At 53.0% G+C, this 56,720-nt stretch carries 52 protein-coding genes, 1 tRNA gene, 2 pseudogenes and 1 riboswitch (1 of these 56 only partly in view); of the genes and pseudogenes, 31 read left to right on the top strand and 24 right to left on the bottom strand.

The features are described 5' to 3' along the window. Positions 1 to 379, top strand: partial view of a DedA family general envelope maintenance protein YghB gene (gene yghB / locus ABVM99_RS06455; RefSeq protein WP_000268444.1) — the 3' portion only. The gene continues 281 nt to the left of window position 1, outside the view; 379 of the gene's 660 nt are visible here — the last part of the coding sequence; its start codon lies beyond the left edge, outside the window; it ends in the stop codon at positions 377 to 379. Between the two features lie 63 nt (positions 380 to 442). On the opposite strand, the gene ABVM99_RS06460 is transcribed toward yghB, so the two are convergent. Continuing rightward, entirely contained in the window at positions 443 to 1,342 is a 900-nt protein-coding gene (locus ABVM99_RS06460; RefSeq protein ID WP_001078198.1) for an AraC family transcriptional regulator, read from the bottom strand. Positions 1,343 to 1,534: 192 nt separating this feature from the next. Here ABVM99_RS06460 and yqhD point away from each other — a divergent pair, with 192 nt between their 5' ends. From yqhD to ABVM99_RS06480, 4 genes and pseudogenes are all read left to right on the top strand, one after another. After that, a complete protein-coding gene (yqhD, locus tag ABVM99_RS06465; protein WP_023194508.1) occupies positions 1,535 to 2,698 on the top strand; it encodes an alcohol dehydrogenase in 1,164 nt (387 codons plus the stop codon). Positions 2,699 to 2,803: 105 nt separating this feature from the next. Then, entirely contained in the window at positions 2,804 to 3,631 is an 828-nt protein-coding gene (gene dkgA, locus ABVM99_RS06470; protein ID WP_000013100.1) for a 2,5-didehydrogluconate reductase DkgA, read from the top strand. A 165-nt stretch (positions 3,632 to 3,796) separates the two neighbouring features. Beyond that, a pseudogene (locus ABVM99_RS06475) lies at positions 3,797 to 5,282 on the top strand (DASS family sodium-coupled anion symporter). Positions 5,283 to 5,326: 44 nt separating this feature from the next. Next, the gene (locus tag ABVM99_RS06480; protein ID WP_000128242.1) at positions 5,327 to 5,782 is read left to right on the top strand and encodes an HIT family protein; all 456 of its coding nucleotides are present in this window, start codon (positions 5,327 to 5,329) and stop codon (positions 5,780 to 5,782) included. A 157-nt stretch (positions 5,783 to 5,939) separates the two neighbouring features. Here the strand turns inward: ABVM99_RS06480 and ABVM99_RS06485 are convergent, their stop codons facing one another. Continuing rightward, positions 5,940 to 6,134, bottom strand: a complete 195-nt coding sequence (locus ABVM99_RS06485) for a hypothetical protein (RefSeq protein WP_023194509.1) — start codon at positions 6,132 to 6,134, stop codon at positions 5,940 to 5,942. 201 nt (positions 6,135 to 6,335) lie between these two features. Further along, positions 6,336 to 8,507: a YgiQ family radical SAM protein gene (locus tag ABVM99_RS06490; protein ID WP_001274458.1), complete on the bottom strand. Its 2,172-nt coding sequence runs from the start codon at positions 8,505 to 8,507 to the stop codon at positions 6,336 to 6,338. Between the two features lie 487 nt (positions 8,508 to 8,994). Between ABVM99_RS06490 and ABVM99_RS06495 the strand changes: the two genes are divergently transcribed. Genes ABVM99_RS06495 through ABVM99_RS06505 form a run of 3 tightly spaced genes read left to right on the top strand, consistent with a single transcriptional unit; the run spans position 8,995 to position 11,820 of the window. Next, positions 8,995 to 9,978: a TRAP transporter substrate-binding protein gene (locus ABVM99_RS06495; protein WP_000799370.1), complete on the top strand. Its 984-nt coding sequence runs from the start codon at positions 8,995 to 8,997 to the stop codon at positions 9,976 to 9,978. Positions 9,979 to 10,019: 41 nt separating this feature from the next. Then, the gene (locus tag ABVM99_RS06500) at positions 10,020 to 10,502 is read left to right on the top strand and encodes a TRAP transporter small permease (protein WP_001221825.1); all 483 of its coding nucleotides are present in this window, start codon (positions 10,020 to 10,022) and stop codon (positions 10,500 to 10,502) included. Between the two features lie 10 nt (positions 10,503 to 10,512). Beyond that, the gene (locus ABVM99_RS06505; RefSeq protein WP_000345259.1) at positions 10,513 to 11,820 is read left to right on the top strand and encodes a TRAP transporter large permease; all 1,308 of its coding nucleotides are present in this window, start codon (positions 10,513 to 10,515) and stop codon (positions 11,818 to 11,820) included. Between the two features lie 44 nt (positions 11,821 to 11,864). On the opposite strand, the gene ftsP is transcribed toward ABVM99_RS06505, so the two are convergent. The 5 genes from ftsP to ABVM99_RS06530 all read right to left on the bottom strand — a co-directional run bounded on the left by ftsP (position 11,865) and on the right by ABVM99_RS06530 (position 18,044). Then, a complete protein-coding gene (gene ftsP / locus ABVM99_RS06510; RefSeq protein ID WP_000010658.1) occupies positions 11,865 to 13,277 on the bottom strand; it encodes a cell division protein FtsP in 1,413 nt (470 codons plus the stop codon). Between the two features lie 73 nt (positions 13,278 to 13,350). Further along, on the bottom strand, positions 13,351 to 14,088 hold the full coding sequence (gene plsC / locus ABVM99_RS06515; protein ID WP_000965733.1) for a 1-acylglycerol-3-phosphate O-acyltransferase: 738 nt from the start codon (positions 14,086 to 14,088) through the stop codon (positions 13,351 to 13,353). Positions 14,089 to 14,344: 256 nt separating this feature from the next. Then, the gene (gene parC, locus ABVM99_RS06520) at positions 14,345 to 16,603 is read right to left on the bottom strand and encodes a DNA topoisomerase IV subunit A (protein WP_001281853.1); all 2,259 of its coding nucleotides are present in this window, start codon (positions 16,601 to 16,603) and stop codon (positions 14,345 to 14,347) included. Between the two features lie 110 nt (positions 16,604 to 16,713). Next, positions 16,714 to 17,580: a GyrI-like domain-containing protein gene (locus ABVM99_RS06525; RefSeq protein WP_000998790.1), complete on the bottom strand. Its 867-nt coding sequence runs from the start codon at positions 17,578 to 17,580 to the stop codon at positions 16,714 to 16,716. Positions 17,581 to 17,651: 71 nt separating this feature from the next. Then, positions 17,652 to 18,044: a YgiW/YdeI family stress tolerance OB fold protein gene (locus tag ABVM99_RS06530; protein ID WP_000731552.1), complete on the bottom strand. Its 393-nt coding sequence runs from the start codon at positions 18,042 to 18,044 to the stop codon at positions 17,652 to 17,654. Positions 18,045 to 18,195: 151 nt separating this feature from the next. On the opposite strand from ABVM99_RS06530, the gene qseB reads away from it, so the two are divergent. The 4 genes from qseB to ABVM99_RS06550 all read left to right on the top strand — a co-directional run bounded on the left by qseB (position 18,196) and on the right by ABVM99_RS06550 (position 21,235). Further along, on the top strand, positions 18,196 to 18,855 hold the full coding sequence (gene qseB, locus ABVM99_RS06535) for a quorum sensing response regulator transcription factor QseB (protein ID WP_023181555.1): 660 nt from the start codon (positions 18,196 to 18,198) through the stop codon (positions 18,853 to 18,855). Next, a complete protein-coding gene (gene qseC, locus ABVM99_RS06540; protein ID WP_000779328.1) occupies positions 18,852 to 20,201 on the top strand; it encodes a quorum sensing histidine kinase QseC in 1,350 nt (449 codons plus the stop codon). Before qseB ends, qseC begins: the two co-directional genes overlap by 4 nt. 106 nt (positions 20,202 to 20,307) lie before the next feature. Then, on the top strand, positions 20,308 to 20,889 hold the full coding sequence (locus ABVM99_RS06545; RefSeq protein ID WP_000065416.1) for an NAD(P)H-dependent oxidoreductase: 582 nt from the start codon (positions 20,308 to 20,310) through the stop codon (positions 20,887 to 20,889). Positions 20,890 to 20,920: 31 nt separating this feature from the next. Then, positions 20,921 to 21,235, top strand: a complete 315-nt coding sequence (locus ABVM99_RS06550) for a putative quinol monooxygenase (RefSeq protein ID WP_000958587.1) — start codon at positions 20,921 to 20,923, stop codon at positions 21,233 to 21,235. Between the two features lie 124 nt (positions 21,236 to 21,359). Here ABVM99_RS06550 and parE read toward each other — a convergent pair whose 3' ends face one another. The 5 genes from parE to nudF are packed head-to-tail and all read right to left on the bottom strand — an operon-like array spanning position 21,360 to position 25,764. After that, positions 21,360 to 23,252 carry a DNA topoisomerase IV subunit B gene (gene parE, locus ABVM99_RS06555; protein WP_000195318.1) on the bottom strand — a complete coding sequence of 631 codons (1,893 nt, stop codon included), beginning with the start codon at positions 23,250 to 23,252 and terminating at the stop codon, positions 21,360 to 21,362. Positions 23,253 to 23,279: 27 nt separating this feature from the next. Further along, positions 23,280 to 23,861, bottom strand: coding sequence for an esterase YqiA (yqiA, locus tag ABVM99_RS06560; RefSeq protein WP_023194415.1), 582 nt, complete (start codon positions 23,859 to 23,861; stop codon positions 23,280 to 23,282). After that, positions 23,861 to 24,688 carry a 3',5'-cyclic-AMP phosphodiesterase gene (cpdA, locus tag ABVM99_RS06565; protein ID WP_000444734.1) on the bottom strand — a complete coding sequence of 276 codons (828 nt, stop codon included), beginning with the start codon at positions 24,686 to 24,688 and terminating at the stop codon, positions 23,861 to 23,863. Before cpdA ends, yqiA begins: the two co-directional genes overlap by 1 nt. 24 nt (positions 24,689 to 24,712) lie before the next feature. Further along, entirely contained in the window at positions 24,713 to 25,135 is a 423-nt protein-coding gene (locus ABVM99_RS06570; protein ID WP_000833404.1) for a DUF1249 family protein, read from the bottom strand. Beyond that, the gene (gene nudF / locus ABVM99_RS06575) at positions 25,132 to 25,764 is read right to left on the bottom strand and encodes an ADP-ribose diphosphatase (RefSeq protein WP_023195116.1); all 633 of its coding nucleotides are present in this window, start codon (positions 25,762 to 25,764) and stop codon (positions 25,132 to 25,134) included. The genes ABVM99_RS06570 and nudF overlap by 4 nt, the downstream gene beginning before the upstream one ends. A gap of 200 nt (positions 25,765 to 25,964) precedes the next feature. Between nudF and tolC the strand changes: the two genes are divergently transcribed. From tolC to ABVM99_RS06590, 3 genes are all read left to right on the top strand, one after another. Then, positions 25,965 to 27,440: an outer membrane channel protein TolC gene (gene tolC, locus ABVM99_RS06580; protein WP_072101802.1), complete on the top strand. Its 1,476-nt coding sequence runs from the start codon at positions 25,965 to 25,967 to the stop codon at positions 27,438 to 27,440. Between the two features lie 212 nt (positions 27,441 to 27,652). Next, a complete protein-coding gene (locus ABVM99_RS06585; protein WP_000831528.1) occupies positions 27,653 to 28,324 on the top strand; it encodes a DUF1190 family protein in 672 nt (223 codons plus the stop codon). A 5-nt stretch (positions 28,325 to 28,329) separates the two neighbouring features. Next, complete coding sequence (locus tag ABVM99_RS06590) at positions 28,330 to 29,493, top strand: glutathionylspermidine synthase family protein (protein ID WP_000442833.1); 1,164 nt, start codon at positions 28,330 to 28,332, stop codon at positions 29,491 to 29,493. Positions 29,494 to 29,554: 61 nt separating this feature from the next. On the opposite strand, the gene ygiD is transcribed toward ABVM99_RS06590, so the two are convergent. Next, positions 29,555 to 30,343, bottom strand: coding sequence for a 4,5-DOPA dioxygenase extradiol (gene ygiD / locus ABVM99_RS06595; protein ID WP_001520560.1), 789 nt, complete (start codon positions 30,341 to 30,343; stop codon positions 29,555 to 29,557). Between the two features lie 140 nt (positions 30,344 to 30,483). On the opposite strand from ygiD, the gene zupT reads away from it, so the two are divergent. Then, on the top strand, positions 30,484 to 31,257 hold the full coding sequence (gene zupT, locus ABVM99_RS06600) for a zinc transporter ZupT (protein WP_023195114.1): 774 nt from the start codon (positions 30,484 to 30,486) through the stop codon (positions 31,255 to 31,257). Between the two features lie 66 nt (positions 31,258 to 31,323). On the opposite strand, the gene ABVM99_RS06605 is transcribed toward zupT, so the two are convergent. Further along, complete coding sequence (locus tag ABVM99_RS06605) at positions 31,324 to 31,500, bottom strand: hypothetical protein (RefSeq protein WP_000469257.1); 177 nt, start codon at positions 31,498 to 31,500, stop codon at positions 31,324 to 31,326. Positions 31,501 to 31,899: 399 nt separating this feature from the next. On the opposite strand from ABVM99_RS06605, the gene ABVM99_RS06610 reads away from it, so the two are divergent. Genes ABVM99_RS06610 through dsbI form a run of 3 tightly spaced genes read left to right on the top strand, consistent with a single transcriptional unit; the run spans position 31,900 to position 35,079 of the window. Further along, positions 31,900 to 33,696: an aryl-sulfate sulfotransferase gene (locus tag ABVM99_RS06610; RefSeq protein WP_000460265.1), complete on the top strand. Its 1,797-nt coding sequence runs from the start codon at positions 31,900 to 31,902 to the stop codon at positions 33,694 to 33,696. Positions 33,697 to 33,715: 19 nt separating this feature from the next. Next, positions 33,716 to 34,387 (top strand): thiol:disulfide interchange protein DsbA/DsbL, encoded by a 672-nt coding sequence (locus ABVM99_RS06615; protein ID WP_000096230.1) that lies wholly within the window; start codon positions 33,716 to 33,718, stop codon positions 34,385 to 34,387. Between the two features lie 14 nt (positions 34,388 to 34,401). Next, positions 34,402 to 35,079, top strand: coding sequence for a protein-disulfide oxidoreductase DsbI (dsbI, locus tag ABVM99_RS06620; RefSeq protein WP_000345576.1), 678 nt, complete (start codon positions 34,402 to 34,404; stop codon positions 35,077 to 35,079). Between the two features lie 170 nt (positions 35,080 to 35,249). On the opposite strand, the gene ribB is transcribed toward dsbI, so the two are convergent. Then, positions 35,250 to 35,903: a 3,4-dihydroxy-2-butanone-4-phosphate synthase gene (gene ribB, locus ABVM99_RS06625; protein ID WP_001076978.1), complete on the bottom strand. Its 654-nt coding sequence runs from the start codon at positions 35,901 to 35,903 to the stop codon at positions 35,250 to 35,252. A 105-nt stretch (positions 35,904 to 36,008) separates the two neighbouring features. Then, positions 36,009 to 36,207, bottom strand: a riboswitch (FMN riboswitch). 132 nt (positions 36,208 to 36,339) lie between these two features. On the opposite strand from ribB, the gene ubiK reads away from it, so the two are divergent. Next, positions 36,340 to 36,636 (top strand): ubiquinone biosynthesis accessory factor UbiK, encoded by a 297-nt coding sequence (gene ubiK / locus ABVM99_RS06630; protein WP_000566824.1) that lies wholly within the window; start codon positions 36,340 to 36,342, stop codon positions 36,634 to 36,636. Positions 36,637 to 36,709: 73 nt separating this feature from the next. Here the strand turns inward: ubiK and glgS are convergent, their stop codons facing one another. Next, positions 36,710 to 36,919, bottom strand: coding sequence for a cell surface composition regulator GlgS (gene glgS / locus ABVM99_RS06635; RefSeq protein ID WP_000928927.1), 210 nt, complete (start codon positions 36,917 to 36,919; stop codon positions 36,710 to 36,712). A gap of 257 nt (positions 36,920 to 37,176) precedes the next feature. Here glgS and ABVM99_RS06640 point away from each other — a divergent pair, with 257 nt between their 5' ends. From ABVM99_RS06640 to ABVM99_RS06650, 3 genes are all read left to right on the top strand, one after another. After that, positions 37,177 to 37,797, top strand: coding sequence for an OB-fold-containig protein (locus ABVM99_RS06640; RefSeq protein ID WP_000171739.1), 621 nt, complete (start codon positions 37,177 to 37,179; stop codon positions 37,795 to 37,797). A gap of 18 nt (positions 37,798 to 37,815) precedes the next feature. Next, positions 37,816 to 39,495 carry a flotillin family protein gene (locus tag ABVM99_RS06645; protein ID WP_000342879.1) on the top strand — a complete coding sequence of 560 codons (1,680 nt, stop codon included), beginning with the start codon at positions 37,816 to 37,818 and terminating at the stop codon, positions 39,493 to 39,495. 238 nt (positions 39,496 to 39,733) lie between these two features. Then, positions 39,734 to 39,793: a type I toxin-antitoxin system Ibs family toxin gene (locus ABVM99_RS06650; RefSeq protein ID WP_001804776.1), complete on the top strand. Its 60-nt coding sequence runs from the start codon at positions 39,734 to 39,736 to the stop codon at positions 39,791 to 39,793. A 159-nt stretch (positions 39,794 to 39,952) separates the two neighbouring features. Here ABVM99_RS06650 and hldE read toward each other — a convergent pair whose 3' ends face one another. From hldE to ABVM99_RS06665, 3 genes are all read right to left on the bottom strand, one after another. Then, positions 39,953 to 41,386, bottom strand: a complete 1,434-nt coding sequence (hldE, locus tag ABVM99_RS06655; protein WP_000867682.1) for a bifunctional D-glycero-beta-D-manno-heptose-7-phosphate kinase/D-glycero-beta-D-manno-heptose 1-phosphate adenylyltransferase HldE — start codon at positions 41,384 to 41,386, stop codon at positions 39,953 to 39,955. A gap of 47 nt (positions 41,387 to 41,433) precedes the next feature. Next, positions 41,434 to 44,277: a bifunctional [glutamate--ammonia ligase]-adenylyl-L-tyrosine phosphorylase/[glutamate--ammonia-ligase] adenylyltransferase gene (glnE, locus tag ABVM99_RS06660; RefSeq protein ID WP_000188316.1), complete on the bottom strand. Its 2,844-nt coding sequence runs from the start codon at positions 44,275 to 44,277 to the stop codon at positions 41,434 to 41,436. Between the two features lie 117 nt (positions 44,278 to 44,394). Next, positions 44,395 to 45,696, bottom strand: a complete 1,302-nt coding sequence (locus ABVM99_RS06665; protein ID WP_023195113.1) for an inorganic triphosphatase — start codon at positions 45,694 to 45,696, stop codon at positions 44,395 to 44,397. A gap of 241 nt (positions 45,697 to 45,937) precedes the next feature. Between ABVM99_RS06665 and ABVM99_RS06670 the strand changes: the two genes are divergently transcribed. After that, the gene (locus ABVM99_RS06670; protein WP_001125344.1) at positions 45,938 to 46,552 is read left to right on the top strand and encodes a TIGR04211 family SH3 domain-containing protein; all 615 of its coding nucleotides are present in this window, start codon (positions 45,938 to 45,940) and stop codon (positions 46,550 to 46,552) included. A gap of 62 nt (positions 46,553 to 46,614) precedes the next feature. After that, complete coding sequence (locus ABVM99_RS06675) at positions 46,615 to 47,856, top strand: multifunctional CCA addition/repair protein (RefSeq protein ID WP_023195112.1); 1,242 nt, start codon at positions 46,615 to 46,617, stop codon at positions 47,854 to 47,856. A gap of 104 nt (positions 47,857 to 47,960) precedes the next feature. Here ABVM99_RS06675 and bacA read toward each other — a convergent pair whose 3' ends face one another. Next, the gene (gene bacA, locus ABVM99_RS06680) at positions 47,961 to 48,782 is read right to left on the bottom strand and encodes an undecaprenyl-diphosphate phosphatase (RefSeq protein WP_001281933.1); all 822 of its coding nucleotides are present in this window, start codon (positions 48,780 to 48,782) and stop codon (positions 47,961 to 47,963) included. A gap of 97 nt (positions 48,783 to 48,879) precedes the next feature. After that, on the bottom strand, positions 48,880 to 49,239 hold the full coding sequence (folB, locus tag ABVM99_RS06685; RefSeq protein WP_023195111.1) for a bifunctional dihydroneopterin aldolase/7,8-dihydroneopterin epimerase: 360 nt from the start codon (positions 49,237 to 49,239) through the stop codon (positions 48,880 to 48,882). Positions 49,240 to 49,345: 106 nt separating this feature from the next. Here folB and plsY point away from each other — a divergent pair, with 106 nt between their 5' ends. Both plsY and ABVM99_RS06695 read left to right on the top strand, forming a co-directional pair. Continuing rightward, complete coding sequence (plsY, locus tag ABVM99_RS06690) at positions 49,346 to 49,963, top strand: glycerol-3-phosphate 1-O-acyltransferase PlsY (RefSeq protein ID WP_001272785.1); 618 nt, start codon at positions 49,346 to 49,348, stop codon at positions 49,961 to 49,963. A 37-nt stretch (positions 49,964 to 50,000) separates the two neighbouring features. Then, a pseudogene (locus ABVM99_RS06695) lies at positions 50,001 to 50,063 on the top strand (hypothetical protein); the annotation flags it as partial. A 122-nt stretch (positions 50,064 to 50,185) separates the two neighbouring features. On the opposite strand, the gene tsaD reads toward ABVM99_RS06695, so the two are convergent. Then, entirely contained in the window at positions 50,186 to 51,199 is a 1,014-nt protein-coding gene (gene tsaD / locus ABVM99_RS06700; protein WP_001264389.1) for a tRNA (adenosine(37)-N6)-threonylcarbamoyltransferase complex transferase subunit TsaD, read from the bottom strand. 227 nt (positions 51,200 to 51,426) lie between these two features. On the opposite strand from tsaD, the gene rpsU reads away from it, so the two are divergent. The 3 genes from rpsU to rpoD all read left to right on the top strand — a co-directional run bounded on the left by rpsU (position 51,427) and on the right by rpoD (position 55,620). Further along, positions 51,427 to 51,642, top strand: coding sequence for a 30S ribosomal protein S21 (gene rpsU, locus ABVM99_RS06705; protein WP_001144069.1), 216 nt, complete (start codon positions 51,427 to 51,429; stop codon positions 51,640 to 51,642). 235 nt (positions 51,643 to 51,877) lie between these two features. Beyond that, entirely contained in the window at positions 51,878 to 53,623 is a 1,746-nt protein-coding gene (dnaG, locus tag ABVM99_RS06710) for a DNA primase (protein WP_000918865.1), read from the top strand. A 14-nt stretch (positions 53,624 to 53,637) separates the two neighbouring features. Next, on the top strand, positions 53,638 to 55,620 hold the full coding sequence (rpoD, locus tag ABVM99_RS06715; RefSeq protein ID WP_001120159.1) for an RNA polymerase sigma factor RpoD: 1,983 nt from the start codon (positions 53,638 to 53,640) through the stop codon (positions 55,618 to 55,620). A gap of 123 nt (positions 55,621 to 55,743) precedes the next feature. Here the strand turns inward: rpoD and mug are convergent, their stop codons facing one another. Beyond that, positions 55,744 to 56,250, bottom strand: a complete 507-nt coding sequence (gene mug, locus ABVM99_RS06720) for a G/U mismatch-specific DNA glycosylase (protein ID WP_000237776.1) — start codon at positions 56,248 to 56,250, stop codon at positions 55,744 to 55,746. A gap of 125 nt (positions 56,251 to 56,375) precedes the next feature. Between mug and ABVM99_RS06725 the strand changes: the two genes are divergently transcribed. Further along, positions 56,376 to 56,451 (top strand) — tRNA-Ile (locus tag ABVM99_RS06725). Positions 56,452 to 56,720: the final 269 nt, after the last annotated feature.

Genomic DNA, 56,720 nt, shown 5'->3' on the forward strand with positions numbered 1-56,720 from the left:
TAATACGCGTACCGTCAAAGGCTGGCTGGCGCAGCTTCCGGCAAAATATCATCAGCGCGCCACCTGCATGTTTGACCGCCACGGTTTGTTAGCGTTGCTTGCCGGGCGCTTTCTGGCGTTTGTCCGCACTCTGCTGCCAACAATGGCGGGTATTTCCGGCCTGTCCAACCGCCGGTTTCAGTTTTTTAACTGGTTAAGCGGCCTGCTGTGGGTGACTGTCGTGACCAGCTTCGGCTACGCGCTCAGTATGATCCCGTTTGTTAAGCGCCATGAAGACCAGGTAATGACATTTTTAATGATCCTTCCCGTCGCGCTACTGGTCGCCGGACTGTTAGGTACGCTGGTCGTGGTGATTAAAAAGAAATACTGTAACGCCTGACGTATCCATAATCGGCCAGGATGGCCCGGTTACGCTTCGTTGACCCGTGGCGGGATGCCCCACTTAGCTCCCTTGCATTGTCCGCATTCTTGCCGCATCTTCGCCCGGCGTAACGCCAAAATAACGTTTAAACTCCCGGCTAAACTGCGATGCGCTCTCATATCCGACCCGCATCGCCGCGGCGCTGGCCTTCATACCGTCGTGAATCATCATCATCCGCGCTTTATGCAGTCGGTAGCTTTTTAAATACTGCAACGGCGAGGTGCTGGTGACCGCCTTAAAATTATGGTGAAACGCCGACACGCTCATGTTCGCTTCTGCCGCCAGTTGCTCAACATTCAGGTTCTCGGTGTATTTCATTTCGATCTGTTTAAGTACGCGACTGATCAGGCTAAAGTGCGTCTGGCGACTAACCAGTGCAAGCAGCGCCCCGCCGCGCGGTCCCATCAGCACATGATAAAGAATTTCGCGAATAATCTGTTTTCCCAGAATCCGCGCATCCAGCGGGCGCTCCATCACATCCAGCAATCTTTCCACCGCACATAAAATCTCGTCCGACAGCGTGGCGGAGTTAATCCCACTGGCCGCCATCGGCAACTGGAAACGCTCATCTTCGCCAATGTCCATGAGCAACTCTTGCAGTTGCAGCACATCAATATCGAGCCGAATACCGGCCAGCGGTACCTCCGGCGTCGCCCAGGTCTCGCATTCAAAAGGGAGCGGCACGGTCAGTAAGAGATATTCATTAGCGTCATAACGAAACTTGCGCTTGTTAATATAGCCAATTTTATGGCCGGAAAAGAGAAATATGATGCCAGGCTGATACATGACCGGCGTGCGCGGCCCCGGTTCAACACCATACAACAGACGAATGCCCGCCAGCCGCTCGCTGATTATTTTATCATTATTTTTTAAATGATTAATTTTATCCGCCAACTGTAAGCAAATTGCTTCACGATTCATAACGCGCCATTTTTTCATCAAATCCACTCCGCTGGATTGTGCGCATTTTTAGCGATTTTCTCCAGCATTCTGGAGAAATAGGCAAAACATTGGCAGAAATGTGCATTGAGAGACATCCCTCACAAGACCACAATGATGACCATCAGGCAGACAGCCGCCTGCCCTCTTTTTACCCACATAAGGGAATGAGCAATGAACAATTTCAAATTACATACCCCTACCCGCATTCTGTTTGGTAAAGGCGCTATCGTCGATCTTCGCGATCAGATCCCGCAGGGCGCCCGCGTGCTGATTACCTATGGCGGCGGTAGCGTGAAAAAGACCGGCGTACTGGCGCAAGTTCAGGAAGCGTTAAAAGGACTGGATGTTCGGGAGTTTGGCGGTATTGAACCGAACCCGTCCTATGAAACGCTGATGAAGGCCGTGCAGCTTGTGCGCGACGAAAATATTACCTTCCTGCTGGCCGTTGGCGGCGGTTCCGTACTGGACGGCACCAAATTTATCGCCGCAGCGGCGCAGTATACGAACGGCGTCGATCCGTGGCACATTCTGGAAACCGGCGGTACTGAGATTCGTAGCGCAATCCCGATGGGGTCTGTGCTGACCCTACCGGCAACCGGCTCAGAATCGAACGCCGGCGCAGTCATTTCCCGTAAAACCACTGGCGACAAACAGGCCTTCCACTCCTCGTTCGTGCAACCGGTGTTTGCCGTACTGGACCCGGTCTACACCTATACATTGCCGCCGCGCCAGGTTGCGAACGGCGTCGTGGATGCTTTCGTCCATACCGTTGAGCAGTACGTCACTTACCCGGTTAACGGCAAAATTCAGGATCGTTTCGCCGAAGGCATTTTACTCACACTGATCGAAGAAGGTCCCAAAGCGCTGCAAGAGCCTGAAAACTATGACGTCCGCGCTAACGTGATGTGGGCCGCTACTCAGGCGTTAAATGGCCTGATTGGCGCTGGGGTTCCGCAGGACTGGGCGACGCATATGCTGGGCCACGAGCTTACCGCGATGCACGGTCTCGATCATGCCCAGACGCTGGCTATCATTCTGCCTGCGCTATGGAACGAAAAACGAGACGTTAAACGTGCAAAACTCCTGCAATATGCTGAACGTGTATGGAATATCACCGACGGTTCCGACGACGAGCGTATTGATGCCGCCATTGCCGCCACCCGCCGTTTCTTTGAACAGATGGGCGTGCCTACCCGTCTGTCCGATTACGGTCTGGATGGCAGCACTATTCCGGCGCTACTGGCTAAACTTGAGGCGCATGGATGCACAAATTTAGGTGAAAATCAGGATATTACGCTGGATGTCAGCCGTCGGATTTATGAAGCGGCGCGCTAAGGTTTTTTCGCCTCTGACTTTCGTTTTTGGCCATTTCGTCCAGACTTAAGCCACTTAGCCTCGCCGGACCCGACTCCGGCGAGCCAATTAAAAGAGGAACACATCATGGCTAATCCAACCATTATCAGGCTACAGGATGGCAACGTAATGCCACAACTTGGGCTGGGAGTCTGGAAAGCAAGCAATGAAGAGGTGATCGCGGCGATTCATAAAGCGCTGGAGGTGGGCTATCGATCGATTGATACCGCCACAGCATATCAGAATGAAGAAGGCGTCGGCAAAGCGCTAAAAGCAGCGAGCGTGGCGCGGGAAGAGCTGTTTATCACCACCAAGTTGTGGAATGACGATCAAAAACGTCCCCGCGAAGCCCTGCAGGAGAGTCTGAAAAAACTGCAGCTTGATTATCTCGATCTCTATCTGATGCACTGGCCCGTACCGGCTATCGATCACTATGTCGACGCCTGGAAAGGCATGATCGCGCTGCAAAAAGAGGGGCTGGTAAAGAGTATCGGGGTCTGTAACTTTCAGATCCATCACCTCCAGCGTCTGATCGATGAAACCGGCGTTACCCCTGTGATCAACCAGATCGAGCTTCACCCCTTGATGCAACAGCGCCAGCTACATGCGTGGAATGCGACGCATAAAATCCAGACCGAGTCCTGGAGCCCACTGGCGCAGGGCGGTGAAGGCGTATTCGATCAGAAAGTGATTCGCGAACTGGCGGATAAATACGGCAAAACGCCCGCCCAGATTGTTATTCGCTGGCATCTGGACTGCGGGCTGGTCGTCATTCCGAAATCCGTCACCCCTTCCCGTATCGCGGAAAACTTTGCTGTCTGGGATTTCCGTCTCGATAAAGATGAATTAGGCGAGATCGCAAAACTGGATCAAGGAAAACGCCTCGGCCCCGATCCGGATCAGTTCGGCGGTTAAGCCGGATTTATCGCACGCCATGCCCGACGATGTCGTCGGGCTTTTTTTCATTTCGAAATATTAAGAAACAATTACGCGCATTTAACAGTATATTTCCCCCACACACAAGCGCAGAATTATTCTGATTTTGTGAATATTTATTCATGATTATTATCAATTTACTTAATGTATATAAAATATTTATGGATGTGTGATTGTGGCGGAAAAAAAATCTCAGGGCGTCAAATGGCTCCCATTTATTCTTATTCTGGTTATCGCCGCCGGACTGTGGCAGCTAACGCCCCCTTCCGGGTTAAGCGCGCCGGCCTGGCATTCCGCGATTATTTTTGTCGCGACGATCGCCTCTATCGTGGCGAAAGTGCTGCCTATTGGCGCGGTCGGTATTATCGGCATCACCGTCTTTGCGCTCGCCTATGCTGCCGGCGACAAAACGGCCAGCGGCGCGATTACCACGGCCTTGAGCGAGCTTAACAGTTCGTTGATCTGGCTTATCGTCGTCGCCTTTATGATTGCCCGTGGGTTTATCAAAACCGGGCTGGGTCGGCGTATCGCCCTACAAATGATCCGTCTGTTAGGTAAACGAACGCTGGGCCTGGCTTATGGCCTGGCGTTTGCCGATCTGATCCTCTCCCCCGCGATGCCCAGTAACACCGCGCGCTGCGGCGGCGTGATTTACCCGATCGCCGACTCGCTGGCGCGCAGCTTTGATTCACATCCGGAAGATGAGTCTCGCAGCAAAATCGGCACCTTTCTGATCACCTGTATTGGCAATGTTAACGACGTCACCGCCGCACTGTTTATGACCGGTTATACGGGTAACCTGCTGGCGGTAAAACTGGCGGCGAACGCCGGCGTTACGTTGAGCTGGGGAAGCTGGTTTATCGCCGCTCTCCTGCCTTGCCTGGTCTCTTTTCTTATCGTCCCGCTGCTGGTCTACTGGCTGACCCGTCCGGAAATTAAACATACGCCGGATGCGCCGGATTTGGCGCGCAAAGAGCTGGCGCAAATGGGCAGTATGACGCGCGGCGAGTGGCTGATGCTGGCGACCGTCGGCGTGTTGCTGGTGCTATGGATTTTTGGCAGCTCGCTCGGCGTGGATGCCACGACCGCCTCTTTTGTCGGTCTCTCGATTTTATTACTGAGCGGCGTGCTCACCTGGGAAGACGTTAAAAGCGAAAAAGGCGCCTGGGATACGTTGATTTGGTTTGCCGCGCTGCTGATGATGGCTAACCAGTTGAAGAAACTAGGATTCACCAGCTGGTTTGGCAACCTGATTGGCGACAGCATCGGCAGTACGATGCATGGAACCAGTTGGATAATCATCCTGCTGCTGCTTAACGCAGCCTATTTTTATACCCACTATTTTTTCGCCAGCGGCAACGCACAAATCGCCGCGCTGTATGCGGTATTTCTGGGTGTCGGTCTGCATCTGAATATACCGGCAGCGCCGATGGCGCTTATGCTGGCGTTTACCAGCAGCCTGTACTGCTCTCTTACGCAGTATACCCACGCACGCGGCCCCATTCTTTTTGGCGCCGGCTATGTACCGACGGGCGTCTGGTGGCGAACGGGATTTATTATCAGCCTCTTTAATCAGGCGGTCTTTTTGACAGTCGGCCTCGCATGGTGGAAAGTGTTAGGGTTGTATTAAACGCTTAACGCATCGATAAGCCCCTCGGTTAACGGAGAAATGGAATGACCTGCATTTTCTGTCAAATAGTTGAAGGTAAAGCACCTTGTCATAAAGTTTGGGAAGATGAGCATCACCTGGCTTTTTTGTCGATTTTTCCGAATACCGATGGGTTTACCGTAGTGATCCCGAAAAAACATTACCCCAGCTACGCGTTCGATCTACCGCCGCAGGCGTTAGCGGACCTGATGCTGGCGACCCAAAAAGTGGCTAAGAAACTGGATAAGGCTTTCCCGGATGTCAGTCGTACGGGAATGTTCTTCGAAGGTTTCGGCGTAGACCATGTGCACAGTAAATTAAGCCCCATGCACGGTACTGGCGATTTAACCCACTGGAAACCGATTGAATCGCGGCAGAATAAATTTTTCGAACAGTATGAAGGATATCTGTCGTCACACGATCATGAACGGGCTGATGATGAAAAACTGGCCGCGCTGGCGGCCAGAATTCGTGAGGCATAAATACGGAGCACTTCTGCCGGATGGCGGTGTAAGCACCTTATCCGGCCTACAAAACTGTGCTATTCATAAGCCTGATAAGCGCAGCGCCGTCAGGCATTATTCCTTAGATTATATACTTCTTATCTATTTTAATATATCAACCCTGGTAGGTTAAATATTACGGCGCGTGGCTAAATATTTCGTACAAAAACCATCCAGGAATAGTGGCAATAACACCCATTAAAATTATCCCTGCAAGAGTCATTTGCCTGTCTTCACGTTTTTCCATACTACATGCTTTAATAGCCATTATGAATATAACAACAGCTATTATAGCAATTACGATAAAACAGGGAATAATAATCATACCCATGATATCCCCTCCTCTGGGGCTGTATACAAGCATCATGCCTTAATCATTAAGGTAATATATAATTAATTTATACAATCAATAATATTTAAATAAAATATAAAGCTCCCGTAATTTAGCAATTACTAAAGACCGACACAATATATTTAGATGTCTGTTACTTCCAAAAACATTAGCTTCCAGAAGCAACAGATTCAAAGGTAATTAACGCCCTGCGCCTTTCCCGCGCTTCTTATTCGCAGCAAGCCCCTGCCGCTGATGTTCCACCGGCGTATGCTTGGTCAACGCCGGGCGCGTGTTGCGGTTCTGGCGACGCGCTTCGCGCATCTCTTCAATGGTCGGCGCAGGCACCAGACACTCACGGCGACCGCCAATCAAATGCTTTTTCCCCATCGCTTCCAGCGCCTGGCGAATCAGCGGCCAGTTCGCCGGATCGTGATAACGCAGCAGCGCCTTATGCAGGCGACGTTGCCTGTCTCCCTTCGGCACCACCACATCTTCACTCTTATAACCAATTTTACCCAGCGGGTTTTTGCCGGTGTAATACATGGTGGTCGAATTCGCCAACGGCGACGGGTAGAAGTTCTGCACCTGATCCAAACGGAAGCGGTGGCGCTTGAGCCACAGCGCCAGATTCACCATATCCTCGTCCCGCGTGCCCGGATGCGCGGAGATAAAATATGGGATCAGATACTGCTCTTTTCCGGCCTGTTTAGAGTAAAGGTCAAATAACTCTTTAAAGCGATCGTAGCTGCCCATACCCGGCTTCATCATTTTCGACAGCGGACCTTCTTCAGTATGCTCCGGCGCAATCTTCAGATAGCCGCCCACATGATGGCTTGCCAGCTCTTTAATGTAGCGAGGATCTTCTACAGCAATGTCGTAGCGCACGCCGGAGGCAATTAAGATTTTCTTAATGCCTTTCAGCTCACGGGCGCGGCGATAAAGATTGATCGTCGGCGTATGGTCAGTATCCATATGCGGACAGATATCCGGATAGACGCATGACAGGCGACGACAGGTCTGCTCCGCACGCGGCGACTTACAGCGCAGCATATACATGTTCGCGGTAGGACCGCCCAGATCGGAGATCACGCCGGTAAACCCCGGCACCGTGTCGCGGATCGCTTCGATCTCGTTGATGATAGAGTCTTCCGAGCGGCTCTGAATGATGCGCCCTTCATGTTCAGTGATCGAGCAGAAAGAGCAGCCGCCAAAGCAGCCACGCATGATATTGATCGAAAAGCGGATCATCTCATAGGCCGGAATACGGGCATTGCCGTAAGCCGGGTGCGGCACGCGCTGATACGGCAGCGCAAACACGCTATCCATCTCTTCAGTGGAGAGCGGTATGGCGGGCGGGTTGATCCAGACATAGCGGTCGCCGTGTTTTTGCATCAGCGCCCGCGCGCAGCCAGGGTTAGTTTCGTGATGCAGAATACGTGACGCATGGGCGTACAGCACCTTGTCGCCTTTCACCTTTTCAAAGGATGGCAGCAGGATATAGGTTTTTTCCCACGGCTTCGGACGCGGCGGCTGCACGGTAATCGCTTTAGCTTCCTGCTTTTTCGGCGCGACCGGCTTGTTATCCGCGCACGGCAGATCCTCACCATAGGGATGGGGAATTGGATCGATTTTACCCGGCGTGTCCAGACGAGTGGAGTCGACGCCGCTCCAGCCAGGCAGCGCTTCTTTAACCATAATCGCAGTGTTACGCACGTCGCGAATCTGATCGATGGTTTCGCCCATTGCCAGACGGTGCGCCACTTCCACCAGCGGACGCTCGCCGTTGCCAAACATCAGCATGTCGGCTTTGGAATCGACTAACACTGAACGACGTACAGTATCAGACCAGTAGTCGTAATGCGCGGTACGGCGCAGACTGGCCTCAATGCCGCCGAGGATCACCGGGACATCTTTCCACGCTTCTTTGCAACGCTGGGTATAGACCAGCGTGGCGCGGTCCGGGCGTTTGCCCGCGACGTTATCTGGGGTGTAGGCGTCATCGTGGCGCAGCTTACGGTCAGCGGTGTAACGGTTGATCATCGAGTCCATGTTGCCGGCGGTGACGCCGAAGAACAGGTTCGGTTTTCCCAGACGCATAAAGTCGTCTTTGCTGTTCCAGTCCGGCTGGGCGATGATCCCCACGCGAAAGCCCTGCGCTTCCAGCATACGACCGCAAATCGCCATGCCGAAGCTCGGATGGTCGACGTAGGCGTCGCCGGTTACCAGAATAATGTCGCAGCTATCCCAGCCAAGTTGATCCATCTCGTCACGTGACATCGGCAAAAACGGCGCCGGCCCAAAGCAGGCGGCCCAGTACTGCGGCCAGGAGAAAAGGTCGCGATCCGGTTGGATCAGGGAGATAGCGCTCATATTGCTTCCAAAACGATTGGCAAAAAAATAATCAAAGGTCGGGGATTATAAGCCGTATCTATAGCGAAAATGAAGGAGATTATCGCCTTATATGCAGGGCTGGCGCGAAATAGAAACAACTTTCAACGGCCTGGCCTGAGGTGTTTGAAATTGGTCTTATGAATATCTTCAAATTGGTATGCAATTAATTATACCCACGTCTAAAACCGCAGTATCGCCATAACAACAAAAAGTAAAAAAACATCAAATTATCAGTGAGATATAAAAAAACTTCGCTGAATTGCTCACGGCACTGTTTTTACCATGACTTTCTTCTGTGAACCATATCTCTTTCTTTGGTCTATTGATTAAATTAAATTGGCTGACAGAGTTCAGGGGATAAAGAACACCATCACCACGCCTTTCCCCAACGCAATACCTTACGTATCAGCAGGTTATTAATTAATCAACGATAACCACAGGAATCCCAACCTATAAGGAAGCAGATATGAAAAACACACGTTCATTCACAACATCAGCGGTATTACTGGCCGGCTGTTTGCTGCTGGCATTTCCAGCGCTCGCCAAAACCACGCTGAAACTGAGCCACAATCAGGATAAAAGCCACGCCGTTCACAAAGCGATGAGCTATCTGGCCGATAAAGCGAAAGCCTATTCGGACGGCGAATTAAATATTCGTATTTACCCCAACGCCACGCTGGGCAACGAACGTGAATCGCTGGAATTGATGAACTCCGGCGCTCTGCAAATGGTGAAAGTCAATGCGGCATCGCTGGAGTCTTTTGCGCCGGAATATAGCGTGTTTAGCCTGCCGTTTTTATTCCGCGACCGCGATCACTACTACAACGTACTGAAAAGCGACTTAGGGAAACGCATTCTCGCGTCCTCCGAAAGCAAAGGCTTCGTCGGCTTAACCTGGTACGACGGCGGCGCCCGCAGTTTTTACGCCAGTAAGCCCATCACTCAACCCGACGATTTAGCCGGTATGAAAATCAGAGTGCAGCAAAGCCCCAGCGCTATCGCGATGGTGAAAGCGCTCGGCGGTGTGCCGACGCCGATGGCGCAAGGCGAACTCTATACCGCGCTCCAGCAAGGCGTGGTCGATGGCGGCGAAAACAACCCCGTGGTTTATGCCGATATGCGTCATGCGGAGGTGGCGAAATTCTATTCCCGCGACGAGCACACGATGGTGCCGGATGTCCTGGTCATCAGTACCAAAGTACTTAACAAATTGAGCGATAAAGAGCGGAAAGCGTTATATAAAGCCGCAGATGAATCCATGCAGCAAATGAAAGACGTCATCTGGCCCGCCGCGGAAAAAGAGGCTTATGAGAGCATGAAGGCCATGAACGCGACCGTTGTTGATATTGATAAATCCGCGTTCAAACAGCGTGTTAAGCCCTTGTTTGATGAGTTCCGCGCGAAAGATGCTCAGTCAGCGAAGGATCTGGAATACATCGAGAATATGTAAATCTGCCGGGCAGGGTTCTCCTGCCCTTTACAGGATGTAATATGCGAATACTCACCAATGCACTGAACAAAATACTGGCCGGGTGCTGCTGTATTATTCTGGCGATCATGGTTGCCTGCGTATCCTGGCAGGTGGCGGCGCGCTTTATATTCAACGCGCCAAGCAGCACGCTCGACGAATTCACCCAGATTCTTTTTATGTGGATGATTCTGTTAGGCGGCGTCTATACCGCCGGATTAAAAAAACATTTAGCTATCGATTTGTTAGCGCAAAAACTCTCCCGAACGCCCGCCCTCGTGCTTGACAGTATCATTCAGGTGATTATTACCGTGTTCGCGCTGATTTTTATGGTGTACGGCGGTGATATTATTGTTGAAAAAGCGGCGCACGTCAGCCAAATGTCCCCGGTATTAAAATGGCCTATGGATAAAGTCTATTGGGTCATGCCGATTAGCGGCGTCATCCTGGTGTACTACACCATTGTGAACGTTATTGATAATTATCATCAGCGCCATCTTCGCTAACGAGGGATATATGGACTTTGAATATATTTACCCAATAATTGTTTTATTTGGCAGTTTTGCCATTATGCTGGCGGTCGGCGTTCCTATTACATTCGCTATCGGGCTGTCGTCCTTATTCTCAATCCTGATAGCCCTTCCCCCGGATGCGGCAATCTCGGTTATTTCACAAAAAATGACCGTCGGTCTCGATGGCTTTACGCTGCTGGCGATCCCCTTTTTTGTGTTAGCCGGCAATATCATGAATACCGGGGGAATCGCCCGGCGCCTGGTGAATCTGGCTCAGGCGTTAGTTGGCCGCCTTCCCGGTTCGCTGGCGCACTGCAATATTCTGGCGAACACCCTGTTTGGCGCGATATCCGGCTCGGCTGTCGCTTCTGCGGCCGCGGTGGGCGGCATCATGTCGCCATTACAGGAAAAAGAGGGCTACTCTCCGGCGTTCTCTACGGCGATCAACGTCGCTTCGGCGCCGATTGGCCTGATGATCCCGCCCAGCAATGTGCTAATTGTCTATTCGCTGGCTAGCGGCGGCACCTCTGTCGCCGCCCTGTTTTTGGCGGGCTACCTGCCCGGCATCTTAACCGCGCTGGCTTTAATGACGGTAGCGGCGCTGTATGCCCATCGCCACCATTACCCGGTTGCCGAACGCATCAACCTGCGGCAGTTTCTGTCGGTATTCCGCGATTCGTTGCCCAGCCTGTTGCTGATATTTATTATTATCGGCGGCATTATCGGCGGCGTATTTACGCCAACAGAGGCCTCTGCGATCGCGGTAATCTATAGCCTGGCGCTGGCGGCCATTTATCGAGAAATTAATGTGAGTAAGTTGCGCGATATTCTGCTGGATTCGGTAGTAACCAGCTCTATTGTTCTCTTACTGGTCGGCTGCTCAATGGGAATGTCATGGGCGATGACCAATGCCGATGTTCCTGAACTGATTAATGAAATGATTACCAGCGTGTCCGAAAATAAATGGGTCATCTTGCTGATTATCAATCTCATTTTGTTATTCGTCGGGACGTTTATGGATATTACCCCGGCTATTCTAATCTTTACGCCTATTTTCCTTCCCATTGCTCAACATCTGGGAATCGACCCTGTCCATTTTGGCATTATTATGGTTTTCAATTTAACCATCGGACTGTGTACGCCCCCGGTAGGCACTATTTTGTTCGTCGGTTGCAGTATCGGCAAAATCAGTATTGATAAAGTCGTCAAACCGCTATTACCGATGTTTCTGGCACTCTTTGTGGTCATGGCGATGATTTGCTACTTCCCGCAGTTGAGTCTGCTGCTTCCCACGTTGTTTGCTCCTTCCTGAAAACCCTGACGGGTCTGCGCTATTCAGACCCGTACTCGGACGCTTTACGACGCCGGATTCACCAGCATTTGCCCAATCGAGCCGCGGTCAGCCATTTCCAGCGTCTGGCTGTTGAAATAGAACGGGAAGTGCGGCCAGGACGGCTGACCGTAGTAGACCAGCAGTTCGACTTGCCCATCCACCCAGACGGTATCTTTCCAGCCTCTATCTTCCGGGAACGGCATAGCGCCGTTGACGTTACGAATCAGGAAAGAGACGCCCTCAATATGGAACGACTGCGGCATATCGGCGCGTACCGTCCAGCGCTCCCAGGTGCCTTGTTGGGCGGTAATATCAATGCGATTCACATCCCACAGTTGGCCGTTAATCCCCGGATCGTCGCCAAGACTGATGTCCCGACTGCGGACAGGCGCGCCGCTCATGATCTCCGTCGGCAACAGACGCATCGGCAGATTATCGGTCACCAGCGGCAGCAATCCGGTTGGCCGTAACGTCAGCACCAGGGTAGAAACCAGAATACTGGAAGGCTCAAAGAAACCGCGAATCCGATCGACTATGCTGGCCGCCTCCCCGCAGGTGATCGAGACTTCGTCGCCGTTGGTCATATCAACCAGGATTTCACGTCGCTCGCCGGGCGCCAGTGACAACTGTTTGACGGAAACCGGCGCAGGTAAAAAGCCCTGATCGCCTGAAATCACATGCAGCGCCCGGCCATCGCTCATCTGAAGCTGATAGCGCCGCGAGTTCGAGGCGTTCAACAACCGTAACCGCACCCAGCCGCGGGACACTTCGACATAGGGGCTTTGCGCGCCGTTCACCAGCAGCGTATCGCCGACAAAACCACCGCTTCCCGGTTCGCTGTACTCCGGCGTCCCAAAGTTATCCAGCCGTTTATCCTGGATAATGACGGGAAAATCATCCACGCCGTAATGGTTCGGAATGGGCAGCGTTTTACTGATGTCGTCTTCGACCAGCCACATTCCTGCCAGGCCGTTATACACCTGCTGCGCAGTGCGGTTAGGCGTGTTAGCGTGATACCACAGCGTCGCGGCGCTCTGACGAATCGGCAGCACCGGCGCCCAGTCCGCGTTCGGCGACATCATACGCGCCGGGCCACCCATCAGCGGCCCCGGCACCAGTAAACCAGCAACCGTCATGGAGACATTTTCCGCCAGGCGGTTGCTATAGATGAGTTTAACGTCATCGCCTTTCCAGACGCGGATTGTCGGCCCCAGATAACGACCGTTCACTCCCCAGACCGGCGCGCGCGTGCCTTGCGTAAAGGACCAGTGCGCTCGCTGTAGCGTCATAAACAACGGCTGCCCGCGACGGGACTCCAGCAACGGCGGAACAGGCAACGGCTGTTGCTGACCGGCAGCATTCGCCCTGAGGGGAATCGCGCCTGCACATAGTGCGATTCCCGATGCCTGAAGAAACTGACGCCGACTGAATGACATATAAGCTCCATGTAAAACAGGCTAAAGAGTTGTGCCTGAAAAAATGATTTCTACAATAACAGAGTAAGGCTGCTTAAACCTTACCGGTCGCTTCACGTTCCGCAACCTCTTTATCAAGTTCCGCGATTTTTTGCTCCATTAACGCACGACAGTGGGCCGCCAGCTCGCGAACCTGATCTTTACCATATTCGCTGACGTCGACTGGCGGCAGCATTTCCACAATAACCAGTCCGTTGTTCAGGCGGTTTAGATTGACTTTGTTAGAGGTGTTGGAAACGCAGACAGGAATGATCGGCACACCAGCCGCGATAGCCGCATGAAACGCGCCGGTTTTAAACGGCAGCAGACCGCGTCCCCGGCTACGCGTACCTTCAGGGAACATCCAGATAGAAATACGGCGCTTTTTAAAATGGTTAACCACTGCCGCAATGGTGCTATGCGCTTTGGCGCGGTTATTACGGTCAATCAACAGATTACCGGTCAGCCAGTACAGTTGCCCAAAAAACGGGATCCAAAGCAGGCTTTTTTTCCCCACCGTCACCGTTGGCGGCTGCACAATATTCGACGCCGTGACCATATCATAATTATTCTGGTGGTTAGCGATATAGATAGCATTGCCATAGCTTTCCGCGTCGGCGGGTTTGCGGCACTCCACTTTCAGGCCAAACAGCGGGGCCAGACGGCCGAACATATGCCCAAACGTCGCCACGTGTTTTGGGTTACGTGGGCTGAAAAGGCAGTAAATAGAACCGAAAACACAGACCAGAATGGAGTAAATAACGGTAACAATAAGACGAAAAATATATAGCATAACAACCTCTGAAGGCCTAAGAGCCCGGCATTCTACGTCACCTGAAATTCAGGTTAGGATTTTGGTAAGTGTGGCTCTCTGGAAAAACGTATTGTTAATCGCAATGCACGAATAAACAACGGTTTTACGGGAAATTTTAATGTTAATCCGATCTGAAACCGTAGGCCGGATAAGACGCTACTGCGTCGTCATCCGGCAACGGCAGAGCGCCGGATGGCGGCTTAGATGCCTTGTCCGGCCTACGGGTGCCCCTGTCTTACTCTTCGCTGTCGCCATGACTTACGCGATGCGGTGAATCAATCTCAATGCGATCGATACGCTGCAGGCCGCGCATTAATGTGCCACGGCGTCCGCGTTCGCCGACCACCTTCTGTAACTCTTCAGGGCGCAGTTTGATTTTGCGCTTCCCGACATGGATAGTCAGAGTGCTTTGTGGCGGCAGCACGTACAGGTGCGCCAGTCCATCATCGCCTTTCGCCGCTTCCGCAGAGGGGATATTAATAATCTTATTCCCTTTGCCTTTCGACAGCTGCGGCAGAGAGTCTACCGGGAACATCAACATCCGTCCGGCCTGGGTAATCGCCAGCAGCATATCGTGCTCGTCTTCAATCACCAGCGGCGGCATGACGTGCGCATTTTCCGGCAGTGTAATCAACGCCTTACCGGCACGGTTACGGGCAACCAGATCGTTAAACGTACAAACGAAGCCGTAGCCCGCATCCGACGCCATCAGCAGTTTCTGGTCATCGCCTTCCATCAGCATATGCTCTACGGTCGCCCCCGGCGGCAGTGTGAGTTTGCCGGTCAGCGGCTCGCCCTGCCCACGCGCCGAGGGAAGCGTAATGGGATCAATAGCATAGCTGCGCCCGGTGGTATCAATAAACACCACCGGTTGATTGCTCTTACCTTTCACCGCGGCTTTAAAGCTGTCGCCCGCTTTATAGTTAAGCCCCGGCGCATCAATATCATGACCTTTGGCGCTGCGCACCCAGCCCATCTGCGACAGCACGATAGTCACCGGTTCGGACGGCAGCATGTCGTGTTCGCTCATCGCTTTAGCTTCTTCGCGCTCACGCAGCGGAGAACGGCGATCGTCGCCATAGGCGTCGGAATCTGCCTGTAGCTCTTTTTTCAGCAAGGTATTCATTTTGCGTTCGGACGCGAGAATGCCCTGCAACTGGTCCCGCTCTTTTTCCAGCTCGTCCTGCTCGCCGCGAATTTTCATCTCTTCCAGTTTGGCGAGATGGCGCAGTTTCAGTTCGAGAATCGCTTCCGCCTGGGTTTCGCTGATGCCGAAACGCGACATCAGCGCGGGTTTCGGCTCATCCTCGTTACGGATAATCTCAATCACTTCGTCGATGTTGAGAAACGCCACCAGCAAACCTTCGAGGATATGCAGGCGCTTAAGCACTTTCTCCAGACGGTAGTTCAGACGACGGCGTACCGTGTCGCGGCGGAACGCCAGCCACTCGGTGAGGATCTCCAGCAGGTTTTTCACCGCCGGACGACCATCCAGACCGATCATGTTCAGGTTAATACGGTAGCTTTTTTCCAGATCGGTGGTGGCGAACAGATGGTTCATCACCTGTTCCATATCCACACGGTTGGAGCGTGGCACAATCACTAAACGCGTCGGGTTTTCGTGATCCGATTCATCGCGCAGGTCGTCCACCATCGGCAGTTTTTTATTGCGCATCTGCGCAGCAATCTGCTCCAGCACTTTTGCGCCAGATACCTGATGCGGCAGCGCGGAAATTACCACGGCGCCGTCTTCTTTGGTCCATACCGCGCGCATACGCACGGAGCCACGCCCGTTTTCGTAAATTTTACGAATTTCCGCACGAGGGGTAATGATCTCCGCTTCGGTCGGGTAATCCGGCCCCTGGACGATATCCAGCAACTGATCCAGCGTCGTTTTCGGCTGCTCAATCAGCGTAATCGCCGCTTTCGCCACTTCGCGCAGGTTGTGCGGCGGGATATCTGTTGCCATCCCCACCGCTATACCGGTGGTGCCGTTCAGCAGGATGTTCGGCAGACGCGCCGGTAACATTTTCGGTTCCTGCATCGTGCCGTCGAAGTTTGGCACCCAGTCCGCCGTCCCCTGGCCGAGTTCGCTTAACAGCAGCTCGGCATATTTGGACAGGCGAGATTCGGTATAACGCATTGCCGCGAATGACTTCGGATCATCCGGCGCGCCCCAGTTTCCCTGGCCATCGACCAGCGGGTAACGGTAAGAGAACGGCTGCGCCATCAGCACCATGGCTTCATAGCAGGCGCTGTCGCCGTGCGGATGATACTTACCCAGTACGTCACCGACGGTACGGGCGGATTTTTTAAATTTAGCGCTGGCGTTCAGCCCCAGCTCTGACATCGCATAGACGATGCGGCGCTGTACCGGCTTCAGGCCGTCGCCAATAAACGGCAACGCACGATCCATGATCACGTACATGGAGTAGTTTAAGTAGGCGTTTTCCGTAAATTCATGTAGCGCAAGGCGCTCTGCCATATCGCTCATTAACAGGGGATCCTCAATCTGCATGCTGACCGTTCGGACGGCAATATTGCCGCAGATAATACCCTATCTCACGGTCTGAGTCACAAACCGTGAGCCAGGTGACGAGGAAGTTAACGAAGCGGCAGATAGATATCCGTCAGCAGCTCATGTTCCGCCACCTCATGGACGAAATTCAGGTACTGGAAGAAGACCGGAAAATCGCGCAGCGTCTCGCCGCTGGCCGGTAGCCATTCGCGGAATAAATACCACACGCTCTCCGGGAGGCTGTCGAGCGATCCCTGATGGCGTACCACCGCGCAGCGCCCGCCAGGAATCTCGCTATTCACCACGCCAACGTCATTTTCGGCTATCGGCTGGTGGACGCTGCCGCAGATATCAAAGCGGAATTGATCCGGCGGCGTCGTCTGCGGGTCGTGCCAGGCAATACCAAAAGTTTGACTGCTGGCAATCGGCGACTGCCCCGTTTCGCGCCGCCATGCAATAAATTTCGCCGCGCTGGCGTTGACCTTATCCGGATGCCCCAGATGCGTCAGCATCGCGACGCGGGTAGGTGGAAATTCAACGATTTTTACGTCCATGACATGCTGCTCCTGTAACGCAAGTTTAGGAACGCGCTGGTGCCAGGCCAGCCAGTCCGGCGATTGCCGAAACCGGCGCGGGCTTTGACCAAACGCGGTTTTGAAAGCACGTGTGAACGACTCCGGATTCTGAAACCCGGCATCCAGCGCGATATCGATAACTTTATCCTGCGGGTTAAACGCCAGCCGCCATGACGCGCGGCGCAAACGCAACCACTGGATATAGCGATAGAGCGGAAGCCCGCTCCAGGTGGTAAACTGCCGGTGAAAATGAAACGGCGAGCTGTGCGCCATCCGGCTTAACGCCTCAATCGACAGAGGCTCATCCAGATGACGCTCAATGTGGTCGCAAACGCGCCGCAGACGTTCGGAATAAGCCGCGCTGATCAGGTCATTCATCACTGCCTCCTTGTGGCCTATTCTGCCCACCGGGCGGCTGTGAATCCTGACCGATCTTGCGCAATGTGGGATTACGGATTCACTTTACGAATCTGTTTTACGTCGATTTCGACAGAGTTCCAGTCTTTATCCACTTCACCCTGAATTTCAACGGTATCCTGCGGGGTTACGGTCAGGCCGTTCCAGCGCTTGTGGTCAATATCCACATTGATAGTACCGGTCGCATCTTTAAACACATACAGGTCGTCGGAAATGCGCTCGACGATATTCCCGCGCAGCGTTACCCACGCATCGTCACGCAGCGATTTAGCGCTCTCTACCGTCGTGCTGCTGCCGTTCGGGCCGACAAATCCGCCGCCTTGCGTTTGCGTCGCCGACGGGCCGGAGAAACCGCCCTGCTGAGCCGCCAGAACCGGGGTAGAACACAGTGCCATAACGGCAACGATTGCAGCTAATTTTTTCATGATTACTTTTCCCTTTCATGTCGTTTCAGATCCATTTAATAAGGTAATCCTTAACAACTTCTTAAGGCAAAAAAAGAATCTTTTTTTCTGTACATCGCCTGCGGCGACAAGGTTAACTGACGGCAACGCGAGTTACCGCAAGGAAGAACAGATGCGAATTTTACTGGTAGAAGATGACACACTTATTGGCGATGGCATAAAAGCGGGTCTGAGTAAAATGGGTTTCAGCGTCGACTGGTTTGCCGAGGGACGCCCGGGCAAAGAGGCGCTTTACAGCGCGCCTTATGATGCGGTTATTTTAGATTTGACGCTGCCAGGCATGGACGGACGGGATATTTTGCGCGAATGGCGCGAAAAGGGTAAACAGGAACCGGTACTGATCCTGACGGCGCGCGACGCGTTAGCAGAGCGCGTCGAGGGGCTACGTCTGGGCGCCGATGACTATTTATGTAAACCTTTCGCGCTCATTGAGGTCGCCGCCCGTCTGGAGGCGCTGGTACGCCGCGCCAGCGGTCAGGCCAGTAGCGAATTGCGCCACGGCCAGGTGACGCTCAATCCAGGCAATCTCGTCGCGACGCTTGCCGGCGAACCGCTGGCCTTAAAACCAAAAGAGTTCGCGTTGCTGGAACTCTTACTGCGCAACAAAGGTCGCGTGCTGCCGCGCAAGCTTATTGAAGAGAAGCTGTATAACTGGGATGACGACGTGTCCAGCAATGCAGTGGAAGTCCATGTTCATCATTTACGCCGCAAGCTCGGCAGCGAATTTATTCGCACCGTACACGGCATCGGCTACACCCTGGGTGACGCATGAAATTGACGCAACGTCTCAGCCTGCGCGTCAGGCTGACGCTTATTTTCCTGATTCTGGTCTCCATCACCTGGGCAATCTCCAGTTTTGTGGCCTGGAGAAAGACGACGGATAATGTCGACGAGCTGTTTGACACACAGTTGATGTTGTTCGCCAGACGGCTTAGCACCCTCGATCTTAACGAGATCAACGCCCCGCAGCGCATGGCGCATACGCCAAAGAAATTAAAACATGGGCATATCGATGACGATGCGCTGGCGTTCGCCATCTTTTCCGCTGACGGCAAAATGTTGCTGCATGATGGCGACAACGGCCAGGATATTCCGTATCGCTATCGCCGGGAAGGTTTCGACAATGGCTATCTGAAGGATGACAACGACCTCTGGCGTTTTTTGTGGTTGAACTCGGCGGACGGTAAGTATCGTATCGTCGTCGGTCAGGAGTGGGATTACCGCGAAGATATGGCGCTGGCGATCGTGGCGGCGCAATTAACGCCGTGGCTGATCGCCCTTCCCTTCATGCTGCTAATTTTATTACTCCTGCTTCACCGCGAGCTCAGACCATTGAAAAAACTGGCGCAGGCGCTACGCTTCCGGTCGCCGGAATCGGAAACGCCGCTCGACGCCAAAGGCGTACCGAGCGAGGTTCGCCCACTGGTCGAAGCGCTTAATCAGCTTTTTAGCCGCATCCACTCCATGATGGTGCGCGAACGGCGATTTACCTCCGACGCTGCCCATGAATTGCGCAGCCCACTGGCCGCGCTGAAAGTACAAACCGAGGTGGCGCAGCTCTCGGGCGACGATCCGCTATCGCGTGATAAAGCGCTGACCCAGCTCCATGCGGGGATCGATCGCGCCACGCGGCTGGTCGATCAGCTACTGACGTTGTCGCGCCTCGACTCGCTCAATAATTTGCAGGATGTAGCGGAGATTTCGCTGGAAGAGCTGCTGCAGTCCGCAGTAATGGATATTTATCATCCGGCGCAGCAGGCGAATATCGACGTGCGTTTACAGCTTAACGCCCATGACGTCATACGTACCGGTCAGCCGCTACTCTTAAGCCTGTTAGTGCGTAACCTGCTGGATAATGCGATTCGCTACAGTCCGCAGGGCAGCGTCGTCGACGTTACCTTACATGCCCGCAGCTTCACCGTCAGAGATAATGGCCCCGGCGTAGCGCCAGAGATTCTAACGCATATCGGCGAGCGTTTTTACCGCCCGCCTGGCCAAAGTGTGACCGGCAGCGGTCTGGGATTATCAATCGTCCGCCGCATCGCTACGCTGCACGGCATGACGGTGTCGTTTGGCAACGCCGCGGAAGGTGGATTTGAGGCCGTAGTAAGTTGGTAACAGAGACTTTTGCCAAAAACGCAAAAGACTTTGCACATTTTGCTAATTTCACCGCACCGCCCGTCAGCGTAGAATCAGCAGCAAACGCATTTCTTGAGGACATAAAATGAGTAACATCCTGATTATCAACGGGGCGAAAAAATTCGCGCACTCCAACGGCCAGTTGAATGACACCCTGACCGAAGTTGCCGATGGGCTGCTGCGCGATCTGGGTCATCAGGTTAAGATCGTCCGCGCCGACAGCGACTATGACATTAAAGAAGAGGTGCAGAATTTCGTCTGGGCTGACGTGGTGATTTGGCAGATGCCAGGCTGGTGGATGGGCGCGCCATGGACAGTAAAAAAATATATGGATGATGTCTTTACCGAAGGTCACGGTACGCTCTATGCCAGCGATGGCCGCACGCGTTCCGATGCCGCTAAAAAGTACGGTTCCGGCGGTCTGGTGCAGGGGAAAAAATATATGCTGTCACTGACGTGGAACGCGCCGATGGAAGCATTTACCGAAAAAGATCAGTTTTTCCACGGCGTAGGCGTAGATGGCGTCTATCTGCCATTCCATAAAGCCAACCAGTTCCTGGGCATGGACGCGCTGCCAACGTTTATTGCCAACGACGTGATTAAAATGCCGGATGTTCCGCGCTATACCGCAGAATATCGCAAGCATCTGAGCGAAATTTTTGCTTAACTGGTCATCCTGGAATTAGAAGGAGTTAACCATGCTTACCGTCATTGCCGAAATTCGCACACGTCCGGGCCAACATCACCGCCAGGCCGTCCTCGACCAGTTTGCGAAAATTATTCCAACCGTTCTTAAAGAAGAGGGGTGCCACGGTTACGCGCCGATGGTGGATCATGCCGCGGGCGTGAGTTTTCAGACTCTGGCGCCTGACTCGATCGTGATGATTGAACAGTGGGAAAGCGTTGCGCACCTTGAGGCGCATCTGCAAACCCCGCATATGAAAGCCTATAGCGACGCGGTAAAAGACGATGTGCTGGAAATGAATATTCGTATTCTGGAATCCGGCGTTTAAGTTATTACCCTCGTCTGACGTCGCCCTGATGCGATGCGCAAGTGTCGCCATCAGGCTGCGGCGTCATGTCGGATTCGCTTATCCGGCCTGCGGCATGCAGACCGGATAAAGCGTGCAACAACCGTTACACGTCGAGATCCGCGAGATCGCCTTTTTCCTGTAGCCAGTTGCGTCGATCTTCAGAACGTTTCTTCGCTAGCAGCATATCCATCATCGCATTAGTACGCTGATCGTCTTCATCGCTAATGGTGAGCTGCACCAGGCGGCGAGTATTCGGATCAAGCGTGGTTTCGCGTAACTGCATCGGATTCATTTCACCCAGGCCTTTGAAACGCTGTACGTTCGGCTTGCCTTTCTTACGCTTCAGTTGTTCCAGTACGCCCGCCTTCTCTTCTTCCGTCAGCGCGTAATAGACCTCTTTACCCAAATCGATACGGTACAGCGGCGGTAGCGCGACGTAGACATGACCATTCTTCACCAGCGCGCGGAAATGTCTGACAAACAGCGCGCAAAGCAGCGTAGCGATATGCAAACCATCGGAGTCCGCATCCGCCAGGATACAGATCTTGCCGTAGCGCAGCTGACTCAGATCGTCGCTGTCCGGATCGATACCGATCGCCACGGAAATATCATGCACCTCTTGCGAGGCCAGCACTTCATCGGAAGAGACCTCCCAGGTGTTAAGGATCTTACCTTTGAGCGGCATGATCGCCTGATATTCGCGATCGCGCGCCTGCTTGGCGGAACCGCCTGCCGAATCCCCTTCCACAAGGAACAGCTCGGTCCGATTAAGATCCTGCGCGGTACAGTCCGCCAGTTTCCCCGGCAACGCCGGACCGCTGGTGAGCTTTTTGCGTACCACTTTTTTTGCGGCGCGCAGTCGCCGCTGCGCGCTGGCAATCGCCATCTCTGCCAGTTGTTCCGCCGCCTGCACGTTCTGGTTCAGCCACAGGCTGAAGGCATCTTTCACCACGCCGGAAACAAATGCCGCACATTGACGCGACGACAGACGCTCTTTGGTCTGCCCGGCAAATTGCGGGTCCTGCATTTTCACGGAAAGCACATAAGCGCAGCGATCCCAGATATCTTCCGCCGACAGTTTGACGCCGCGCGGCAGAATATTGCGGTATTCGCAAAATTCGCGCATCGCGTCGAGCAGGCCCTGGCGCAGACCGTTGACGTGCGTCCCCCCCTGCATGGTCGGGATCAGGTTGACGTAGCTTTCCGTCAGTAATTCGCCGCCTTCCGGCAGCCACAATAGCGCCCAGTCAACCGCTTCCGTTTCACCGTTAAAATTACCGATAAACGGCTTTTCCGGCAGCGTCGGCAGGCCGTTTACCGCTTCGCCCAGATAGTCGTTCAGACCATCCTGGTAGCACCAGCGCTGCTCGCTGTTATTCACTTCATCTTTAAAAGTGATTTCCACGCCGGGACACAGCACCGCTTTTGCTTTCAGAACGTGCATTAAGCGAGAGACAGAAAAACGCGGGCTGTCGAAGAAACTTTCGTCCGGCCAGAAATGCACGCTGGTGCCAGTATTACGTTTACCGCAGGTGCCGACAACCTGCAAATCCTGCACTTTTTCGCCGTTTTCAAACGCGATGTTATAGACCTGACCGTCGCGGCGCACGGTCACTTCCACGCGCTTTGACAGGGCATTCACTACCGAAATCCCCACCCCATGCAGACCACCAGAGAACTGATAGTTCTTATTGGAGAATTTACCGCCAGCATGAAGTCGACAGAGGATCAGTTCTACCGCCGGAACCCCCTCTTCCGGATGGATATCCACCGGCATCCCGCGTCCGTCGTCAATCACTTCCAGCGATTGATCGGCATGTAAAATGACATCCACGCGTTTGGCGTGACCTGCCAGTGCTTCATCCACACTATTATCAATCACTTCCTGACCCAAATGGTTGGGGCGGGTCGTATCGGTGTACATCCCCGGGCGGCGGCGTACCGGCTCAAGCCCAGTGAGTACCTCAATGGCATCAGCGTTATAAGTTTGCGTCATGGTTTAATTAGCAATTCGAATTGATTGTCAGCAACTGTGCAGTCCAAGAAAATCGACAATCTGGTTGAAATAATCTTCGAAGCCCGTGAATGCGTGATTACCACCCTCGGTCACTGTCTGACGGCAGGAGGCGTAATATGCCACCGCCTGGCGGTAATCCAGCACTTCATCGCCCGTCTGTTGCAGTAGCCAGATCAGGTCCGGCGCTTCCAGCGGGTCAATCTGCATGACTTTAAGATCATAAATATGGCGAGACTCTAGCACATATTGCTGCCCGGTGTAGGGGTTCTCGTTCTGACCGAGATAGTCGGTCAGTAATTCAAAGGGCCGCACGGCGGGATTCACCACCACAGCCGGCAGCATAAAACATTGCGACAGCCAGGTGGCGTAATAACCACCCAGCGACGATCCTACCAGCCCTAATGGCGCACCGCCATGCTCAAGCACGAGAGATTCCAGCAACTCCGCCGCATCGGCAGGATACGGCGGCAGCTGAGGGACGATCATCTCAACATGCGGATGGCGATCCGCCAGCCAGTTTTTTAGCTGGCACGCTTTTGCCGAGCGAGGGGAACTGTTGAATCCGTGCAAATAGAGAAGCGTAGACATCAGTATCCTTCCGAAGCGGTATCGGGTCGGAACCGGGTATCCTGCAGGCGATGCACTTCCGTCTCCAGGACGCCGTTCGCCTGGAGCTCCAGCGTACGCCAGCCCGGCGCGATAGTATCCAGCGTAAAGTTCGCGCAGTGCGGTTTGAACTGTACGCAGGTTGACGGCGACGCCAGCAGACGGCGACCGTTCCAGTCAAGATCCAGCTCCTGGTGAATATGTCCGCATAACAGATATTTTACACGCGGGAAATTCGCCAGCACGCTATCCAGCTCACCGGCATTACGCAAGCTGTGCTGATCCAACCAACTGCACCCTGCCGGCAACGGATGGTGGTGCAAAAGGAGCAATGTCTGTCTCTCTGGCGCATCGGCGAGCTTACGCTCAAGCCATTCCAGTTGGAACTCGCTCAGTTCGCCATGCGGAACGCCAAACACCTGGCTATCCAGCAACAAAATCTGCCATTGTTCACCGATTAACACGCGTTTAGCCGGGGAAATCCCCGCCTCTTGCAGCGCGCTGTACATTGCTGGCTGAAAATCATGATTGCCCGGTAGCCAAACGCAAGGCGCGCGAAAGCTTGCGATACCCTCAGCAAAATGCTGATAAGCCGCAGCGGATTGATCCTGCGCCAGATCGCCGGTGGCCACGATCAGATCATATTCATACTGTTGCGCCCGAATAGCCTCCAGCACGGCCTGGTAACTTTCCCAGGTATTGACGCCTAACAGCGTTTCATGCTTTTCGGCAAACAGGTGAGTATCTGTAATTTGTAAAATCCTGACTCGGGCCTCACCAGCCAGAGGTAGGGTTAACAGGCTTTCCAAATGGTGTCCTTAGGTTTCACGACGCTAATAAACCGGAATCGCCATCGCTCCATGTGCTAAACAGAATCGTAGCCAGTCGGCCAGAAACTGATTAATTTGATGCTTTTCGTCGCGTTGATGCAACTTTTTATTTGGATAATCATACCGCGCTTTGAAGCGAAAGATCTGCTGGCTTGAACACACTTCAGCCACCATCGCATCATGGTAGAGGCGCACCGTCAGCGACGGCAGGCTCCAGTAGGTGATGGCTGGTGCCGTTTGCTCGATCGTTACAAGCGTAGTGTATCGGGTCGATTCCACAATCGTTAACCGATATTGTACGTTGCCCACCTGATAGCTCACCGTTTCACCGGGGGCGTCATTGCGCGGCAGCAGGCGGCGCAATTGCGAAAAATTGGTTTCGCACAAACGCATCATTTCTGGGAAGTCAGGTGTATAACGCTTCATTTTTTCCACTCGTTTTTTAACTCTTGATGATGCAACTGAAGCCATTGCAAAGCGATGACTGCGGCTGCGTTGTCGATTCTCCCCTCTTCTACCCACTGGTATGCCTGTTCCCGGCTTACCACATGAACCCGAATATCTTCGTTTTCATCCGCCAGACCATGAATACCTGCCGCGGTCGTGGCGTCCACTTCACCCACCAGAATAGATGAGCGCTCGCTGGTTCCTCCTGGGCTCGCCAGGTAACTGATGACCGGTCGGGTGCGGCCCACGGTCAGCCCTGCTTCTTCCATCGCTTCCCGCCGGGCGACCGCCTCAATGGTTTCGCCTTCTTCTATCATGCCAGCGACCATCTCCAGCAGCCACGGCGTAACGCTTGTGTCATACGCGGCAATACGAATCTGTTCGACCAGCACCACCTCGTCGCGTTCAGGGTCAAAGGGTAGCAAGACGGCGGCGTGCCCGCGCTCAAAAATTTCGCGCTTTACCTCGCCACTCATTTCTCCGTTGAATAAACGATGGCGGAATCGATACACATCCAATGAAAAAAAACCGCGATAGCGCGTTTCCCGTGCAATAATTTCTACATCGCTTTTGGTGAAAGTAACTGGCAAGTTGTCTGATTTACGCATTGTGCTGCCCTGCTAGCAATAATGATTAAATGATGAATTTCAAGGGTGGTTGACTGCTGTTTTATCACCCTTGTGGTAAATTGGTGCCAATTAAGGCTCGTATGGCACGTAACGCCAACTTTTTGCAGTGGCGGATTCTGCTAGAATCAGCAATTATTTTTACAAATTGATCAGCGCTAAATACTGCTTCACAACAAGGAATGCAAATGAAGAAATTGCTCCCCATCCTTATCGGCCTGAGCCTGTCGGGGTTCAGCACACTAAGCCAGGCAGAGAACCTGATGCAAGTTTATCAGCAAGCACGCCTGAGCAACCCGGAATTGCGTAAATCCGCTGCCGATCGCGATGCTGCATTCGAAAAAATTAACGAAGCGCGTAGTCCTTTACTGCCGCAACTGGGTTTGGGTGCCGACTACACCTACAGCAACGGTTATCGCGATGCGAACGGTATCAACTCCAATGAAACCAGCGCTTCCCTGCAATTAACGCAGACGCTATTTGATATGTCGAAATGGCGTGGGCTCACCCTGCAAGAAAAAGCAGCAGGCATTCAGGATATCACCTATCAGACCGATCAGCAGACGCTGATCCTCAATACCGCGAACGCGTATTTTAAGGTATTGAACGCTATTGATGTGCTTTCCTATACCCAGGCACAAAAAGAGGCTATCTACCGTCAGTTAGATCAAACGACGCAACGTTTTAACGTGGGTCTGGTCGCCATTACCGACGTGCAAAACGCCCGTGCGCAATATGATACCGTACTGGCGAATGAAGTGACCGCCCGCAACAACCTGGATAATGCGGTAGAAGAGCTGCGCCAGGTAACCGGCAATTATTACCCGGAGCTGGCATCGCTTAACGTCGAGCATTTTAAAACCGACAAACCCAAAGCTGTTAATGCGCTGCTGAAGGAAGCGGAAAACCGTAACCTGTCGCTGTTGCAGGCGCGTTTAAGTCAGGATCTGGCGCGCGAGCAAATCCGTCAGGCGCAGGATGGCCATCTGCCGACGCTGAATTTAACGGCCTCAACCGGCATTTCTGATACCTCTTATAGCGGTTCTAAAACCAACTCCACCCAGTACGACGATAGCAACATGGGGCAGAATAAAATCGGCCTGAACTTCTCCCTGCCGCTGTATCAAGGCGGGATGGTTAACTCGCAGGTAAAACAGGCGCAGTATAACTTCGTCGGCGCAAGCGAACAGCTGGAAAGCGCGCACCGTAGCGTGGTGCAGACCGTACGTTCTTCCTTTAACAATATTAACGCCTCCATCAGCAGCATCAACGCGTATAAACAGGCAGTCGTTTCCGCGCAAAGTTCTTTGGATGCAATGGAAGCCGGTTACTCGGTCGGTACACGTACCATTGTTGACGTACTGGATGCCACCACCACTCTGTATGATGCCAAGCAGCAACTGGCCAACGCGCGTTATACCTATTTGATTAATCAGTTAAATATCAAATATGCGCTCGGTACGCTGAACGAGCAGGATCTGCTCGCGCTTAACAGTACGTTGGGTAAACCTATCCCGACGTCGCCGGAAAGCGTAGCGCCGGAAACGCCAGATCAGGATGCTGCCGCAGACGGTTATAATGCTCATAGCGCCGCGCCGGCAGTACAGCCGACCGCCGCTCGCGCCAACAGCAATAACGGCAATCCATTCCGGCATTGATAAGTTATTCGCTGGCGCTGCGCTTATCAGACCTGTGCCCTTGTAGGTCTGGTAAGCGCGGCGCTACCTGTCATGAAGCCGCACCTGAACGTAAGACAACGTAAAGATCCTGCTATTCCGCCGCATTCTCGCCTTTTCTCGCTTCAATTTCGACCAGTCATCCTCTATTCTGAACGCATGTTGTATTTACCACTGGGTCCTGGAAGACAAATATGAAACGGACAAAATCCATCCATCACGCATCATTTCGCAAAAGCTGGAGCGCGCGGCATTTAACGCCGGTCGCCCTGGCGGTTACGGCTGTTTTTATGCTGGCTGGCTGTGAAAAAAGCGATGAAACCGTATCGCTGTATCAAAACGCTGATGACTGTTCAGCGGCGAATCCGGGCAAAAGCGCGGAATGTACAACCGCGTATAACAATGCGCTGAAAGAGGCCGAACGTACTGCGCCTAAGTACGCTACACGCGAGGATTGCGTCGCTGAGTTTGGCGAAGGTCAGTGCCAGCAAGCGCCTGCACAGGCTGGCATGGCGCCGGAAAATCAGGCGCAGGCCCAACAATCCAGCGGCAGTTTCTGGATGCCGCTTATGGCAGGTTACATGATGGGGCGTCTGATGGGCGGCGGCGCAGGCTTTGCGCAACAGCCGCTGTTTAGCTCGAAAAACCCGGCCAGCCCTGCATACGGCAAATATACCGATGCGGCAGGTAAAAACTACGGCGCGGCGCAACCGGGCCGGACAATGACCGTACCGAAAACCGCGATGGCACCGAAACCGGCCACCACAACAACCGTTACCCGCGGCGGTTTTGGCGAATCCGTCGCCAAACAGAGCACCATGCAGCGTAGCGCTGCCGGTACTTCAACACGTTCGATGGGCGGCTGATACGCATGGAAAGAGTCAGTATTACCGAGCGCCCGGACTGGCGCGATAAAGCGACTGAATACGGGTTTAATTTTCACACTATGTATGGTGAACCGTACTGGTGTGAAGACGCTTATTACAAGTTAACGCTCGCCCAGGTGGAAAAACTGGAAGACGTTACCGCCGAGCTGCACCAGATGTGCCTCAAGGTAGTAGAACGCGTCATCGCCAGCGATGAGCTGATGACGAAGTTTCGTATTCCAAAACATACCTGGGGTTTTGTTCGCCAGTCCTGGCAAACGCAACAACCGTCGCTCTATTCCCGCCTCGATCTGGCCTGGGACGGCATCGGCGAGCCTAAGCTGCTCGAAAATAATGCCGACACGCCAACGTCGCTGTATGAAGCGGCGTTTTTTCAGTGGATTTGGCTGGAAGATCAGATCAACGCGGGCAATCTGCCGGAAGGCAGCGATCAGTTTAATAGCCTGCAGGAAAAGCTGATTGAACGCTTTGCTGAACTTCGCGAGCAGTACGGTTTTCAGTTGCTGCATCTCACCTGCTGTCGCGATACGGTTGAGGATCGCGGCACCATTCAGTATTTACAGGACTGCGCGGCCGAAGCGGAAATCGCCACCGAATTTCTCTATATCGACGATATTGGTCTGGGGGAAAAAGGCCAATTTACGGATCTGCAGGATCAGGTTATTGCGAACCTGTTCAAGCTCTATCCGTGGGAATTTATGCTGCGCGAGATGTTTTCCACCAAGCTGGAAGATGCCGGCGTGCGCTGGCTGGAACCGGCCTGGAAAAGCATTATCTCCAATAAAGCGTTGTTGCCGCTGTTGTGGGAGATGTTCCCTGACCATCCGAATCTGTTGCCTGCGTATTTCGCCGAAGACGAACATCCGCCAATGGATAAATATGTCGTGAAACCGATCTTCTCCCGCGAAGGGGCGAACGTATCGATTATTGAGAACGGTAAAACGATCGAATCCGTGGAAGGCCCGTATGGCGAAGAGGGTATGATCGTGCAACAGTTCTATCCGCTGCCAAAATTCGGCGACAGTTACACCCTGATTGGTAGCTGGCTGATTAACGATCAGCCCGCCGGAATTGGTATCCGTGAAGATCGGGCGCTGATCACCCAGGATCTCTCCCGCTTCTATCCGCATATTTTTGTCGAAGGATAGATTCTCCTGTAAGCCCGATGCGCGTAGCGCCATCGGGCAATCATTCCGCGCCTTATCCGGCCTACCCCACCTGCACCGACAACATACTTATACTGCCCATCTCAATACCGTCGACCGGGATGGTGATAGGTTCCTTGCCGTCCCAGGCGCCAAGTACATACAGCAAAGGTAAAAAGTGCTCCGGCGTCGGGTTCGATAAGGCCCCCCCTTCATGTTGCAGATAATTCACCAGCGGGTGCTGTTCTACCGGCCCCTGCCACGTCAGATTGGCTTTCACAAAGTCATTAAATGACGCCGCCCAGGGATACGGTATATTGTCACCGTGCCAACGCACAGTCCGCAGGTTATGAACCACATTCCCGCTGGCCACCAGCATCACGCCTTCGTCACGCAGCGTCGCCAGCTTACGACCCACCTCAAAATGCCATGCCGCCGGTTTGGTACTATCAACACTAAGCTGCACCATCGGGATATCCGCATTCGGGTACATCTTGATCAATACGCCCCAGGAGCCGTGATCAAATCCCCACGCTTCTTTATCGAGCGCGACGGGAACGGGAGCCAACAGTTCAACCAGACGCTGCGCCAGCGCAGGCGATCCAGGGGCCGGATAATGCGTGTCATACAGCGCCTGCGGAAAACCGCCAAAATCATGGAGAGTTTGCGGCCTTTCCATCGCTGTGACGCCCGTCCCGCGGGTATACCAGTGCGCCGACACCACCACTATCGCCTGTGGTCGCGGTAGGGCTTCTCCCAATCGCCGCCAGGCGCGGGTATAATCATTATCGTCCAGCACGTTCATCGGGCTGCCATGCCCCAAAAACAATGCTGGCATACACGTTAAAGACATGATGTTATCCTTACAGGAAAGACATTTTGTTAACATCACCATACGCTTTCTTCACAGAGGAAGAACTCAGATAACTATGATGAAGATCATCAGTTATTTTGAAGGTCAGGTTCGGACGGCAAATTGATAAGGAGTAATGGATGTCAGTACCACTTATTCTGACCTTACTGGCGGGCGCCGCCACCTTTATTGGCGCGTTTCTTGGCGTTCTCGGCCAAAAACCGTCTAACCGCGTGCTGGCTTTTTCGCTGGGTTTCGCCGCAGGGATCATGCTGCTCATCTCGCTGATGGAGATGCTGCCCGCCGCGCTTGATGCCGAGGGAATGTCGCCCGTACTGGGCTACGGAATGTTTATTATCGGCCTGTTGGGCTACTTCGGGCTGGACCGCCTGCTTCCTCACGCTCATCCGCAGGATCTGATGCAAAAAAGGCAGCAGCCGCTTCCCGGCTCGATAAAACGCACTGCGATTTTATTGACGCTCGGCATTAGCCTGCACAACTTTCCGGAAGGGATCGCCACCTTTGTCACTGCCAGCAGCAATCTTGAACTGGGTTTCGGCATCGCACTGGCGGTGGCGTTGCACAATATTCCTGAAGGTCTGGCGGTTGCCGGCCCGGTTTATGCCGCGACGGGCTCAAAACGTACCGCGATTTTTTGGGCCGGTATCTCCGGCATGGCGGAAATTCTTGGCGGCGTACTGGCGTGGCTGATTTTGGGCAGTCTGGTTTCGCCAATCGTTATGGCGGCTATCATGGCGGCAGTCGCCGGTATTATGGTGGCGCTCTCCGTCGATGAACTGATGCCGCTGGCAAAAGAGATCGATCCTAACAATAACCCGAGCTATGGCGTGCTTTGCGGTATGTCCATCATGGGGCTCAGTCTCGTCATTTTGCAGACGATAGGTATCGGTTAAGAGAAACGTCGCGCCGGATGCAGGCCTTTAGCCAGGCAACATCCGGCTGCCCGTCAAGGATATGCGCTATTTCTGCTCATTCATCACGCTGTCGCCTTCGTTCGTCTGGCGAAAACGTTTCGTTCGCGCTTCAAGTAATGCATCTCTGTCTTGCCGAAACGCTCTGCAATAACGCTTCATATGGCAAATATACCCTACTACCACCAGAACGATTAATATTATCCAATACCAGGCAATAAACATCCTTTTTACCCTTAAAATTTAACATCACTAAACATTTAACGTTAAAATTTTACATACCCTTATTTTGACGTATTCATATACTGGCATATTTGTGGAACAAATAAATGATTTTGATCATATAAATCAGTGGTGAAACACAATAATGAAAGAGGTATTAAGCAGAAAACAATGTCGATAAGATCACACTTCGTACTAATTTATATTGTTCTTAAAATATCACACTCCTACTATCGACTCACTCAGGCAATTAAAAAATATTGATACAAAATATACTTTAAAATAAGTAATAGCATCATGACTTATATTTAAAGACCAATCATTTACCTCATTTATCATTAATAAAAACATAGTATATACAGAAGTATTATATTTAGAAGTTGTATATAAGGAGATATATCCATGTTTGACCAATACCGGAAAACAATACTTGCCGGTGCCGTCGCACTGACATGCGGACTCACCGCAGCCAGTACGTTTGCCGCAGGTTTTCAACCGGCGCAGCCCGCAGGAAAATTAGGCGCAGTCGTTGTCGATCCTTACGGTAATGCCCCTCTCACCGCACTGGTGGAATTAGATAGCCATGTTATTTCAGACGTTAAAGTTACTGTACATGGCAAAGGGGAAAAAGGCGTTCCCGTTACTTATACCGTTGGGAAAGAGTCTTTAGAAACCTATGACGGTATTCCTATTTTTGGCCTTTATCAGAAATTTGCCAACAACGTCACAGTAGAATATAAAGAAAACGGCAAAGCCATGAAGGATGACTATGTGGTGCAGACGTCCGCCATCGTCAACCATTATATGGATAACCGTTCTATTTCAGATCTCCAGCAAACGAAAGTTATTAAAGTCGCGCCAGGATTTGAAGATCGCCTTTATCTGGTAAATACCCATACCTTTACGCCGCAGGGCGCTGAATTTCACTGGCACGGCGAAAAAGATAAAAATGCGGGCATTCTTGATGCCGGTCCGGCGGGCGGGGCTTTGCCTTTCGATATCGCCCCTTATACGTTTGTGGTCGACACCCAGGGTGAATATCGCTGGTGGCTGGATCAAGATACCTTCTACGACGGCCACGATATGAATATCAACAAACGCGGCTATCTGATGGGTATTCGTGAAACGCCTCGCGGCACCTTTACCGCGGTGCAGGGCCAACACTGGTACGAGTTTGACATGATGGGGCAAATTCTTGCCGATCATAAACTGCCGCGCGGGTTCCTGGATGCGTCTCATGAATCCATCGAAACCGTGAACGGCACCGTACTGCTGCGCGTCGGCAAACGCGATTACCGCAAAGAAGACGGCATACATGTTCATACGATTCGTGACCAAATCATTGAGGTCGATAAGTCTGGCCGCGTAGTAGACGTTTGGGATTTAACCAAAATCCTCGACCCTATGCGTGATGCGCTGCTCGGCGCGCTGGATGCGGGCGCAGTATGCGTGAACGTCGATCTGGCCCATGCCGGACAGCAGGCGAAACTCGAACCGGATACGCCGTATGGCGATGCGCTTGGCGTTGGTGCCGGTCGTAACTGGGCGCACGTCAACTCTATCGCTTATGACGCGAAAGACGACTCCATCATCCTTTCTTCCCGCCATCAGGGTATTGTAAAAATTGGTCGCGATAAGCAGGTGAAATGGATACTGGCACCGTCTAAAGGCTGGAATAAGCAGCTAGCCAGTAAATTGCTGAAGCCGGTAGACGATCATGGTAAGCCGTTGACCTGTGACGAAAACGGCAAGTGTAAGGACACCGATTTCGATTTCACCTATACCCAACATACGGCATGGCTTTCCAGCAAAGGCACGTTAACGGTCTTTGATAACGGCGATGGTCGCGGCCTGGAGCAACCGGCTCTACCGACCATGAAGTATTCCCGTTTTGTCGAATATAAGATCGATGAGAAGAAAGGCACCGTACAACAAGTTTGGGAATACGGTAAAGAACGTGGATATGATTTCTATAGTCCTATTACCTCGGTTGTTGAATATCAAAAAGACCGCGACACCATGTTCGGCTTTGGCGGTTCTATTAACCTGTTCGATGTTGGTAAACCCACAGTCGGCAAACTGAATGAGATTGACTATAAAACGAAAGAAGTGAAAGTTGAAATTGATGTGCTGTCGGATAAACCCAACCAGACTCACTATCGTGCGTTACTGGTTCATCCAACGCAAATGTTTAAATAAATCACGGGAAGGAATTAATATGTCATCTAAATGGATTACCTCTTTATTTAAAAGCGTAGTATTAACCGCGGCATTGGTCACTCCTTTTGCGGCATCGGCTTTTACCGAGGGCACAGATTATATGGTTCTGGAGAAACCAATTCCTAATGCGGATAAAACGCTGATTAAGGTATTTAGCTATGCCTGCCCTTTCTGCTACAAATATGACAAAGCCGTAACAGGTCCGGTTTCTGATAAAGTAGCCGATCTCGTTACGTTCACCCCGTTCCACCTGGAAACAAAAGGCGAATATGGAAAACAGGCCAGCGAAGTATTTGCAGTCCTGATCGCCAAAGATAAAGCTGCCGGGATTTCGTTATTTGATGCTAAATCACAATTCAAAAAAGCGAAGTTCGCCTGGTACGCGGCTTACCATGATAAGAAAGAGCGCTGGTCAGATGGGAAAGATCCGGCAGCATTTATTAAAACCGGGCTGGACGCCGCAGGCATGAGCCAGGCTGATTTTGAAGCGGCGCTGAAAGATCCTGCCGTTCAGGAGACTCTGGAAAAATGGAAAGCCGCCTATGACGTTGCCAAAATTCAGGGTGTTCCGGCTTACGTCGTCAACGGCAAGTACCTTATCTATACCAAAAACATCAAATCCATCGATTCTATGGCTGAACTCGTCCGGGAACTGGCCACTAAAAAATAAGCAGGGAAACGATTATGGATTTTATTAAGGGATTATGGCGAGACCTACGCGCAAGACCAGTAGATACGCTGGTGAGATGGCAGGAACAGCGCTTTCTGTGGCTGTTAATGGCCATCGCGATGGGAGGGTTAATTATCCTGGCGCACTCGTTCTTCCAAATCTATCTCTACATGGCGCCGTGCGAACAGTGTGTTTACATTCGTTACGCGATGTTTGTGATGGTAATTGGCGGGGTGATTGCGGCGATAAATCCCAAAAATATCGTGCTGAAGCTGATTGGCTGCATCGCGGCGTTTTATGGCAGCATTATGGGCATTAAGTTTTCTATTAAGCTTAATGGTATCCATCATGCGGTACATAATGCGGACCCCGATTCACTTTTTGGCGTGCAAGGATGTTCGACTGACCCGACCTTTCCTTTCAACTTACCGTTGGCGGAATGGGCACCGGAGTGGTTTAAACCTACCGGAGACTGCGGTTATGACGCGCCTATCGTCCCTGATGGCGTAACGCTCAGTAGCGTACAGCAGTGGTTTGTCGATCTCTACCAGCAGTCTGAAGGCTGGTATCTGCTTCCGCCCTGGCACTTTATGAACATGGCGCAGGCATGTATGTTGGCCTTTGGGTTGTGCCTGATTCTGCTGCTGGTGATGAGCGGCGCCTGGGCATTGAAACTGGCCAGAGGCAAATAACCTGAATAGATAAACCAAAGCAGAGGTCTGCATTCAGGCCTCTGCTTTTCTCACAATAATTTTACCATTCAGCTTATTCGTCGTTCTTTGAAACTGAACAGTATGGCACCGAAGGAATACAAAAAAGCCGATGGCATCTCATCGGCTTTTTTCAACCATGATCCGTTCGATCAGCTGGCTTTGCGCTCATGCGCCTGGCGGTAAGCCACCAGATCTTCAATCGTGACCACCGCCATATTATGCTGGCCTGCAAACGCGATACACTCCGGCGCGCGCGCCATCGTCCCATCGTCGTTAGTCAACTCGCACAGTACACCTGCAGGTTTAAAACCAGCCAGCGTCATCAGATCGATGGTCGCCTCCGTATGACCGCCGCGCGTCAGCACGCCGCCCGCCTGAGCGCGCAGTGGGAAAACGTGCCCCGGACGGTTAAGATCGGACGGTTTTGCGCCATCCTTAATTGCCGCACGCACCGTAGTGACACGGTCAGCGGCGGAAACGCCGGTGGTCACGCCTTCTGCGGCTTCAATGGTCACGGTAAAACCGGTGCCGTAGGCGCTGGTGTTGTTTTCCACCATCATTGGCAAGTCGAGCTGCTTACGACGGTCTTCAGTAATGCACAGGCAAACAATACCGCTACCGTGACGAATGGTTAACGCCATCTGTTCTACGGTCATCGTCTCTGCGGGGAAAATCATATCGCCTTCGTTTTCACGATCTTCATCATCAAGCACCATCACACCGCGTCCTTCACGCAGCGCATCCAGTGCAAGTTCAACACGTTCAAAAGGCGTACCAAAAGAGGAAAGTAGCGTCTGATTCATGGTAAAAAAACCTCATTAACATTATGGTTACCAGAATCAGGGCAGTCTTAGGAGTGCCGACAAGCGGCAAAAAAATAACGTGAGCGGGTCCATGCCCGACTGGATCGTTACCCTCTCCCATCCGGACTTTAACCGTCGGCCCCGGAATTACACCGGATCTGCTGACCTTTTCGCTATGGCAAAAAGCGCTCGCGGGCTTTCAACCTGCTCTCCGCGTTCCGTCACGGCTCGCCGTGATGAGAAATGCGTTAAACATCGCTGATTTACCGCCGGTGGGGAATTTCGCCCCGCCCTGAGAATAAGCGGGTTAACTATAACGCTATTGATTACCTTCATCAACGCCTTTACTCCGTATGACGTCACACAATTCTGGTTTATGGCGTCCACATATCGCACTACAATAAGAGCTAACACTTACCAGTTCAGGGAAACCACAATGATTGACCCGAAAAAAATTGAGCAAATCGCACGCCAGGTTCATGAGTCAATGCCGAAAGGTATTCGCGAGTTCGGGGAAGATATCGAGAAAAAAATCCGTCAAACGCTGCAATCTCAGCTGACGCGTCTCGATCTGGTGAGCCGCGAAGAGTTTGATGTCCAGACTCAGGTCTTGCTGCGCACCCGGGAAAAACTGGCGCTGCTGGAGCAACGCCTCAGCGAACTGGAAGCTCGCGACAAGCCTGAAGAAGTAAAACCTGCGCCCGCCATCCCGCCAGTCGATCCACAAGAGTAAAAACGTGAACGGGCCTGACGGCCCGCTCATATAAGATCTGAATAATGCCCTGCACCTGTAAAGGGAGCCTGCATTAGTGTTCTAATTCTAACCTTTTCGCCTGAGTCGCCTGCTGGCAGTAAAGCGCGTAACGCTTGCAAAACCAGTCGCGGTGCTCCTCGTCCATATTGCCGGTTACCGCCTGGATATCAACAGGACGCCCCTCCGCCTGCATTCTGGCAAAACTGCGCGCCAGAAAATCGAAATTATTTAATGAATAGACGTTATTGTTGTTCATCAGCATACCCTCCAGTTATTGAATTCTGTTAAGGCTATATGCTTTTTCTAATTTCAGTATTTCCCTATATGTACGGCGGTTTTATACATAACGTGCGCAAATTTAATGCGCAAAATCACAATATTCACCAAAGATAACGACGGATAAATCGCTTTTCGGACTTAAGGAGATATGGGTCACATGATATTGTAACGCAATGAAATAACAAGCATGAAAATTATCACGCGAACACCCTTCTGAAGGCGGCGACAAGGATAGAAAATATGACCTTATTTGCGGAGTATAACAGCCCCTATCTGTTTGCCATCGCGTTCGTTTTCTTTATCGGCGTGCTGGAGATGATTTCTCTGATTTTTGGCCACTTTCTTTCAGGCGCGCTCGACGCCCATCTCGATCATTATGACGCCCTGTCATCCGGCCCTGCGGGCCAGGCGCTTCATTATCTGAATATTGGACGCGTTCCCGCCCTGGTCGTCCTCTGTCTATTGGCCGGTTATTTCGGCCTCTTCGGTATCCTCATCCAGCATGGCGGGATCATGCTCTGGCAAGCGCCGCTCAGCAATCTGCTGCTGGTCCCGTTAAGCATTGTCCTGTCGGTCTTTGCCGTGCATTACAGCGGAAAAATCCTCGCGCCCTGGCTACCCAGAGATGAAAGCTCCGCCCTCAGGGAAGAGGAATTTATCGGCGGCATGGCGATTATTACCGGCCACGCCGCCGTCGCCGGTACACCTTGCGAAGGAAAATTTACCGATAAGTTCGGCCAGATTCACTATTTACTGCTGGAACCCGAAAAGGGAAAAGAATTTAAAAAAGGAGACAAGGTGCTGATTGTCTGCCGACTTTCCGCAACGCGTTATTTGGCTGAGCGTACCTTCTATGTTTAATTGAGAGGAACTTACATAATGGATGATGTTTTTGGCATATTGCCATCATGGATGTTTACCGCCATCGTGGCGGTTATCGTCTTACTAATTATCGGGATCATTTTTGCTCGCCTTTATCGCCGCGCATCTGCGGAACAGGCGTTTGTCCGTACCGGGCTTGGCGGGCAAAAAGTGGTGATGAGCGGCGGCGCTATTGTGATGCCAATCTTTCACGAAATTATTCCGATCAATATGAATACCCTAAAACTTGAAGTCAGCCGTGCTACCGTCGACAGCCTGATCACCAAAGATCGTATGCGCGTTGACGTTGTCGTTGCTTTCTTCGTGCGTGTAAAACCCTCTGTTGAAGGTATTGCCACCGCCGCACAAACGCTTGGCCAGCGAACGCTGTCGCCGGAAGATCTTCGTATGCTGGTTGAGGATAAATTCGTTGACGCCTTACGCGCTACCGCCGCCCAGATGACGATGCATGAGCTACAGGATACGCGTGAAAACTTCGTTCAGGGCGTACAAAACACCGTTGCGGAAGATTTGTCGAAAAACGGCCTGGAGCTGGAAAGCGTCTCATTAACCAACTTTAACCAAACGTCCAAAGAGCATTTCAATCCAAACAATGCCTTTGATGCCGAAGGTCTGACGAAACTGACGCAGGAAACCGAACGCCGCCGTCGTGAACGTAATGAAGTGGAACAGGATGTGGAAGTGGCGGTGCGCGAAAAGAACCGCGACGCGCTTGAACGCAAGCTGGAAATCGAGCAACAAGAAGCCTTTATGACTCTGGAGCAGGAGCAACAGGTTAAAACCCGCACCGCCGAACAAAACGCCAAAATTGCCGCTTTTGAGGCCGAGCGCCATCGTGAAGCAGAACAGACACGCATTCTTGCTGAGCGGCAGATCCAGGAGACGGAGATCGAACGTGAGCAAGCAGTACGGTCCAGGAAAGTTGAGGCCGAGCGTGAAGTACGTATTAAAGAGATCGAACAGCAACAGGTGACAGAAATCGCCAACCAGACGAAATCTATCGCCATTGCCGCCAAATCCGAGCAGCAATCGCAAGCGGAAGCGCGCGCCAACGACGCGCTGGCCGATGCGGTTCGCGCCCAGCAAAACGTAGAAACCACCCGCCAGACCGCCGAAGCGGATCGCGCCAAGCAGGTCGCTCTGATCGCCGCGGCGCAGGATGCGGAAACCAAAGCGGTCGAACTGACCGTTCGGGCAAAAGCAGAGAAAGAAGCGGCAGAATTGCAAGCCGCCGCCATCATCGAACTGGCGGAAGCAACGCGTAAAAAAGGTCTGGCGGAAGCCGAAGCGCAACGGGCGCTGAATGACGCTATCAACGTGCTTTCTGACGAACAAACCAGCCTCAAATTTAAACTAGCGCTCTTACAATCGTTGCCTGCTGTTATTGAGAAGTCTGTTGAACCGATGAAATCCATCGACGGCATTAAGATTATTCAGGTCGATGGCCTCAATCGCGGCGCGACGGCGGGCGACGTCGCCGCTGGCGGCGCTAACGGGGGAAACCTGGCGGAACAAGCGTTATCTGCCGCGCTCACCTATCGTACCCAGGCGCCGCTGATCGATTCGCTGTTAAACGAGATTGGCATCGCCGGCGGCTCGCTAAAGGCGCTGACCACGCCGTTGGTTTCATCGGCAACGGATGAGATTAATCGCGAAGCAACGGTAAAAGAGCAATAACCCCCGCCATATCTCCTGTCCCTGGTCATAAGACCGGGGATTTTTTTATCTTTTTTCCACCTTGTCTGTACAAAGCGTTATGACCAGCAGGCCATTTTGCGTGGGCGATCCAGTAACGCAAAATCGGCGGGAGAAAGCCCTTGCGCCAGACAGGCCACTCACCAACAATCGCGATGTCAGCAAGGGGCTGAAACGGGAAAGCCCCTCCCGAGGAAGGGGCTTTAATAAGGAAAGGGTTATGATGCACCAGGTCATCATACTGATTGTTCTGTTACTGATAAGTTTCGCAGCTTACTAACAGCCAATCAGAGGGGGGAGAGATCCCCTCTCACCCTTATTCCTTTACTTTAGGTCGAAAAAAAAGCAGCGTCAACCGCGAGATACGCGTCGAAACAAAATGTCCGACGCGCCTTCAAAATCAGCGCCCGCAGCGTCTGTAACGCCTGATGACGCGGTTTTACTTCTCGCTCTCGGTCTGGATCTTTTTGATGATATTGGTCGTGGAACAACCATCTTCGAAGTTCAGCACCATGACTTCGCCGCCGTTGGCCCAGACCTCTTCGCTGCCCGCGATCTCTTCCGGCTTATAGTCGCCGCCTTTTACCAGCAGATCCGGCAGAATACCGGCAATCAGTCGTTGCGGCGTATCCTCTTCAAAAGAGACAACCCAGTCGACTGACTCCAGCGCGCCCAGCACGATCATACGCTGTTCGAGCGGATTAACCGGACGGCTTTCGCCTTTCAGGCGTTTAGTCGAGGCGTCACTATTGACCGCAACAATCAGGCGGTCGCCCAGTTTGCGCGCGTTCGCCAGATAAGAGACGTGGCCCGCGTGCAGAATATCGAAAACGCCGTTGGTCATGACCACTTTCTCGCCACGCTTACGCGCGCTGGCGACGGCCTGTCTCAACTCCTCTTCGGTCATGACGCCGAAACCGGTATCCGCGCGTCCGCGCACTGCGTTTTCCAGCTCAATAGGGGAAACCGTTGACGTCCCGAGCTTACCTACCACTACGCCCGCTGCCGCATTGGCGAAATAACACGCCTCCTCCAGGGTATTTCCCGCCGCCAGCGTCGCCGCCAGCACGCCGATCACCGTATCGCCCGCACCGGTAACATCATAAACTTCCTGCGCCTGCGTCGGCATATGTAGCGGCGCTTTATTCGGTTGCAGCAGCGTCATTCCCTGTTCGGAACGCGTGACCAACAGCGCGGAAAGGTCGTAATCGGCAATGAGCTTCATACCACGTTCAACCAGTTCGTCTTCGCTTTTACATTTCCCCGCGACCGCCTCGAATTCAGAAAGGTTTGGCGTCAGCAGCGTGGCGCCGCGGTAACGTTCAAAATCCGTTCCTTTCGGATCGATGAGCACCGGCACGCCCGCCTGGCGCGCCAGGGAAATCATAGTCTGCACGCTGGTCAGAGCGCCTTTGGCATAATCGGACAATACCAGCGCGCCGATCGATCCCAGCGCCTGGTTGATACGCTCATGCAACGGCTGCGGGTCCACGCCCTCAAAGCCTTCTTCAAAATCAAGACGAATGAGCTGCTGATTACGTGATAGTACGCGCAGTTTGGTAATCGTCGGATGCGTCGGCACAGAAACGAAGTCGCACTTCACATTGACCTCCGCCAACGTTTTGCTCAGCGCGCGCGCGGCGTCATCAATACCCGTCAGGCCGACCAGACGGGCGTTCGCTCCCAGAGACGCAATGTTCATCGCCACGTTCGCCGCGCCGCCCGGACGTTCCTCAACGGTATTTACCTTAACCACGGGCACCGGCGCTTCCGGTGAAATACGGCAAGTGGGGCCATACCAATAGCGATCCAGCATTACATCACCCACAACCATGACGCCTGCACGTTCAAACGCTGGCAGATTTACTTTCATTCCTGTCTCCTGAGAGATTCAAAATTTGCGCGCGATAATAGCATAATTCAAACGGCTACCAGCCACTTCCGCCAGCTTGCCTGCACCAGCGCGCGCTCTTTGCTAAAACACGTCTGCGCCACATGACCGGGAAGCTCCTGCAACGCCAGGTGGTGCAGTTCATCACGCAGTGTGGTGTAGGCTACCGTCAGCGCCTGCGCCTCGTGTTCATCCATAATGCCGTTTTGCGCCAGAAGCTCCAGGATGCGCACGTTATCAGACCATCGCGTTAATTTAGGTTTTTCATGAGCGTAGCGCAGTACCAGATATTGCGCGATAAACTCAATATCCGTAATACCGCCTTCATCAGCTTTAATATCAAAACGATCACGATGCTTATTGCCGAGATGCGCCCGCATTTTCTCGCGCATTTCACGCACTTCAGTCTGCAATGTCTTGCCGTCGCGCGCCGTCGTCATGATAGTGCGGCGTACCGTATCAAACTGTGAGGTAAGCTGCGGGTCGCCATATACCACGCGAGCGCGTACCAACGCCTGATGTTCCCAGGTCCAGGCTTCATGCTGCTGATAATCGGCAAACGCGTCCGCTGAAGTCACCAGCATTCCCGCCGCGCCAGAGGGGCGTAGACGCGCATCCACCTCATACAAAATGCCGGAGGAGGTGCGCGTACTGAACAGATGCATAATGCGCTGCGCCAGGCGCAGATAAAACTGCCGCCCGTCGATTTCGCGTTCGCCGTTGGTCATGACGTCCATCGGACAGTCATGCAGGAAGATGAGATCCAGATCGGAACTGTAGCCCAGCTCCCATCCGCCCAACTTGCCATAACCGACAACCGCAAACCCCCGCCCCTGGCGCTCGTCCAGATGCGCTGGCTGACCATAACGCGCAACCATTTGCGTCCACGCCTGCTGCACCACAGCATCAATCATCGCCTCCGCCAGCCATGTGAGGTGATCGCTCACTTTCATCACCGGCAGCGTACCGGCAATATCCGCCGCCGCAATCCGCAAAAGCTGTGCCTGTTTAAACTGGCGTAATGCCTCCAGTTGTTGTTCTTCGTCTTCTTCCGGCACGCGCAGTAAATATTGACGTAATTCGTCGCGGTAAGCGTCGGTAGCCGTCGGCTGATAAAGCGTGCCGGGGTCGAGCAGTTCATCAAGCAACAACGGATAACGCGCCAGTTGGCTCGCTATCATTGGCGAAGCGGCGCAGAGCATAATCAGGTGTTTCAGCGCGCCAGGAAATTCGCTCAGCAGCTCCAGATAGGTGGTGCGAGTGACAATCCCCGCCAGCAACGGCGTTATCCGCGATAGCGTAACAGCGGCGTCTTCGCGAGAGCAGACATCAGCAAGCAGGTGCGGCATCAGTTGGTCCAGCACTTGCCGCCCGCGCGGGCCGATAGGGCGTTTATCCAGTTCCTTACGGAAGTCAGCGATGAGGGTCAGAACCTGTCGCCGATCCTCATCGGCTAAATGCGCCAGCACTGGCGTCGAATCATCCTCCTGTAGCGCATCCTGCCATACTTCACGCCACGGCTCTGAACGTTCTTCCTCCTGCGGGGTATCGGCTTCATCATCGCCAATTAATTCGTTGAATACGCGGCGTACATTAGCCATATGATCCGTCAGTTCGCCAACAAGCTGCGGCCAGTTCTCCGCCTTCATTCCCCAGGCCAGCCGCGCCCGATTCAGATCGTCGGCAGGCAACGTTTGCGTCTGTTCGTCATTGATGCTTTGCAGCAGATTCTCCAGACGACGTAGAAAAAGATAGGCCACGCGCAGTTGCGCCACGTCATTCTCAGGCAGCAAATGCAGCGCAGCGATAGCATCCAGCGTCGGCAGTAACGAACGCGACTGTAGCGACGGCTCGCGTCCGCCGCGGATGAGCTGAAATACCTGCACGATAAACTCAATTTCCCGAATACCGCCCGCGCCAAGTTTAATGTTGTCCTTCAAACCGCGGCGTCGCACTTCGCGGGCGATCATCCCTTTCATATTACGTAGCGACTGGATGACGCTGAAATCGATATAGCGGCGGAAAACGAAAGGCCGCAGCATGGCGCGTAATTCACGAGACCAGGCGTCGTCGTTATCGCCCATTAGCCGCGCTTTCACCATGGCGTAGCGTTCCCAGTCGCGTCCTTGCTCCTGATAGTAATCCTCCAGCGCGGCAAAACTCAGTACCAGCGGGCCGCTGTCGCCAAACGGTCGCAGGCGCATGTCCACCCGATAGACAAAACCATCCATTGTGGGCTGATCCAGCGCTTTGATCAGCCGCTGTCCGAGACGCGTAAAAAACTGGGCGTTATCGAGTTCACGGCGTCCGCCCCGGGTCTCGCCATGTTCCGGCCAGGCGAAAATCAGATCGATATCAGACGAAAAATTCAGTTCGCCGCCGCCCAGCTTGCCCATGCCTAAAATCAGCAGCGGCTGCGGAACGCCCTGCGGGTTACAGGGGGTTCCCCATTCGCGGCAACAGGCGGCATACAGCCAGTCACGCGCCCCCACGATGAGCGTCTCCGCCAGATGGCTCAACTGTTGTAAAATAGTCTCATCGTCCACCAGCGACAGCGTCTGCGCCCAAGCGATGCGTACCATGATGCGACGACGAAAAAGCCTCAGTTCACGCATCAGCGAGGCGTCGTCACAGACACCTGCCAACGCCTCCTGTAACCAGCCAGCATAATGTCGCCATTCATCAGCCTGCGGCGATGCGGATTCCAGTTCGGCAAGCCACTCCGGATGCGCTATCACGCTATCCAGCGCAAAATCGCTAAATGTAAGTACTGACTTCGCCTGCACGCTAAGCGATGTCTCAGTAAATCCTTCTGGTAGGCGCTCAACAACGGTCTGCCAGTACTGCGATAAGGGTGAAGAGAGCGGCGTCATTTAGGGGATATCCTTTAAATAATGCCGGATGGCGGCGTTTCGCCTTATCCGGCCTACAAGTCCGCATACCGTAAGCCTGATAAGCGCAGCGTCATCAGGCGCTTTCTACGGTTCTGATTATCGTTTTCCGCTGTGCAACCAGAACGGCTGCTGGTTAATGGCCTCATTACGGAAATGTTCAATTTCAATACGTTGTCCGGTAATAATGGCGTGACGCAATCCCTGCCAGTTCTCCAGCCATGCCTGCGCGACCATCGCATCATAATACCCGGCCAGCAGTAAAACGCTGTCAATATCGCGAGTCAAACGCGGCAACTGGTCGCGATACTTATCACCCAGCGGTTGTCCAAAAACTTTTTTTAATTCAGCAGCATGACGAGAAAGATGAATGTCGGCGAAACGCTTAAAAGAATCGGCCATTTTGGCCTGCGCCTTCGCGTCCAGAAATGGCTGCCAGGCTTTCGTCACCAGCCATTCCGTCAATGCCAGTTTCGCCATCGCCGTTTGCGTACTATAAACGGCTGTGACGGCGGACACCGCGGATGTCATCGTCGCTTCCGCCTGGGTAAGTAGATCACGTAAGTGAGCGCTCGCTTTACGTGGAACAATGCCACCAAAAAGCATTAAGGCATGGCGCACTAATCCCATAGCATCCAGCACGTGTTCTTTCGCCGACTCGTCGCCGCGCAGCCAGAGCTCTTCATGGTACTGCCACTGTGACAACGCCAGATCCAGCGAGGCCTCCAGCCCTTGCTCTACCGTGGCTTTCGCGGCGGTCCGCAGAATTGTCGTTGGTGTATTCTCTCGCGGCGCATTCCCCTGCGCCAGGTGATAACCTCGCGCCGCCTTACTCAGACTGCCCTGACGCAAACCGGTTTGCGACAGCAGTTGCTTCGCCAGTTTTAACACGGCGCGCGTATCGCCGCGAAGCAACTCAAGCTCCAGCTCACAAATCGGTTCGGCAAACTCGCCCGCTTTTACGTCGCCGAGATCGAGCGCAATTTCAATCCTGCTGCCGTCAACGTCCAGACACCATTTTTCCCGGTAAAAATCGGTACTGAACAGCGGCTGTACGCTTGATGCCAGGCCAGCGGGCAGTTTGCCATCCGGCCAGACCTCCGCCGGAAGTTGCGTCAGATCCAGCACGGGTTCGCTTAGCGCGACATTGTATTCGGGTCGCTGGTGCAGCCCGCCCGTTACCCGGCCGGCAATTTTCATGGTCATTTCATAGCGCCCATTTTCACCACGAATACGCAGCCCCATATCATGGCGGCGTAGCCAGTTATCAGGCGTTTCGAAGTAGATATTCAGCAACTGGCTGGGCGCATGATGCTCGCCGCCGAGCGTATGAAGATGATTTCGCAGCGCATCTACGGCGTCGTGATTGACGATAAACTTTAATTCGATTTCCTGAGCCATGGCCTTGTACTTATGGGTTATGTCACATCTGGGAAGATTCTTGGCGAACTTACCCGCATTATTTTTGTCAGTAGATAGTATTTTGCGCCAAATTGCCATGCAACGAGCAATTTGACGGGCGTAAAAGTTTGACGTAGCGGCAAAGGCGACACAGATGATTCCGATTGATGTCGACGACTTTGCGTAGCGACACTGATGCCGTTACTATCGTTCCACTTTCTCTGACAATAACGACAGCCTGATGCCAAAATTACGCCTGATTGGACTAACTTTACTTGCGCTTAGCGCCACCGCCGTCTCTCATGCTGAAGAGACGCGTTACGTTTCTGATGAACTGAATACCTGGGTCCGCAGCGGTCCGGGAGATAATTATCGCCTTGTGGGTACCGTCAACGCCGGCGAGGAAGTCACGCTCTTACAGAGCGATGCCAACTATGGTCAAATTAAAGACAGTTCTGGTCGTACTGCCTGGATACCGTTAAAAGAACTGAATACCACGCCAAGCCTGCGTACCCGCGTGCCGGATCTGGAAAATCAGGTCAAAACGTTGACTGATAAACTCAACAATATTGATACCACGTGGAATCAGCGCACCGCCGATATGCAGCAGAAAGTGGCGCAAAGCGACAGCGTCATCAACGGGCTAAAAGAAGAGAACCAGAAGCTGAAAAACGAGCTGATTGTCGCGCAGAAAAAAGTTAGCGCCGCGAATCTGCAACTGGATGACAAACAGCGCACCATTATTATGCAGTGGTTTATGTATGGCGGCGGCGTATTGGGTATTGGCTTGCTGTTAGGGCTGGTGCTGCCGCATATGATCCCAAGCCGTAAACGCAAAGACCGCTGGATGAACTAAATCGCCTTCTTTGCGGCACTGTCTTATCATTAGAGGATGATCGTTTTTAAAAGGAAAGTGGCGTGAAGATTTATCTGGTCGGTGGTGCGGTTCGGGATGCGTTGTTAGGGCTACCGGTTAAAGATAAAGATTGGGTCGTTGTCGGCGCCACGCCGCAGGAGATGCTTGATGCGGGCTACCAGCAGGTAGGCCGTGATTTTCCTGTGTTTCTCCATCCGCAAACTCACGAAGAATACGCGCTGGCGCGTACTGAGCGTAAATCCGGTTCCGGCTACACGGGCTTCACCTGTTATGCCGCGCCGGACGTTACCCTGGAAGCCGATCTCCAGCGTCGCGATCTGACCATTAATGCTCTGGCGCGCGACGATGACGGCCAGATTATCGACCCTTACCACGGGCGCCGGGATCTGGAGGCGCGTCTACTGCGCCATGTCTCTCCCGCGTTTGGCGAAGATCCCTTGCGCGTATTGCGCGTGGCGCGTTTTGCCGCCCGTTACGCCCATCTTAGTTTCCGTATCGCCGATGAAACACTGGCGCTAATGCGCGAAATGACCGCGGCAGGCGAGCTGGAACATCTGACGCCGGAACGGGTATGGAAAGAGACGGAAAATGCGCTTACCACCCGCAATCCGCAGGTTTACTTCCAGGTATTGCGCGACTGCGGCGCCCTGCGCGTCCTGTTTCCGGAAATCGACGCCCTGTTTGGCGTGCCCGCGCCGGCAAAGTGGCATCCGGAAATTGATACCGGAGTTCATACGCTGATGACGCTGTCGATGGCCGCCATGCTCAGTCCGCAGCTTGATGTCCGTTTCGCCACGCTTTGTCATGATGTGGGCAAAGGCTTAACGCCGAAAAACCTCTGGCCGCGCCATCATGGCCACGGCCCGGCGGGCGTGAAACTGGTCGAACAGCTATGCCAGCGTTTGCGCGTCCCCAATGACCTGCGTGATTTAGCTAAACTGGTCGCCGAATACCACGATCTGATCCACACCTTTCCGATACTCCAGCCGAAAACGATCGTTAAGCTGTTTGACGCCATTGATGCATGGCGTAAACCGCAGCGCGTCGAGCAGATTGCGCTGACCAGCGAAGCCGATGTCCGTGGACGTACCGGATTTGAAGCGTCGGATTACCCGCAGGGGCGCTGGCTGCGCGAAGCCTGGCAGGTGGCCCAAGCGGTACCGACGAAAGAGGTGGTGGAGGCCGGATTTAAAGGCATTGAGATTCGCGAGGAGCTGACGAAGCGACGAATTGCAGCGGTCGCCAACTGGAAAGAGAAGCGCTGCCCGACCCCCGCCAGCTAAACGCCATCCGGCACGATAAATTGCCTGATGGCGCTGCACTTATCAGACCGACAAAACAGTTAGGCCGGACAAAGCGGTACGCCGCCATCCGGCACGGTCAATCATCAGAAGAAGACGACGTAAACGGCAGCCGCCACCACAAAGCGGTAAATCGCAAACGGAATAAACGAGATACGCTTAATCAGTTGCAGGAAGGTCTTGATGGCGATCAGCGCCACCACAAACGCCGTCACAAAGCCCACAGCGAACATCGGAATATCCGCTGCGGTCAGGAATGACCAACTTTTGTAGAGATCCAGAACCGTTGCGCCCATCATCATCGGCACAGCCAGTAAGAACGAGAACTCAGAGGCGGCGTAACGGCTGACGCCCATCAGCATCCCACCGGAAATGGTCGCTCCGGAACGCGAGAAGCCCGGCCACAGCGCCAGACACTGGAAACAGCCAATCATAAACGCCTGACGATACGTCATATCATCCAGCCCCGGCGCGCGCGGTTCTTTCGGCTTCAGGCACTCGGCGGCAATCAGCAACAGACCGCCTACCACCAGCGCGTACATCACGTTAATCGGGTTAAATAGCGACTTGATCGTGTCATGAAAGACTAACCCCAGCACCACCGCCGGAATCATGCCCAGCAGGATGTGAATCAACGTTAATCGACCTTTACTTTCACCTTCACGCTGTAGCGGGCGGCCAAAGTGAATACCGATGAGGCCAAACAACCGCCGCCAGAACATCACCACGACCGCCAGAATAGATCCAAGTTGAATCACCACTTCGAATGTCTTGGCCGTATCGCCTTCAAACCCCAGCAGATGACCCACAATAATCATATGGCCCGTGCTGGATACCGGCAAAAACTCCGTCAATCCTTCGACCACACCCAAAATTGCCGCTATCAGCAGCGAGTGCATATCGCTCATCAATAAACCCCTAAAATGAAAAACACTGCAAAAATGGATCTCGCGTTAAGACCCCATATATAACCGTTTGGTTTAAAAAATATAAAATTATTTATTTTTATTTCAGATTATTGCCACGCTCAATAATTACCCCTACGTTCGCCGCGCGCGCGACGGCGCCAGGCTTGCTCAGTTTGATGCGAACCCACGGAGAATTGAATCGGCTAAGCAGCAGATCCGCCACCTCTTCCGCCACGCGCTCGACCAGAGCAAAACGCCCGCCTTCGACATGATTTCTCACCGTGTCGGCGATATCCGCATAACTTAGACAATCTGCGACATCATCGCTTTTCGCCGACTTGCGGTTATCCCATGCCATTTCGATATCGAACACCAGTTTTTGCTCGATAGTCTGTTCCCAGTCGTAAACACCGATAGTGGTGATTACCGAAAGTTGCTCTATAAATACAATATCCATCACGACCCGCCTGCTTTTTGGCTAACCCGGATACCACTTCCGGCGAAATGTGCGTATTATCCACAGAAATAGTAAATAAAACGACACTTTCAATACGGAACAGCTTATGAGTGCAATCGCGCCTGGAATGATCCTCTTCGCGTACCTCTGCGGCTCAATTTCCAGTGCCATTCTGGTTTGCCGCATCGCCGGGCTGCCCGATCCGCGTGAAAGCGGCTCCGGCAACCCGGGCGCGACGAACGTATTACGAATCGGTGGCAAGGGAGCGGCTGTCGCGGTACTTATTTTTGACATCCTTAAAGGCATGTTGCCCGTCTGGGGCGCGTATGCGTTAGGCGTTACCCCTTTCTGGCTGGGGCTTATCGCTATCGCCGCCTGTCTGGGGCATATCTGGCCGGTCTTTTTTGGCTTTAAAGGTGGGAAAGGCGTAGCAACCGCGTTTGGCGCCATTGCGCCCATCGGCTGGGATTTAACCGGCGTCATGGCAGGCACCTGGCTGCTGACGGTCCTGTTAAGCGGTTATTCATCGTTAGGGGCGATTGTCAGCGCCTTGATTGCGCCGTTTTACGTCTGGTGGTTTAAACCACAGTTCACCTTCCCGGTGTCGATGCTGTCATGTCTCATTTTGCTGCGCCATCATGACAACATCCAGCGTCTGTGGCGTCGCCAGGAGACGAAAATCTGGACGAAGCTGAAAAAGAAACGCCAGAAAGATTCGGAGTAGTTTTTTACGCTATGCCGTGCCTGCGCATCGCCGGATAAATAGCTCGGTGATAGGCGTACATATCGAATCCGCCGCACGTCACCCTTCCACCATTGGCGTGGTTAGGCGCGATTTTCGGCCTGATCTTCCTGGTGCTGCTGATCGTCACCGGGCTGTTGTGGATGCCCGTCGTTTTACTGTAAACCCGTTGGGGCGGCATGATGTCGCCCCCTTTTTCCGCTTTTACGCCGCCGGCAGCTCGGCCAGCGGCCAGCGCGGACGTACCGTTACGCCAAGATCCGCCGTAACGCCCGCCTTAAACCGCACCATTCCGGCATAGGCGATCATCGCCCCGTTGTCAGTACAAAACTCCGGACGCGCATAGAACACTTCGCCGCGGCGTTTTTGCATCATTTCGGCAAGCTTCGCACGCAGCGTGCGGTTAGCGCTGACGCCGCCCGCCATGACCAGACGCTTAAAACCGGTGCTTTCCAGCGCGCGCTTGCACTTGATCATCAGCGTATCCACGACCGCATCTTCAAAAGCGCGCGCGATATCAGCGCGAGTTTGTTCGTCGTCGCCATTACTACGAATGGTGTTAGCGGCAAAGGTTTTCAGACCGGAAAAACTAAAATCCAGCCCCGGACGATCGGTCATCGGGCGCGGAAAGACAAAACGTCCCGCCGTCCCCTGCGACGCCATTTTCGACAGCATCGGGCCGCCAGGATAATCCAGCCCCAACAATTTGGCGGTTTTATCAAACGCTTCACCGGCGGCATCGTCAATCGACTCTCCCAGCAGTTCGTACTGACCGATTCCGGTCACGCTAATGAGCTGCGTATGTCCGCCGGAGACCAGTAGCGCCACAAACGGGAAATCCGGAGGGTTATCTTCCAGCATCGGCGCCAGCAGATGACCTTCCATATGGTGTACAGGAATGGCCGGCACATTCCAGGCAAATGCCAGCGAACGCCCGACGGTTGCGCCGACCAGCAGCGCGCCGACCAGGCCCGGGCCTGCGGTATAGGCCACCGCGTCGATATCGCTCGCCGTCAGACCGGCTTCTTTTAATGCCGCCTGAATCAGCGGCACGGTTTTACGCACATGATCGCGGGAAGCCAGTTCAGGCACTACGCCGCCGTAGTCAGCATGTAATTTCACCTGACTATACAATTGGTTGGCTAACAGACCTTTTTTGTCGTCGTAAATAGCGATGCCGGTTTCATCGCAGGATGTTTCAATACCCAGTACACGCATGACTTGTTTTACCTCGCTCTAATACCGCGCAGTGTAGGTCGAATGCGGGTGGATGTATACCCTCAGTCCCGACTTCGTGTATACTCCCTCACCTTATAAAAGTCCCTTTCAAAAAAGGCCGCGGTGCTTTACAAAGCAGCAGCAATTGCAGTAAAATTCCGCACCATTTTGAAATAAGCTGGCGTTGATGCCAGCGGCAAACCGAATTAATCAAAGGTGAGAGGCACATGCCGGTAATTAAAGTACGTGAAAACGAGCCGTTCGACGTAGCTCTGCGTCGCTTCAAGCGTTCCTGCGAAAAAGCAGGTGTTCTGGCGGAAGTTCGTCGTCGTGAGTTCTATGAAAAACCGACGACCGAACGTAAGCGCGCTAAAGCTTCTGCAGTGAAACGTCACGCGAAGAAACTGGCTCGCGAAAACGCACGCCGTACTCGTCTGTACTAATCTTTTGAGAGCGGGCTGCTCTCAATTCAGATCGAGTTGTAGTTGTAAGGCCGTGCTTCCGAAAGGAATGCGCGGCTTGTTTTCGTTTATGCATTAGCATATACACAAAATCATTCATGCTGCGTCCAGGCGGCAAGAGAGCAAGTCCCCGGCGCTTACGCAAGTCAGCGACAGGGGTGAGCGAACGTAGCCAACACTACGGCAGCCTGAAGAATGACGTGTATAAAAGGGGCATATGGCTGGACGAATCCCACGCGTATTTATTAATGACCTGCTGGCGAGAACCGATATCGTCGATCTGATCGACGTGCGCGTAAAACTCAAGAAACAGGGCAAGAACTATCACGCGTGTTGTCCATTCCATAATGAGAAAACCCCTTCTTTCACCGTAAACGGTGAAAAACAGTTTTATCACTGCTTTGGATGCGGCGCGCATGGCAATGCGATCGACTTTTTGATGAATTACGACAAGCTCGAATTTGTCGAAACCGTCGAAGAATTAGCGGCCATGCATAACCTGGAAATTCCCTATGAAGCAGGCACCGGGCTTAGCCAGATAGAGCGCCATCAACGGCAAAACCTCTATCAGTTGATGAATGGTCTGAATGACTTTTATCAGCAGTCGCTTACCCATCCTGCGGCAAAACCTGCGCGTGACTATCTGCAAAAGCGCGGTCTGAGCGCTGAAATTATTCAGCGTTTCGCCATTGGCTTCGCGCCGCCTGGTTGGGATAACGCGTTAAAGCGCTTCGGTAATAACAGCGATAACAAGGCATTGTTGCTGGATGCCGGAATGCTGGTCAATAACGAGCAGGGCAGCACTTACGATCGTTTCCGTAATCGGGTCATGTTCCCTATTCGGGACAAACGCGGCAGGGTGATTGGTTTTGGCGGTCGAGTTCTGGGGAACGACACGCCGAAATACCTTAACTCTCCGGAAACGGACATTTTCCATAAAGGCCGCCAGCTATATGGTCTTTATGAGGCTCAGCAATATAGTGCTGAACCGCAACGCTTGCTTGTGGTCGAAGGTTATATGGATGTCGTCGCACTAGCGCAATACGACATTAACTATGCGGTTGCTTCGCTAGGTACCTCAACCACGGCAGACCATATGCATATGTTATTCCGGGCGACGAACAACGTGATTTGCTGTTACGACGGCGACCGGGCTGGCCGTGATGCCGCCTGGAGAGCGCTGGAAACAGCAATGCCTTATATGACCGACGGTCGGCAGGTACGCTTTATGTTTTTACCTGACGGCGAAGACCCGGATACGCTGGTGCGTAAAGAAGGCAAGGCGGCTTTTGAAGCGCGGATGGAGCAGGCGCAGCCGCTCTCTACGTTTCTGTTTAATAGCCTCCTGCCGCAGGTGGATTTAAGCTCGCCGGATGGCAGCACGCAGTTAGCCGCACTGGCGCTGCCGCTCATTAATCAGGTGCCTGGCGACGCGCACCGTATTCAGCTGCGCCAGACGTTGGGGCTGAAGTTAGGCATTTTCGATGATAGTCAGCTTGATCGTTTAGTGCCAAAACAGGCGGAAAGCGGCGTTTCCCGCCCGGCTCCGCAGCTAAAACGCACGACCATGCGTATACTGATAGGATTACTGGTGCAAAACCCGGATCTCGCGCCGTTAGTGCCGCCCTTAGACGCGCTGGATCAGAATAAGCTGCCTGGACTTGGCTTATTTAAAGAATTGGTCAAAACTTGTTTGGCTCAGCCAGGTCTTACTACCGGACAACTTCTGGAACTCTACCGTGGCACAAATGATGCTGCGACCCTTGAAAAATTATCGATGTGGGACGATATAGCAGATAAGGCGATTGCCGAAAAGACCTTTACCGACTCACTCAACCATATGTTTGATTCGCTGCTGCAACTGCGACAAGAAGAGCTGATCGCTCGCGATCGCACTCACGGTTTAAGCAGCGAAGAACGCCGAGAGCTCTGGACTTTAAACCAGGAGCTGGCCAGAAAATGAATTTAACGGCTTAAATGCCGCATATCGATCGGGAAGCCCCCGACAGCCGCAGTGAGAGGCAGCGGCCAAAATATAAGTATGCCCTCGCTTTAAATGTCGACAGCTATACCGTCGACACCAATCAAACGAATAAGTGTGGATACCGTCTTATGGAGCAAAACCCGCAGTCACAGCTGAAACTTCTTGTCACCCGTGGTAAGGAGCAAGGCTATCTGACCTATGCTGAGGTCAATGACCATCTGCCGGAAGATATCGTCGATTCAGATCAAATTGAAGATATCATCCAAATGATCAACGACATGGGTATTCAGGTAATGGAAGAAGCGCCTGATGCCGATGATCTGCTGCTGGCTGAAAATACCACCAGCACCGATGAAGATGCGGAAGAAGCTGCTGCACAAGTTCTGTCCAGTGTTGAGTCTGAAATCGGTCGTACGACTGACCCGGTACGCATGTATATGCGTGAAATGGGCACTGTTGAACTGTTGACCCGGGAAGGCGAAATCGACATCGCTAAACGTATCGAAGACGGGATCAACCAGGTTCAATGCTCCGTTGCCGAATACCCGGAAGCCATTACCTATCTGCTGGAACAGTACGATCGCGTTGAGGCTGAAGAGGCTCGTTTGTCCGATCTTATCACCGGCTTTGTCGATCCGAACGCGGAAGAAGAGATGGCGCCGACCGCAACTCACGTCGGTTCTGAACTCTCCCAGGAAGACCTGGATGATGACGAAGACGAAGATGAAGAAGACGGCGACGATGACGCCGCCGATGACGACAACAGCATTGATCCTGAACTGGCACGCGAAAAATTCGCTGAGCTGCGCGCGCAATACGTCGTTACGCGCGACACCATCAAAGCGAAAGGCCGCAGCCATGCTGCCGCGCAGGAAGAGATTCTGAAGCTGTCTGAAGTGTTCAAACAGTTCCGTCTGGTACCGAAGCAATTCGACTATCTGGTCAACAGTATGCGCGTGATGATGGATCGCGTGCGTACTCAGGAACGTTTGATCATGAAGCTCTGCGTCGAGCAGTGCAAAATGCCGAAGAAGAACTTTATCACGCTGTTTACCGGTAACGAAACCAGCGAAACCTGGTTCAATGCCGCTATCGCGATGAACAAACCGTGGTCGGAAAAACTGCACGATGTCGCGGAAGAAGTGCAACGCTGTCTGCAAAAACTGCGGCAGATTGAAGAAGAGACCGGTCTGACCATCGAACAGGTGAAAGACATCAACCGTCGCATGTCCATCGGGGAAGCGAAAGCCCGCCGTGCGAAGAAAGAGATGGTTGAAGCGAACTTACGTCTGGTTATTTCTATCGCTAAGAAATACACCAACCGTGGCTTGCAGTTCCTTGACCTGATTCAGGAAGGCAACATCGGTCTGATGAAAGCGGTAGATAAGTTCGAATACCGTCGCGGTTACAAGTTCTCCACCTACGCAACCTGGTGGATCCGTCAGGCGATCACCCGTTCTATCGCGGATCAGGCGCGCACCATCCGTATTCCGGTGCATATGATTGAGACCATCAACAAGCTCAACCGTATTTCTCGCCAGATGCTGCAAGAGATGGGCCGCGAGCCAACGCCGGAAGAGCTGGCTGAACGGATGCTGATGCCGGAAGATAAAATTCGTAAGGTGCTGAAGATTGCCAAAGAGCCAATCTCCATGGAAACGCCGATCGGCGACGATGAAGATTCGCATCTGGGTGATTTCATCGAGGATACCACCCTCGAGCTGCCGCTGGACTCTGCCACTACCGAGAGCCTGCGCGCCGCCACTCACGACGTTTTGGCTGGCCTGACCGCTCGTGAAGCGAAAGTGCTGCGTATGCGTTTCGGTATCGATATGAACACCGACCACACGCTGGAAGAAGTGGGTAAACAGTTCGATGTTACCCGCGAACGTATCCGTCAGATCGAAGCGAAGGCGCTGCGTAAACTGCGCCACCCGAGCCGTTCTGAAGTGCTGCGCAGCTTCCTCGACGATTAATTCGCCGCACAGGTATAAACGCCGCCGCAAGGCGGCGTTTTTTTATCAGGTCATGCGCAAGCGCCCTATTTGGCCTACAGAATTTCTACACAGCGCGAGTATTCGCGCCCTCATTCCCCATTGCTATAGCCCACGCATAATGAGCGCTTGATCCAGTTCGCGATAGGCCTCGACCAGTTTTTCCGTTTTAATTCGGTTTAAGCCGCTGGGATTCGGCAACACCCACACCATCGTCGCGCCAATGGCGATCTTTTGTTTACCCCAGGCGATACCGCGCTGGCTGAATCCCTGTTCAAAAGCCTGTTTACCAAGCACCGCCAGCGCCGCGGGCTGATAGTCCTCTATCTTTTCAATCAGGTTGCGTCCGCCGCTACGTAATTCATGCAACTTCACCTCAGTCGCTTGTACCGTCGGTCGGTCGACGAGTTTCGTTACCCCGCAGCGAAAATCCAGTAATTTTTCCGCCTCTTCCGGTTTCAACTGTCGATCGGTGAAACCGGCCAAATGAATAACTTTCCAAAAACGATTCGCGGGATGCGCAAACGGAAAGCCGGTATTCGCCGAGGAGAGTCCCGGATTGATGCCGCAAAAAACCACCCGTAGCCCTGGCGCCAGTATGTCCTTAACCATTATTACTCCTGAGCAATACAACGTTCTTTAAGTATAACGGGTTGAAAACACATTGTTTATAAAAACAGCACCCGCACGGTTACGGCTGGATTACAGCGTAAAGTTACATTATAATCCACCGCCACGGCCCCTTAGCTCAGTGGTTAGAGCAGGCGACTCATAATCGCTTGGTCGCTGGTTCAAGTCCAGCAGGGGCCACCAAATATCAAGGATTTGCGAGGAATCGCGAATTTAAAGAATCTCTAGGATACCTATAGGATACTTTAACTAGGTATTTTGGAGTAACGGTTTGGCTAAAAGCCTAAACGTCCAGTTGGGTCGTAGCGGCCTCTTTCACTGGAAGATGTTCTAAGAACACAAGCGCTACGGGTCTGTATTTCTTGCTCCCAACTCTTCATGAGACGGCAGGAACCCCTAATGGAGGTCTCAATGACTAACTCTATTAAGGGCTCAGACCTGCTGTCAAAGCG

This window comes from Salmonella sp. SJTUF15591 (genome assembly GCF_043356435.1).
In the GTDB taxonomy this organism is placed as follows: domain Bacteria; phylum Pseudomonadota; class Gammaproteobacteria; order Enterobacterales; family Enterobacteriaceae; genus Salmonella; species Salmonella enterica.

Excerpts from the sequence above, each read along its gene's own strand:
- ABVM99_RS06460 (WP_001078198.1), bottom strand. The coding sequence starts at position 1,342 with ATGAATCGTGAAGCAATTTGCTTACAGTTGGCGGATAAAATTAATCAT.
- yqhD (WP_023194508.1), top strand. The coding sequence starts at position 1,535 with ATGAACAATTTCAAATTACATACCCCTACCCGCATTCTGTTTGGTAAA.
- dkgA (WP_000013100.1), top strand. The coding sequence starts at position 2,804 with ATGGCTAATCCAACCATTATCAGGCTACAGGATGGCAACGTAATGCCA.
- ABVM99_RS06480 (WP_000128242.1), top strand. The coding sequence starts at position 5,327 with ATGACCTGCATTTTCTGTCAAATAGTTGAAGGTAAAGCACCTTGTCAT.
- ABVM99_RS06485 (WP_023194509.1), bottom strand. The coding sequence starts at position 6,134 with ATGGGTATGATTATTATTCCCTGTTTTATCGTAATTGCTATAATAGCT.
- ABVM99_RS06490 (WP_001274458.1), bottom strand. The coding sequence starts at position 8,507 with ATGAGCGCTATCTCCCTGATCCAACCGGATCGCGACCTTTTCTCCTGG.
- ABVM99_RS06495 (WP_000799370.1), top strand. The coding sequence starts at position 8,995 with ATGAAAAACACACGTTCATTCACAACATCAGCGGTATTACTGGCCGGC.
- ABVM99_RS06500 (WP_001221825.1), top strand. The coding sequence starts at position 10,020 with ATGCGAATACTCACCAATGCACTGAACAAAATACTGGCCGGGTGCTGC.
- ABVM99_RS06505 (WP_000345259.1), top strand. The coding sequence starts at position 10,513 with ATGGACTTTGAATATATTTACCCAATAATTGTTTTATTTGGCAGTTTT.
- ftsP (WP_000010658.1), bottom strand. The coding sequence starts at position 13,277 with ATGTCATTCAGTCGGCGTCAGTTTCTTCAGGCATCGGGAATCGCACTA.
- plsC (WP_000965733.1), bottom strand. The coding sequence starts at position 14,088 with ATGCTATATATTTTTCGTCTTATTGTTACCGTTATTTACTCCATTCTG.
- parC (WP_001281853.1), bottom strand. The coding sequence starts at position 16,603 with ATGAGCGATATGGCAGAGCGCCTTGCGCTACATGAATTTACGGAAAAC.
- ABVM99_RS06525 (WP_000998790.1), bottom strand. The coding sequence starts at position 17,580 with ATGAATGACCTGATCAGCGCGGCTTATTCCGAACGTCTGCGGCGCGTT.
- ABVM99_RS06530 (WP_000731552.1), bottom strand. The coding sequence starts at position 18,044 with ATGAAAAAATTAGCTGCAATCGTTGCCGTTATGGCACTGTGTTCTACC.
- qseB (WP_023181555.1), top strand. The coding sequence starts at position 18,196 with ATGCGAATTTTACTGGTAGAAGATGACACACTTATTGGCGATGGCATA.
- qseC (WP_000779328.1), top strand. The coding sequence starts at position 18,852 with ATGAAATTGACGCAACGTCTCAGCCTGCGCGTCAGGCTGACGCTTATT.
- ABVM99_RS06545 (WP_000065416.1), top strand. The coding sequence starts at position 20,308 with ATGAGTAACATCCTGATTATCAACGGGGCGAAAAAATTCGCGCACTCC.
- ABVM99_RS06550 (WP_000958587.1), top strand. The coding sequence starts at position 20,921 with ATGCTTACCGTCATTGCCGAAATTCGCACACGTCCGGGCCAACATCAC.
- parE (WP_000195318.1), bottom strand. The coding sequence starts at position 23,252 with ATGACGCAAACTTATAACGCTGATGCCATTGAGGTACTCACTGGGCTT.
- yqiA (WP_023194415.1), bottom strand. The coding sequence starts at position 23,861 with ATGTCTACGCTTCTCTATTTGCACGGATTCAACAGTTCCCCTCGCTCG.
- ABVM99_RS06570 (WP_000833404.1), bottom strand. The coding sequence starts at position 25,135 with ATGAAGCGTTATACACCTGACTTCCCAGAAATGATGCGTTTGTGCGAA.
- nudF (WP_023195116.1), bottom strand. The coding sequence starts at position 25,764 with ATGCGTAAATCAGACAACTTGCCAGTTACTTTCACCAAAAGCGATGTA.
- tolC (WP_072101802.1), top strand. The coding sequence starts at position 25,965 with ATGCAAATGAAGAAATTGCTCCCCATCCTTATCGGCCTGAGCCTGTCG.
- ABVM99_RS06585 (WP_000831528.1), top strand. The coding sequence starts at position 27,653 with ATGAAACGGACAAAATCCATCCATCACGCATCATTTCGCAAAAGCTGG.
- ABVM99_RS06590 (WP_000442833.1), top strand. The coding sequence starts at position 28,330 with ATGGAAAGAGTCAGTATTACCGAGCGCCCGGACTGGCGCGATAAAGCG.
- ygiD (WP_001520560.1), bottom strand. The coding sequence starts at position 30,343 with ATGTCTTTAACGTGTATGCCAGCATTGTTTTTGGGGCATGGCAGCCCG.
- zupT (WP_023195114.1), top strand. The coding sequence starts at position 30,484 with ATGTCAGTACCACTTATTCTGACCTTACTGGCGGGCGCCGCCACCTTT.
- ABVM99_RS06605 (WP_000469257.1), bottom strand. The coding sequence starts at position 31,500 with ATGTTTATTGCCTGGTATTGGATAATATTAATCGTTCTGGTGGTAGTA.
- ABVM99_RS06610 (WP_000460265.1), top strand. The coding sequence starts at position 31,900 with ATGTTTGACCAATACCGGAAAACAATACTTGCCGGTGCCGTCGCACTG.
- ABVM99_RS06615 (WP_000096230.1), top strand. The coding sequence starts at position 33,716 with ATGTCATCTAAATGGATTACCTCTTTATTTAAAAGCGTAGTATTAACC.
- dsbI (WP_000345576.1), top strand. The coding sequence starts at position 34,402 with ATGGATTTTATTAAGGGATTATGGCGAGACCTACGCGCAAGACCAGTA.
- ribB (WP_001076978.1), bottom strand. The coding sequence starts at position 35,903 with ATGAATCAGACGCTACTTTCCTCTTTTGGTACGCCTTTTGAACGTGTT.
- ubiK (WP_000566824.1), top strand. The coding sequence starts at position 36,340 with ATGATTGACCCGAAAAAAATTGAGCAAATCGCACGCCAGGTTCATGAG.
- glgS (WP_000928927.1), bottom strand. The coding sequence starts at position 36,919 with ATGCTGATGAACAACAATAACGTCTATTCATTAAATAATTTCGATTTT.
- ABVM99_RS06640 (WP_000171739.1), top strand. The coding sequence starts at position 37,177 with ATGACCTTATTTGCGGAGTATAACAGCCCCTATCTGTTTGCCATCGCG.
- ABVM99_RS06645 (WP_000342879.1), top strand. The coding sequence starts at position 37,816 with ATGGATGATGTTTTTGGCATATTGCCATCATGGATGTTTACCGCCATC.
- hldE (WP_000867682.1), bottom strand. The coding sequence starts at position 41,386 with ATGAAAGTAAATCTGCCAGCGTTTGAACGTGCAGGCGTCATGGTTGTG.
- glnE (WP_000188316.1), bottom strand. The coding sequence starts at position 44,277 with ATGACGCCGCTCTCTTCACCCTTATCGCAGTACTGGCAGACCGTTGTT.
- ABVM99_RS06665 (WP_023195113.1), bottom strand. The coding sequence starts at position 45,696 with ATGGCTCAGGAAATCGAATTAAAGTTTATCGTCAATCACGACGCCGTA.
- ABVM99_RS06670 (WP_001125344.1), top strand. The coding sequence starts at position 45,938 with ATGCCAAAATTACGCCTGATTGGACTAACTTTACTTGCGCTTAGCGCC.
- bacA (WP_001281933.1), bottom strand. The coding sequence starts at position 48,782 with ATGAGCGATATGCACTCGCTGCTGATAGCGGCAATTTTGGGTGTGGTC.
- folB (WP_023195111.1), bottom strand. The coding sequence starts at position 49,239 with ATGGATATTGTATTTATAGAGCAACTTTCGGTAATCACCACTATCGGT.
- plsY (WP_001272785.1), top strand. The coding sequence starts at position 49,346 with ATGAGTGCAATCGCGCCTGGAATGATCCTCTTCGCGTACCTCTGCGGC.
- tsaD (WP_001264389.1), bottom strand. The coding sequence starts at position 51,199 with ATGCGTGTACTGGGTATTGAAACATCCTGCGATGAAACCGGCATCGCT.
- rpsU (WP_001144069.1), top strand. The coding sequence starts at position 51,427 with ATGCCGGTAATTAAAGTACGTGAAAACGAGCCGTTCGACGTAGCTCTG.
- dnaG (WP_000918865.1), top strand. The coding sequence starts at position 51,878 with ATGGCTGGACGAATCCCACGCGTATTTATTAATGACCTGCTGGCGAGA.
- rpoD (WP_001120159.1), top strand. The coding sequence starts at position 53,638 with ATGCCGCATATCGATCGGGAAGCCCCCGACAGCCGCAGTGAGAGGCAG.
- mug (WP_000237776.1), bottom strand. The coding sequence starts at position 56,250 with ATGGTTAAGGACATACTGGCGCCAGGGCTACGGGTGGTTTTTTGCGGC.